Below are 55,810 nucleotides of genomic sequence, written 5' to 3' on the forward strand. Positions count from 1 at the left end.
TAGTCGGCCTGCAGCTTCTTGCGGGTGTCGTTGGTGTCGGCACCGACCAGGCTGAAGAACACGGTGGTCGCGCGGTCGAGGATGTCACCGCTCTTTTCCAGGGCGATGATGGTGTTGTCGAAGGTCGGCTTGGCCTTGTTGTTGGCGATGGCCTCCACTTCCTTCAGCTGCTGCGCCATGCCGGCGTCGAAGGCCGGGGCGAAGTCGCTGTCCTTGATCTTGTCGAACTGCGGGAAGTGCAGCGGCAGCGGGCTTTCGGCGAAGAACGGATTGGCCTGCTGGGCGGTGCTGCTGGCGGCCGGGGTGGCGGCGCCGGCCGAGAAGGCGGGCAGGGCAAGGCCGAGGGACATGGCCACGGCAAGGGCAAGGCGGGTGGTCAAGGCAGGAACTCCGGTAAGGCAAACAAGGGCCCGAGGGTAACCCGGCCGGCGGCGCCCGCACTTGTGTCAAAAGGCATGTTGCCGCGGCCGGGCGCGGGTACCATGCATTCACCGCCCACGGTTCACCGCCATGACGACTGCCTACGATTTCAGCTTCCGCGACCTCGACGGCCAGCCACAGGCCCTCGCCGGGTACCGGGGTCACCCGCTGTTGCTGGTCAATGTCGCCAGCCGCTGTGGCTTCACCCCGCAGTACACCGGGCTGGAACAGCTGTGGCAGGAGTATCGCGAGCGTGGCCTGGTGGTGATCGGCTTCCCATGCAACCAGTTCGGCGCGCAGGAGCCGGGGGACGCCGCGCAGATCCGCCAGTTCTGTTCGCTGGATTATCCGGTCAGCTTCCCGCTTTCGGAGAAGATCGAGGTCAACGGCGAGGGGGCTGATCCGTTGTGGGCATGGCTGTCACGCGAGAAGCGCGGCCTGCTGGGTAGCGCCCGCATCAAGTGGAATTTCAGCAAGTTCCTGGTCGATCGCCAAGGGCGGGTGGCTGCGCGCTTTGCGCCAACCACCAGGCCGGAACAGCTGCGCAGCGCGATCGAAGCGCTGCTGTGAAGGGGGTAGTGCCGGCCGCTGGCCGGCAATCCCGGAGCGCACGGAGAGCCGGCCGGCGGCCGGCTGCCGTTGCAGATCATTTCTCGACGAACGCGCGCTCGAACACGTAGTGACCCGGCTGGCCGATGCGCGGCGAGACCTGGAAGCCGCGGGCATCGAGCACGCTGCGCAGATCAGCCAGCATCTGCGGGCTGCCGCAGATCATCGCGCGGTCGTTTTCCGGGCTCAGCTCCGGCAGGCCGAGGGTGCGCTGCATCTGGCCGCTTTCCATCAGCTGGGTCAGGCGGCCCTGGTTGGCGAACGGCTCGCGGGTGACGGCCGGGTAGTACAGCAGCTTGTCGCCGATCATCTCGCCCAGGAACTCGTGCTCACGCAGTTCCTTCTCGAAGTAATCGCGGTAGGCCAGATCCTTCTCGTAGCGCACGCCGTGGCAGAGGATCACCTTCTCGAAGCGCTCGTAGGTCTCCGGGTCCTTGATGACCGACAGCCACGGCGCCATGCCGGTGCCCGTGCCCAGCAGGTACAGGTTCCTGCCCGGGTGCAGGTCGCTGATCAGCAGGGTGCCGGTGGGCTTCTTGCCGACCAGCACCTTGTCGCCCGGCTTGATGTGCTGCAGGCGCGAGGTCAGCGGGCCGTCCTGCACCTTGATGCTGAAGAACTCCAGGTGCTCTTCCCAGTTGGCGCTGGCGATGGAATAGGCGCGCAGCAGCGGCCGTGCCTCGGTTTCCAGGCCGATCATCACGAACTGGCCGTTCTCGAAGCGGAAGCCGCTGTCGCGGGTAGTGGTGAAACTGAAGTAGGCATCGGTCCAGTGACGGACCTCAAGCACCGTTTCGGCGCCGAAAGCGGAGGACATGGGCGTATCTATCGAAAGTCGTCGGGGTTGATTCTATCTCAAATGAGATGGGTTCTCATTGGGCGGAACGAGAGGCGTTCTCAGCGGTAACCCGCCGCCTGCAGCTCGAACAGCTCGGCGTACCGTCCTCCCTGGGCCATCAGCTGCGCATGGGTGCCGCTGGCCTCGATGCGGCCATCGGCCAGCACCAGGATGCGATCGGCCATGCGTACCGAAGAGAAACGGTGGGAAATCAGCACTGCCGTACGATTATCCGCCAGCTCCCTGAACCGCTGGAACACTTCGAACTCACTGCGCGCGTCCAGCGCTGCCGTTGGCTCATCCAGGATCATCACCTGCGCATTGCGCATCCACGCGCGGGCAATGGCGATCTTCTGCCACTGGCCACCGGACAGGTCCACGCCCTGCTTGAAGCGGCGCCCGATCAGCTGGTCGTAGCCGCCGGGCAGGTCGTCGATCACTTCCTCGGCCATGCCTCGTCGCGCGGCATCGGCGATTCTTGCCTGGTCGTCCATCGCCTCGACCTGGCCGACGCCGATGTTCTCGCCGGCGCTGAGGTTGTAGCGCACGAAGTCCTGGAAGATCACCCCGAGGTTGGCGCGCAGGTCGTCCAGGTCGTAGTCGCGCAGGTCGCGGCCGTCGAGCAGGATGCGGCCTTCGTCCGGCTCGTACAGCCGTGCCAGCAGTTTCACCAGCGTGGTCTTGCCCGCGCCGTTCTCGCCGACCAGGGCCAGCACTTCGCCGGCCTGCAGCTGGAAATCGAGGTGGCGCACCGCCCACTGTTCGGCATCGGGATAGCGGAAGCCGACGTTCTCGAACACGAAGCCCTGGCGGATCGGCTGCGGCACGCGTATGGCGCCTTCACGCGAGTGGATTTCCGGCTCGATCTGGAAGAACGAGAACAGGTCGTCCAGGTACAGCGCCTGGCTGGCCACCTGCGAGAAGCCGATCAGCAGGCCTTCCAGCAGCTGGCGCAGGCGCAGGAAGCTGCCGGCAAGGAAGGTCAGGTCGCCGATCGAAAAGTCGCCGCGCACCGTGCGCCAGGCAATGTAGGCGTAGGCGGTGTAATACCCCAGCGTGCCCAGCGCAGCCAGCAGCGTGCCCCAGAACGCGCGGCGCCGGGCCAGTGCACGGTTGGCCTGGAACAGCGCCACCGACAGCCGCCGGTAGCGTTCCACCAGGAAGCGGTGCAGGTTGTAGATCTTCACTTCCTTGGCCGTTTCCACGCTGGCACCGAGCTGGCGCAGGTAGTCGAGCTGGCGGCGCTCGGGCGTCCACTGGAAGTTGAGGCTGTAACCGGCCGCATTGAAGTGCGATTCACCGATGAAGGCCGGCACCAGTGCCAGCACCAGCAGCAGGATCAGCCACGGTGCGTAGACCAGCAGGCCAACGGCGAGGCTGGCCACGGTGATCGCGTCCTGGACCTGGCCGAACAGCTGGCTCATCAGGTTCATCCGGCCCATGGTCTGGCGCCGCGCACGGTCCAGCTTGTCCTGCAGGTCCGGGTCCTCGAAGTCCTCCAGATCCAGCGTCGCCGCGTGTTCCATCAGCCGGATGCTGGTGACGTTGGCGAACAGCTCGGAGAGCAGGGCATCGGCGTAGCTGACCAGCCGGCCGAGCAGGTCCGAGGCGATGGCCAGGCCGAATTCCAGCGCCAGCAGGCCCAGCAGCGGATTCAGCACGCCGCTGGACAGCGCTTCGCCCAGCGGCGGGAAGCCCGCGTCGTGCTGGCTCAGGTGCAGGGCGCTGTCGATGATCAGCTTGCCGACGTACAGCATCGCCACCGGCAGCAGCGCGCGGATCAGGCGCAGCCCGAGGCTGGCCAGGGTGAGCGCGGGACTGGTCTTCCAGACCATGCGCAGGAACGGCGGCAGGTTGCGCATCGCCCTGAAGCGCTGGCGCAGGCTGGGTTTCTTCGCGGCGGCAGCGCCAGCGGTGGGGGTAGCAGGCATGCGCGTATTGTGCGCGCCTGATACGTGCAGAGGGGGTCAGTGCAGGCGTGTGGCCGACACCGGGGTCAGATCCCTTTGCGCGGCAAAGGGCTCTGACCCCAGCGACCCACAGCGGGTCAGGGCCCTTCGCGAAGCGAAGGGATCCGACTCTCCCGCATCCACGCATGGCGTGGATCTACCGTGTCGACCAAGGTCGACACCTACCAGCAGCACCGATGAACTGTCGAAGGCGGGGTGGGTCAGGCCGGCAGCGGCGGCAGCAACCCCGCACCGAGGCGGTTCCAGGCATTGATCACCGCGATGCCCATGCTCAGGTCACTGATGCCCTTCTCATCGAAGTGCGGCGCCAATGCATCGAACGCCGCCTGCGACGGCGCGCCGTCGGTCAGCCGGGTCAGTGCCTCGGCCCAGCCCAGCGCCGCGCGCTCGCGTTCGTCGAAGAAGCGGCTCTCGTGCCATGCCGGCAGTGTGTCCAGCTTGCGCGGCTCGATGCCGCCCTTGCGCAGCGCCGTGCCGTGCATGTCCATGCAGTAGCCGCAGCCGTTGAGCTGCGACACGCGCAGGAACACCAGTTCCATCAGGGTCGGATCGATCGAGCTGTCATGCACCGCCTGGCTGGTGGCCAGCAGGCCCTTGAAGGCCTCGGCGGCCAGGCGGGTGTAGGGGACGCGGGGAGAAGTGTGATTGGACATCGGGGGCTCCACGGCGGCCACGATGGCCGCCTTTCACTACCAGGACGCCGCAGCGTCGCCGCGCGTGACAACCTTCGGCAACTTTTCCGGATTCAACACGCTGTACACGTTGGCGATGCGGCCATCGACCACCTCGATGGTGGTGACCGAGTGCAAGCGATCACCCACAAAGCGCAGGATCGCCGGCTCGCCGTTGACGTAGCCCAACTGCGCCGGATGCACCGCGCCGCGGCGGGCAATGGCCCAGAACAGGCGACCGATGCGCTCGGCGCCCAGCAGCGGGCGCACCGCTGCGGTGACCACGCCGCCGCCGTCGGACACCAGCAACGCGTTGGTGTGCAGCAGGGCCTGGATCGCCTCGCTGTCGCCGCGCTGCGAGGCATCCATGAAGCGCGCCAGCAGCTGCCGGTGCTGGCTGGCATCGGCGTTGAAGCGCGGCCGTCCGGCCTGCAGGCGCTGCCGGGCACGGTGCACCAGCTGCCGGCAGTTGGCCTCGCTGTGGCCGATCAGCTCGGCGATCTCGCGGTAGTCGTGGTCGAAGGCCTCCTTCAGCAGGAAAGCGGCGCGTTCCTCGGGGCCGAGCTGTTCAAGCAGGGTCAGGAAGGCGACCGAAACGTCGTCGGCCAGGGCATGCAGCTGGGCCGGGCCGGGCGCCGGGTCGGGCTCCAGGGTGACCGCCAGCGGCTCGGCCAGCCATGGGCCGACGTAGTGCACGCGCTCGCGCTTGGCCGCGCGCAGCCGGTCCAGGCCGAGCCGGGTGGTGGTGGTGACCAGCCAGGCTTCGGGGTCGCGGATGGCCGCCGGGTCGGCGCCGGACCAGCGCAGCCAGGCATCCTGGACCACGTCTTCGGCGTCGGCGCGGCTGCCAAGCAGGCGGTAGGCCAGGGCCATCAGGCGCGGGCGGTGGGTCTGGAAAGCGTTTTCGGCGTTCATGTGGGCAAGGACGCCGCAGTGGCGCGTGGCGTGACAGAGCGTCGGGGGAATCTTGCCGGCCAGCGGCCGGCACTACCACCCCGGGGCCGGGGGAGGGGGTAAAATGGGCGGATTACCCCCGCCAGCCTCGAGCAAGCGAGCAAGACGTGACATCGATCAAGCAGGAAGACCTCATCCAGTCCATCGCCGACGCGCTGCAGTACATCTCGTACTACCACCCGGTCGACTACATCAAGAACCTCGCCGCCGCTTACGAGCGCGAGGAGTCGCCGGCCGCGAAGGAAGCGATGGCCCAGATCCTGATCAATTCGCGGATGTGCGCCGAAGGCCACCGTCCGATCTGCCAGGACACCGGCATCGTCACCGTGTTCCTGGAAATCGGCATGGACGTGCGCTGGGACGACGCCACCATGGGCGTGGAAGACATGGCCAATGAAGGCGTGCGCCGTGCCTACATGCACCCGGACAACAAGCTGCGCGCTTCGGTGCTGGCTGATCCGGCCGGCAAGCGCATCAACACCAAGGACAACACCCCGGGCGTGGTCAACGTCAAGGTGGTGCCGGGCAACAAGGTCGACGTGATCGTCGCCGCCAAGGGCGGTGGTTCGGAAGCGAAGACCAAGTTCGCCATGCTCAACCCGTCCGACTCGATCGTCGACTGGGTGCTGAAGACCGTGCCGACCATGGGCGCCGGCTGGTGCCCGCCGGGCATGCTCGGCATCGGCATCGGTGGCACCGCCGAGAAGGCGATGCTGCTGGCCAAGGAAGCGCTGATGGAGCCGATCGACATCACCGAGCTGCAGGCCCGTGGTGCGTCCAACCGCATCGAAGAGCTGCGCCTGGAGCTGTACGAGAAGGTCAACGCGCTGGGCATCGGTGCGCAGGGCCTGGGTGGCCTGACCACCGTGCTCGACATCAAGATCAACGACTACCCGACCCACGCGGCCAACCTGCCGGTGGCGATGATCCCGAACTGCGCGGCCACCCGCCATGCGCACTTCACCCTCGATGGCAGCGGCCCGGTGATGCTGGACCCGCCGTCGCTGGAAGACTGGCCGAAGCTGACCTACGACGCGTCCAAGGGCACCCGCGTGGACCTGGACACGATCACGCCGGAAGACGTGGCCAGCTGGAAGCCGGGCCAGACCCTGCTGCTCAACGGCAAGTTGCTGACCGGCCGCGATGCCGCGCACAAGCGCATGGTCGACATGCTCAACAAGGGCGAGCAACTGCCGGTCGATCTGAAGGGCCGCTTCATCTACTACGTCGGCCCGGTCGATCCGGTGCGCGACGAAGTGGTGGGCCCGGCCGGCCCGACCACCGCCACCCGCATGGACAAGTTCACCGAGCAGGTGCTGGCACAGACCGGCCTGCTGGGCATGGTCGGCAAGGCCGAGCGCGGCCCGGCCGCGATCGAGGCGATCAAGAAGCACAAGTCGGCCTACCTGATGGCCGTCGGTGGCTCGGCCTACCTGGTGTCCAAGGCGATCAAGGCCGCCAAGGTGGTTGGTTTCGCTGACCTGGGCATGGAGGCGATCTACGAGTTCACCGTGCAGGACATGCCGGTGACCGTGGCAGTCGACTCCACCGGTGAATCGGTGCACAAGACCGGCCCGCGCGAATGGCAGGCCCGCATCGGCAAGATTCCGGTGGTGGTGGAGTAACTCCCCGCACGCTTCGGTCCAGACAACGGCGCCCGTGTGGCGCCGTTGTTGTATCCGGGGGGGGGGATTAACGCGCCTGTAGCCCTTGCTCTGCTACGGTCGGCACACCCTCGCACAGGACGTGTCCATGGCCCTGCATCGATTCATCGTGGTAGGCATGCTGCTGGCGCTGGCCGGCTGCAACACCCCAGCGTCGTACGAAGGCGCGGATTTCCCTGCATCGGCGCAGTGCCGCGTGCAGTGCCAGGCCGGCTATCGCAGCTGCATGGCGCAGAATGACTCTCTCGGCAGCCGCCAGAGCAATTGCGAGCAGCGGATGGTGCCGGCGCCGGACAAGCGCTGCAAGGACGTGGACAACCCGGACCTGCGCCATGCCTGCGAACTGAAGACGCATGACTGTACGATGCGCGCGCCGATGATGTCCTGTGGCGAACGCCGGGATTCCTGCATGAGCAGCTGCGGCTGAGCAACGATCGTGCGCGCGGGCGCATAATCGGCTGATCCACCTGTACAGGATCTTCTGCATGAGCACCACGCTGTATGGTTCGACCAGTACCGCCGCGCTGGTGGTGCACTGGCTGCTGATCGAGCTGGGCATCGAGCATGAACTGGTGCTGCTGGATTTCGACGCGCGCGAGCACAAGTCGGCGCAGTACCTGGCGCTGAATCCGGCCGGTGTGGTGCCGACACTGCTGATCGATGGCCTGGTACTGACCGAAGCGGCGGCCATTGCGTTGTACCTGGCTGATCGCCATCCGGACGCCAACCTGCTGCCCGCGCTGGGCACGCCGCAGCGCGCCGATGCCTACCGCTGGATGTTCTGGTGTGCCAATACGCTGCAGCCGGCCTATCGAGCCTGGTTCTATCCACACGAAATGGCGGGCGAGGCGAATATCGAGGCCAGCCGCGGGATGGCACGGCAGCGCCTGGAAGCGGCCTGGCAGCATGTGGCCGCGCACCTGCATGCACATGGCCCCTACCTGCTGGGTGCCACGCCCTGCGTGGTCGACTACATGCTGGTGATGCTGATGCGCTGGTCGCGCAACATGCCCAGGCCCACCGACACCTGGCCGGTGCTGAAGGCGCACGCCACGTTGATGAAGGCGCGCCCGGCGTTCGCCGAGGTGTACCGCCGCGAAGGCATCACCGACTGGCTGTAAGCCAGCCGGGGAGGAGGGCGTCCGGGTAGAAGAGGGCGCTGGGGTAGAGTCGACTGTCAGTCGACTATCGCACGCAGTGCGGGCTTTTCCGCGGATGCATATGAAGGGTGAGGAGGGAGTCGACTAACAGTCGACTCTACCAACAGTCGACTCTACCAACACGCTCCGCTACGCGGCGGCGGTGCGGGTTACAGGATCTCCAGCACTGTTTCCGGTGGACGGCACAGGCGTGTGCCCTTGTCCGTGCGCACCACGGGGCGGTTGATCAGTCGCGGGTGTTCGGCCATCGCGGCCAGCAGCGTGGCCTCGTCCGCACCTTCCAGGCCCAGTTCGGCGAACTGCGCTTCCTTGCTGCGCACCAGATCACGTGCGCTCAATCCTGATTCGGCCAGCACCTGGCGCAGTGTAGCCACATCGGGTGGATTGCCGAGATACTCGATCACCGCTGGATCAAAGCCGGCATCACGTATCAGCTTCAATGCGCCGCGCGAGTTGCTGCAGGCCGGGTTGTGCCAGATCGTCACGGGCATCAGAACCACTCCAGCAGCGACACGCCCACGCCCACGTAGGTGGCCTTGTGGTTGTAGTCGATCAGGCTTTCGCCGTAACCGTCGAACACCTGCACATGCCCGCGCAGCAGATTGCTGATCGGGAAGCCGTAATCCAGCTGCAGGGCACCGTGCGAGCGGCTGCCGGTGCGCAGCGAATGGCGCGCCATCAGCGAGACTTCGTGGCCGTTGCGGTTCCAGGTCAGGGTCGCATCACCGCGGCCCATGTAATCCTCGATGTCCGGATTGTTGTCGTCGCTGCGGGTCTCGGGAATGCGGTACCAGGGGCGCAGCACCAGCGCCCAGTTCTCGCGGTCAAGGCCGATGTTGAGCATCACCCGGTTCCAGCTGCGCGAAAGCGGGTCGGCGCGGCCGTTGGATTGGTGGTTCAGCGCGATGCCGGTCATGCGCCCGCGCCAGCCACCGATCGAGTAGCCGTTGCGGAACACCATCATCACTTCCGGCTCGTAATTGGTTTCGCGGAACGGGCGTGAATCCTCGCCGTTGTAGGCCTGCCAGCGCGAGCTCTGGGTGTAGCCGGCCCAGATGTCGCCGTTGTCGCCGAACAGGTTCTCGGCGATCTTGGTCTTGAAACTGATCTGGAACTTCAGCTCGGCGCTGTCCAGCACCTGCGGCGTGGTGACTGTGTTGGCCGGGTTCGGCGAATGCGGCGTGGTGTTGCGATCGCTGGTCCAGAACGCCGGCAGCAGGTACACCGGCTTGTAGGCGCGCAGCTGGAACGGGCCCAGCTTGGAGTCCTCGGCCAGTTCCCAGCGGCTGTCCAGCAACGAACCGCGGCCAGCATTGGCCAGTGCGCTGTCAGGGGCTGCTGGACGGAACAGATCGCTGACCCGCTCGCGCAGCTTCTCTTCGCCCTGGCTCACGCGTGCAGTCTGGCGTTCTTCGCGACGGGCCTGCGCGGCCGCCTCGGCCGCAGCGTCGGCCTCGGCAGTGGCCTGCGGGGTACGGCCGAACTGGCGGTCATAACAGGCCAGGCGGGCAGCATCGGTGGTAATCGCCGCGCACGCGGCCGGCGAGGCTTCGGCGCTGGGCGCGAACTCCTGCGCGGCCAGCGGCGCACTGGCCAGGGCCAGCGCCAGCGGCGCGAGACGGGGAAGCAGCGGAGACAGGGTCATTGCAGCAGGCCCTTAGGTGAATACGGGAATCGCACAGTGTGGCGGCTGCACCGGTTCACGGCCAGCCCCCACGGTTTATGCACGGGCACCGCGTGCGCGCGGCGTGAAGGCAGTGCGGGTTACAGGAACCAGGCGAAGGCGAACAGGCCGAGCATCGCGATCACCACGGCCAGTTTCAGCGCCAGGCCGAGCAGGATACCGAGCCAGGTGGCCAGGCCTACCTTGGTCGAGCGCCCCAGTTCGCGGGTGTGCCAGTACTCGCCGGCCAGGGCGCCGATCAGGGGGCCTGCAAAGAGGCCGATCGGCATGAAGAACAGGCCGACGATGCTGCCGACGAACGTACCCCACAGTGCCTTGCGGCTGGCACCGACCCGCTGCGCACCCACCACCGTGGCCAGCACGTCCACCAGCAGCGAGAGGACGGTCAGTACGCCCAGCGCGACCAGGGTCGGCCAGCCGACGTGGGTGAAGCCGTCCGCCCAGGCCGCCAGCAGCAGTCCGATGAACACCAGCGGGATGCCGGGCAGGGCCGGCAGGATGATTCCGGCGATGCCGACAAGGACAAAAATGACCGCTAGCAGATATAAGATGAATGAGAGTCCCATGCTGTCCCGTATGGTCGCCGTTTTGGGGTTGACAGTGAAAGATTTTGCCAGTTGCTTTTTCGTTTTGGGCGGGTTAAGTTGCAGTCGCTGAGCTTGGCAAGGTCACCGTGGATCGTGGCCTGATGAAGCAAGATCTTCCCGATCCGCTGCATCGATGCACCTCGCTTCCCCCTTGCTTGTCAGCCGCCCACCAGGCGTTTCCAACAACAAGAGAGAGTCACCAGGGAGTTAGTGAGATGTCTGATCGCGAGACCGGTACCGTCAAGTGGTTCAACGATGCAAAGGGCTTCGGCTTCATCAGCCGTGAAAACGGCGAAGACGTGTTCGTGCACTTCCGTGCCATCCAGACCCAGGGCTTCAAGAGCCTGAAGGAAGGCCAGAAGGTCACCTTCACCGTCGTGCAGGGCCAGAAGGGCCTGCAGGCCGACGCCGTGCAGCCGACCTGATCGCGCTGCAAGCCGTCACATGAAAAAGGCCCGCGCAAGCGGGCCTTTTTCTTTGCCGCCGGCCCGGCGCAGGTCAGCGCAGGATGACCTTGCCGTTGACCACGCGCACGTAGGTGTTTTCGCGGATGCCGCCGAGGTCGCGCTGGTTGACCACGATGGTGCGGCCATCGTCCATGCGTACGCTGATGTCGTAGGTATCACTGGTCACGTTCTTCTGGATCTGGTTGCCGGCCAGCGCGCCACCGACCGCGCCTGCGGCCGCAGCGATGTTCTTGTTGCCACGGCTGCCACCGGTGTGATCGGAGATCTCATGGCCGGCCACGGCACCGACGATGCCGCCGAGGATGGCGCCGGTCGCGCTGGGCGCGGTGCGGCCCGACGGCACGGTGTTGATGCGGGTGACGATGCCACAGTCAGCGCAACGGCCCTGGTTGTAACCGCCGTTGTTGCCGTAGCCACCATTGTTGTAGCCGTTGTTGTAACCACCGCCACCGTAGCCGGGCGAGGTGGCACAGCCAGCCAGGGCGAGGGTAGCGATGGCGCTGGCGGCAATGAGCTGGATCTTCATGGAGCGTCTCCTGGCCGTGAAGGCGGGTGTTGGGTGGTACTGCGTCATGCAGCAGGGTGGACGAATCCTCTCCTTTCGAACGTGAACAAGGTGCCAACCAGGCGTGCCTTGCCCGGCTACAGGATGAATGCGCGTCAGCGGAAGTCCTGGTGGCAGGCGCGGCAGTCGGCCTGCACGGTTTCCACGACCTTGGCCAGGGCGGTGCAGTCACTGGGCGGAGCCGCCAATGCGGCGTTGAGGTTGCCGCGCAGCTGGCTGGCGTGCTGCTGGAACCGGCCGTTGTCCTTCAGCCCGGGAAAGGCCAGGTCGAGGTCGTTGGACAGAAGGCGCAGGGCCTGCAGCCGCGGCACGCTGTCGGCCAGGCTGCAGCGGTTCTGCTGCTGGGCCTGCTGCAGCAGCTGCGCTTGCCGCTGCATCACCTGCATCAGGCTGTCCGGGAACGGGTCGCGGCGGGCCTGCAGGGCGCGGCCGACCATGACCGTGGCGACCAGGCCGATCAGCAGGCCCAGGCACAGCACGAACAGGTACCGCTGGGCAGTGGACGGGCGGCGGGGCGGGCTGGCGTTCATGGCGGGCTCTCCTGGCGTGCAACGTTGGGTTCGATGCCGGCGCGCTGTAGGCGCTGGCGCCTGCACGTTAAAATAGCCGCATGAACGAACAGGTCAAACAACGCTTCGCCGGCATCGAACGGCTGTATGGCGTAGGTGCGCTCGAGCGCCTGCAGGGCAGCCGCGTGGCGGTGGTGGGCATGGGCGGGGTCGGCTCGTGGGTGGTGGAAGCGCTGGCGCGTTCGGCGGTCGGCCACCTGACCCTGATCGACGCCGATGACATCTGCGTGTCCAACACCAACCGGCAGCTGCCGGCGATGGAAGGCAACTACGGCCGCAACAAGGCCGAGGCGATGGGCGAGCGCTGCCGTGCGATCAACCCTGACATCGAGGTGGATGCCGTGCAGGCATTCCTGACCGTGTCGAACATGGCCGAGTTGCTGGACCGTGGCTTCGACTTGGTGATCGATGCCTGCGACAGCTTCCGGGTGAAGGTCGAGACGATCGCCTGGTGCCGTCGCCGCAAGCTGCCGCTGCTGACCGTGGGGGCTGCCGGTGGTCGCACCGATCCGACCCTGGTGCGCATCCGCGATGTCTCGCGCACCGAGCATGACGCCATGCTGGCGCTGATCCGCAAGAAGCTGCGCAGCGAGTTCAATTTCCCGAAGAATGCCAAGCGCTATTTTGGCGTACCGGCGGTGTACTCGCTGGAAAACGTGAAGTATCCGCAGGCCGATGGCAGCGTCTGCGGCATCCGCCCGAACCTCGGTGCGGATGCTGCATTGAAACTGGACTGTGGCGCAGGCCTCGGTGCGGCAACCCACATCACCGGTGCCTTCGCCTTTGCGGCGGTCGGCAAGGCGCTTGAAATGCTGCTGGAGCCGAAGAAGGTGAAGGCCGAAGTGGTCGAGTCCAGCGAGGTGTGATGGATCGTGCCGGCCAGCGGCCGGCACCTGCCCGTTACATTGCCGGCAGCGCGAACAGGCGCCGCGCATTCTCCGTCGTGGCCTGGGCCACCGCGTCCAGCTCCATCCCGCGCAGTGCGGCCACGTGGCGGGCGATGACTGCCAGTCGCGCTGGTTCGTTGCGCTGGCCGCGGATGCCGGCGTCAGGCTGGTCGGGCGCGTCGGTCTCCAGCAGCAGCTGTTCCAGCGGCATCCCGCGCACCAGGCGCTGCAGCCGTTGCGCGCGATCGTAGGTCAGCGGACCACCGAGACCGAGCAGGAAGCCTTGCCGATGTAGTTGCGCGGCCTGTTCCGGGCTGCCGGAAAAGCTGTGCACCACGCCGCGCAGGCCGCCGACGCGACGGATCGCGGCAATGACCGCATCCACCGCGCGTCGCGCATGCACGATCACCGGCAGCTCGAACTCGCGGGCCAGTTGCAGCTGGCCGATGAAGTACGCCTGTTGCGCCTCTGCATCCAGTCCCTCGACGAAGAAGTCCAGCCCGCATTCGCCGATCGCGCACGGGCGTTCGCGAACGATCCATTCGCGCAGCAGCGGCAGATGGTCGGGCCGGTGCTCGGCCAGGAACATCGGATGCAGGCCGTAGGCCGGGTACAGCCCCGGTGCCTGCCGGCAGACCTCGCGCAGCTTCGGCCAACTGGCGGCCGTGACGGCCGGTACCACCTGCTCGCGCACGCCCGCGGCGCCCGCGCGCTCGATCACCGCCGTGCGGTCAGCATCGAATTCACTGGCATCCAGATGGCAGTGGCTGTCGACCAGCGGAATCAACGCTGTTCCAGCGGCGGCGGGGCCGGGACTGTATTGCGGCTCTTCCAGTTGGCCAGCAGCAGGGTGCCGAAGCCCAGTACCAGCTCGTCGACGAACGGAATCGGGTCGGGAATGAACAGGGTCAGCACGAACAGGCCGGCGGTCAGCTTGAACAGGGTGGGGTAGCGCAGCCGGCGGGCCCATTGCAGTACCGGCAGCAGCATCGGGTTGGCCATGGCGTGGATCCTCGTGGGGAATATGCAAACGCTACCACGGGCCCAGCATTTCCCGATGCTGAATGGGTTACAGGAATGAGCAGGAAATGTGGAGATTCCGTTCAGGCAGTGCATGCTGCAATCTGGGCCGAGAACGTTGCGGATGGTCCGCAAGGAGCAGGTCATGAAAAGCACAACTACAACTGTCCTGGTCGCAGCGGGCGCGCTGCTGGTCGGTGGCATCGCCACCGCCGCCTTCATGAAGAGTGGCGACAAGTCGCCTGATTCCATCAGCGCCGGAACCCCCAACGGTGAATCGCGGCTGGTTGACGGCAATGCCGTTGACGATGGCGCGCGTGGTGACAAGCTCGACCCGTCTGCACCGCGCGGGCTGGAATACGCCGACGTGCTGAAGGTCGACCCGATCACCGAGAAGCAGAAGGCCTACGCCACCGTGATCGGCACCGATCCCGTGCGCGAGACCTCCACCACCCAGACCCCGCACGAGGTCTGCCAGGACGTGACCGTGCAGGAGCGCCTGCCGGAGCGTGACGGCAACGTCGGCGGCACCGTGGTCGGCGCGGTGGTCGGCGGCCTGCTCGGCAACCAGGTCGGCGGTGGCAACGGCAAGAAGGCCGCGACCGCAGCCGGTGCCGTGGCCGGTGGCTTCATCGGCAACCAGATCGACAAGCGCCATGTGGGTGGCCGCGTGGTCAACCGCACCGAGCGCCAGTGCCACACCGAGACCGCCACCTCCGAGTCGAGCCGTGTTACCGGCTACAACGTGACCTACCGCAACGAGGACGGCACCACCGGCACCATGCGCATGGCCAGCAAGCCGGGCAACCGCATCGCCATGGGCACCAATGACGTGGTGAAGGGCTACAACGTGACCTACCGCTACGACGGCGCCGAGAAGACCGTGCGCATGGACAACAAGCCGGCCAGCGATCGCCTGCCGGTGGTCGATGGCCAGCTGGTCACGCAGACCGCTGCTGCCGGCGCCACTGCGGCCACGCGCCAGTAATCCAGAATACGTGCTGTACCCGACGGGCCGGCGCATGCCGGCCCGTTTCGTTGTGAGCGCGGGCATTCATCCGTGTGGAGGCGGAATCCACCATCATGGTGGCCCCTTCGACATGGAGTCGGCATGAGCATCTTCGACCTGCGCCTGGAAACCGAGCGCCTGATCCTGCGTCCGCTGCTGCGCGAGGACTACGAACCCTATCTGGCGTTCTGCGCCGACGAGGAAACGATGCGCACCCTCGGTGGCGTGCAGCCGCCTTCGGTAGCCTGGCGCGGCTTCTGCAGCCTGGCTGGCGCCTGGCAGCTGTTCGGCTTTTCGATGTTCAGCGTGATCGAAAAATCCAGCGGGGACTGGATCGGGCGGATGGGCCCCTGGCAACCGCAGGACTGGCCGGGTACCGAGGTCGGCTGGGGCATCCGCCGCGCCAGCTGGGGCCGGGGCTATGCGCCGGAAGCGGCCGTCGCGGCGATCGACTGGGCCTTCGACACGCTGGGTTGGCACGAGGTGATCCATACCATCGCCGAGAACAACGACAACTCGCGGGCGGTCGCGCGCAAGCTGGGCAGCACGTTGCTGCGGATGGGCGAACTGCCGCCGCCGCACAACGACAAACCGATGCAGATCTGGGGCCAGTCGCGCGAACAGTGGCGGCAGCGTGCACGCTGAATGTGGCCCGGTAGTGCCGGCCGCTGGCCGGCAACCTCGTTGCAGCAGGATTCGTGCGATTGCCGGCCAGCGGCCGGCACTACCGGGGTGCCATGCTGCATCCGCGCTTGGCATTCCCTGGCGCACTTGCCAGACTGCACGCAGCCGGCCGCCGGCCGGATCCGATGGAGCAGGCAATGGTGGAAGAGCGCGTCCCGCTGACGGTGCATGGCATGTCGGTCTCGGGCAATTGCCACAAGGTCCGGCTGCTGCTTGAGCAGCTCGGCAGCCGTTACCGCTGGGTGGAAGTGGACAGTGCCCATGGCCAGACCCACACGCCCGAATTCCTGGCGCTCAACCCGAATGCCAAGGTGCCGCTGATCGTCCGCGACGACGGCCGCGTGCTGACCGAGTCCAACGCGATCCTGTTCTGGCTGGCCGAAGGCACGCCCTACCTGCCCAGCGATGGATGGGAGCGTGCGCAGGCGTTGAGCTGGATGTTCTTCGAGCAGTACACGCACGAGCCGTGCGTGGCGGTAGCGCGCTTCATCCGGGGCTGGACGGCGCCCGACTCGCCACGCCGTGCCGAACTGCCACGCCTGCACGAGCGTGCCGCCACCGCGTTGGCGGTGATGGAGCAGCACCTGCGCGAAGCGCAGTGGTTCACCGGCAGCGGATACGGCATTGCCGATATCGCCCTGTTTGCCTACACCGATGTGGCGGGCGAGGGCGGCATCAGCCTGGAGCCGTTCCCGGAAGTTCGCGCCTGGCTGCAGCGCGTGCGTGCGCAGCCGCGCTTCCTGCCGATGCCGGCGGTGACCGCCGAGGTGCGCTCGCGTTTCGAGGCGGCCTGATGCCCACAGGGTAGCGCCCGGTATTGCCGGGCGGAATGCAACAACGACACGGAGGGTGTTCGATGTTCGCTGTGGTTCCGGATCCGATTCCCGCGCGCATGCGGGGGCTCAACCGCGCCGAGGTGTGCGACGTCAATTTCCTTGAGGCGGTGCGCGGGTGGCGCGGAACGCCGCGCCCGCGACCCGCGGCAGATGCTCCGATCCTGCCGGGCAGTACGCTCACCGCTGCCGCCTTCGATGAACTGTTCGACTCGCAGCTGGCCAGTCGCCAGCTGGACCTGATGGCGCGCGTGCTGCGCGTGCAGAACAAGGTCTTCTACACCATCGGTTCGTCCGGCCATGAAGGCAACGCGCTGCTGGCGCGGGCCTGCCGGCACACCGATCCTGCCTTCCTGCACTATCGTTCCGGCGCCTTCATGGCCGAGCGTTCGCGGCAGGTGCCGGGCATCGACCCGCTGCGCGATGCGGCACTGTCCTTCGCCGCCAGCGCGGATGATCCGGCCAGCGGTGGCCGCCACAAGGTGTGGGGCAGCAAGCCATTGTGGGTGCTGCCGCAGACCTCGACGATTGCGTCGCACCTGCCCAAGGCGCTGGGTACCGCGCTGGCCATCGAGAGTGGCAAGCGGCTGGGGCAGGCGCTGCCCATTCCCACCGACAGCATCGTGCTGTGCTCGTTCGGCGATGCGTCGGCCAACCACGCCACCGCGCAGACCGCCTTCAATACCGCGATGTGGTCGGCCTACCAGAAACTACCGGCGCCGATCCTGTTCGTCTGCGAGGACAACGGCCTGGGCATCTCGGTGAAGACCCCCGATGGCTGGATCGCCGAGCGCTTCAGCCACCAGCCGGGGCTGGATTATTTCTTTGCCGATGGCCTCGACCTGGCCACCGGGCACGCCCAGGTGCAGGCGGCGGTGGAACACTGCCGGCGCACGCGGCGGCCGACCTTCCTGCATCTGCGCACCACGCGCCTGATGGGCCATGCCGGCACCGACTTTGAAGTGGAATGGCGCGCGCTGCCGGAACTGTGCGCGGCCGAGGCGCAGGATCCGCTGCTGCGCTCGGCGCAGATCGCGCTGGAATCAGGCTGGATGGATGCGGCCGCCATCGAAGTGGCCTACGAAACGATGCGCGCGCGTTGCATGGCCGCTGCCGCCGATGCCGAAGGCAGTGCGAAGCTGCAGTCGCTGCGGGAGGTGATGGCGCCGCTGGCACCGTACACCCCTGCAGCGGTGCAGGCCGAAGCGCAGCGCGAGGTCGCTGCCGAAGCACGCGAGGCACTCTATGGCGGTGCCGAGGCATTGCCGGAACGACAGGCGCCGCGGCATCTCGCAATCCAGATCAATCATGGTCTGCAGGAGCTGCTGGCCAAGTATCCGCAGAGCCTGCTGTTCGGCGAGGACGTGGCGCAGAAGGGCGGTGTCTACACCGTCACCAAGGATCTGCTGCGCCGCTTCGGGCCGCGCCGGGTCTTCAACACCCTGCTGGACGAGACCATGATCCTGGGCATGGCGCAGGGCCTGGCCAACATGGGCATGCTGCCGATCCCGGAGATCCAGTACCTGGCCTATCTGCACAACGCCATCGACCAGCTGCGTGGCGAAGCCTGTTCGCTGCAGTTCTTCTCCAACGACCAGTACCGCAACCCGATGCTGGTGCGGGTGGCCGGGCTGGGCTACCAGAAGGGTTTCGGCGGCCATTTCCACAACGACAACTCGGTCACCGCCCTGCGCGACATCCCCGGGCTGGTGGTCGGCTGCCCATCGCGCGGCGACGACGCGGTGATGATGCTGCGCACGCTGGCGGCGCTGGCCCGGGTGGATGGGCGCGTGGCGGTGTTCCTGGAGCCGATCGCGCTGTACATGAGCAAGGACCTGCATGAGCCGGGCGATGGCCAGTGGCTGTTCGACTACCCGGCCCAGGGCCGGGCACTGGTGCCGGGCGAAGGCCGTGTTTACGGGCCGGAGGCTGGCGACCTGGTGGTCTACACCTACGGCAATGGCGTGCCGATGGCGCTGCGCGCAGCGCGGGCCATCGAACAGCAACTGGGCTGGCAGGTACGGGTGGTCGACCTGCGCTGGCTGGTGCCGCTGGATGCCGGCTTCATCGCCAGCCAGGCCGCCAGCGCACGGCGCGTGCTGGTGCTGGACGAGGGCCGCCACAGTGGAGGGGTGGGCGAGGGTGTGGTCACCGCACTGGTCGAGGCCGGTTTCGGCCACCTGCCGCTGCGCCGGGTCTGCGGCGCCGATACCTATACCCCGCTGGCAGGGGCAGCAATGTTCGGGCTTCCAAGCGACAATGCGGTGATTGGCGCCGCCCTTGAACTGGCGCAGGAACCTTGATGCATGTGTGGATTGGCGGGAATGTTGTTGCCGGCGCCGGTGGCGTCGGCCGAGGTGCTGCAGGCGCAGGTCCTGGCCATGGGCGAGGCGCTGCACCACCGCGGGCCGGATGATGGCGGAAGCTGGGTCGATGCCGGGGCAGGCATCGCGCTGGCGCACCGTCGGCTGAGCATTCTCGATCTGTCGCCGCTGGGCCACCAGCCGATGGCCTCGTCCGATGGTCGCTACGTGATGGCCTACAACGGCGAGGTCTACAACTTCGCCGCCCTGCGTGCAGAACTGGAGCCGCTGGGGCATGCCTTCCGTGGCCATTCCGACACCGAAGTGCTGCTCGCGGCGATCCTGCAGTGGGGCATGGAAGAAACCCTGCAGCGTTGCAACGGCATGTTCGCCATCGCGCTGTGGGACCGCCAGGCGCAGTGCCTGTGGCTGGCACGCGACCGCGTTGGCAAGAAGCCGCTGTACTACGGCTGGGCCGGTGACACCCTGGTGTTCGGTTCCGAACTGAAAGCGCTGTGGCAGCACCCGGCGTTCGACAACGACATCGACCGCGACGCGCTGACTCTGTTGCTGCGGTTGGATTACATTCCGGCCCCGCACAGCATCCACCAGCGCTGCTACAAGCTGATGCCCGGCCGCGTGCTGCGCCTGGACGCCGAAGCCGTAGCGGCGGGTGCATCGGCGCATCGCCCGGAGCAGGCGCAGCGCCCGTACTGGGATGCGCGTGCACGCATGCAGGCCGCACTGGCTGCGCCGTTCCAGGGCCGCATCGAGGAAGCAGAGGAGCAGCTGGACGGGCTGCTGCGCGACGCGGTGGCGCTGCGCATGGTGGCCGACGTGCCGGTGGGCGTGTTCCTGTCCGGCGGTACCGATTCGTCGCTGGTGGCGGCGCTGATGCAGGCGCAAAGCGGGCAGCCGGTGCACAGCTTCAGCATCGGCTTCACCGATTCGGGCCACGACGAGGCACCGCTGGCCAGGGAACTGGCCACGCATCTGGGCTGCGACCACACCGAGCTCTACGTCAGCGGCGCGGATGCACTGGCAGTCGTGCCGCAGCTGCCGGCAATGTTCGACGAACCCTTTGCCGATGCCTCGCAGGTGCCGACCGCGCTGGTCGCCCGGCTGGCGCGGCAGGGCGTGACCGTGGCGTTGTCTGGCGACGGCGGTGATGAGCTGTTCTTCGGCTATACCCGCTACGTGCGCGCGCTGCGCAACTGGCAGATGCTGGGCCGCGTGCCGGGCCCGCTGCGACGCTGGATGGGCGCGCGCGCGCAGCACCAGGGCGAGGCCTCGCGGACCGGCGGACTGGCCGCGCTGTTGGCCGAGTCCGGCGCGCGAGGCATTGGCGACGTGTACCGCAACCGCATCTCGCGCTGGCGCGACCCCGCCGCGGCAGTGCCCGGCGCACAGGCCGCCGGCAGCTTCTACGACCTGGCCGATCCGCTGCACGGTGCCGGCACGCCGGCCGACGCGATGATGCTGGCCGATTACGTGACCTACCTGCCGGATGACCTGCTCTGCAAGGTCGACCGCACCTCGATGGCGGTCAGCCTGGAGGCACGCGCGCCGCTGCTGGACTGGCGCGTGGCCGAGTTCGCCTGGTCGCTGCCGCTGGGCTTCAAGCGCAGCGAAACCACCAGCAAGGTGCTGCTCAAGCGCGTGCTTGGCCGCTACGTGCCGCAGTCGATGGTGCACCGGCCCAAGCGCGGGTTCGGCGCGCCGGTCAGCGACTGGCTGAAGGGCGACCTGCGGCCGTGGGCCGAGGATCTGTTGCAGCCGGCGCGCCTGGAGCGCGAAGGCGTGCTGTCGGCGGCGGCGGTGCAGCCGCTGTGGCAGCAGTTCCTGGGCGGCCAGCGCAAGTGGCATACCCACCTGTGGAACGTGCTGATGTTCCAGGCCTGGCAGGCGCATTGGCGGCAGGTGCGGGCCCGCGTGACCGGGGGCTGATCTTCACCGGACGGCACGGGCCCGGCGTCTAGGCTGGGCCTCCCGCACCGTGAGGAGTATGTCCCTATGTCCGTCCCCACCATCGCTGTGTTCGTCGGCAGCCTGCGCAAGGATTCCTGCAACCGCAAGCTGGCCCATGCGCTGGAGAAGATCGCTGGCGACCGCGCGCGCTTCCAGTACGTGCAGATTGGTGATCTACCGCTGTACGACCAGGATTTCGATGGCCAGTACCCGCCTCAGGGCACCCGGCTGAAGGATCAGGTGCGCGCCGCCGACGCGGTGCTGTTCGTGACCCCCGAATACAACCGGTCGGTGCCGGGCGTGCTGAAGAACGCCATCGACGTCGGCTCGCGCCCCTACGGTGACAGTGCGTTTGCCGGCAAGCCGGCGGCGGTGATCGGCGCCTCCATCGGCCAGATCGGCACCGCCGTGGCCCAGCAGCACCTGCGCAACAGCCTGGCCTTCCTGGACATGCACGTGCTCGGCCAGCCCGAGGCGTTCATCCATTTCAAGGACGGCCTGATCGACGCCGACGGCACGATCCACAACGAGGGCACGCAGAAATTCCTGCAGGGGTACGTGGACCGGTTCCTGGCACTGATCGCGGTGCACGTGAAGGGCGACTGAGACCGATGGGGTAGCAGCAGCCAGGCCGCGGGTCGGATCCCGGCGCGCAGCGGCGGGCCCTGGCCCTACGTTCCGCTGAGCACCGGAGTCCGTGCGCTGCACGGAATCCGACCCTGGCCGCCTGATCTGCGATAATGACCCACCCGGGCGCCGCAACGGCGCCCGTCGCAGGCACTGCGACGCCCCCGCGCCAGAGTGGCCAGGCACTGGCGGATATCCCCCGTTTCTCCACGGCTTATCCACAGGCTTGTCCATGGCTGCCGGGGTCGGCGCATGCCTACACTCGTCCGGCCCACTTTTGCAGGAAACACCGCAGCATGTCCGCTCGTTCCGGCTTCCGTTCCAACCGCAGAGAGCGCGGTGATGGCTTTGATCGTGATCGCGATGAATCGCGTATCGACCAGTTGCGCGTTCCGCCGCATTCGGTGGAAGCCGAGCAGGCGGTGCTGGGTGGCCTGATGCTGGCGCCGGAGGCCTACGACCGGGTCAACGACCAGCTGACCGAGGGCGATTTCTACCGCCGCGATCACCAGATGATCTACCGCGCGATCCGTGAGCTGTCCGAGCGCGAGCGGCCGTTCGACGCGGTGACCCTGGGCGAGTGGTTCGAATCACAGGGCAAGCTGGAACTGGTGGGCGATGGTGCCTACCTGATCGAGCTGGCGAGCACCACGCCGTCGGCGGCCAACATCGTGGCCTATGCCGAGATCGTGCGTGACAAGGCCGTGCTGCGGCAGCTGATCCAGGTCGGCACCGACATCGTCAACGATGGCTTCCAGCCTGAGGGCCGTGACAGCAGTGAGCTGCTGGCCTCTGCGGAGAAGAGCGTGTTCGCCATCGCTGAACAGGGTGCACGCGGCCGTACCGACTTCGTGGCGATGCCTGGCGCGCTGAAGGATGCCTTCGAGGAACTGCGCAACCGCTTCGAGAACGGCGGCAACATCACCGGCCTGCCGACCGGCTACAACGACTTCGATGCGATGACCGCCGGCCTGCAGCCGACCGACCTGATCATCCTCGCCGCGCGCCCGGCCATGGGCAAGACGACTTTTGCACTGAACATCGCCGAGTACGCGGCGATCAAGTCGAAGAAGGGCGTGGCGGTGTTCTCGATGGAAATGTCGGCCTCGCAGCTGGCGATGCGCCTGATCTCCTCCAACGGCCGCATCAACGCGCAGCGCCTGCGTACCGGCCAGCTGGAAGATGAAGACTGGAGCCGCGTCACCAGCGCAATCAAGATGCTGAAGGAAACCAAGATCTTCATCGACGATACGCCGGGCGTGTCGCCGGAAGTGCTGCGTTCCAAGTGCCGCCGCCTCAAGCGCGAGCACGACCTGGGCCTGGTGGTGATCGACTACCTGCAGCTGATGAGCGTGCCGGGCAACAGCGAAAACCGCGCCACCGAAATCTCGGAGATCTCGCGTTCGCTGAAGGGCCTGGCCAAGGAACTGCACGTGCCGGTGATCGCGCTGTCGCAGCTCAACCGCTCGCTGGAAACACGTACCGACAAGCGCCCGGTGATGGCCGACCTTCGCGAATCGGGCGCAATCGAGCAGGACGCGGACATGATCGTGTTCATCTACCGCGACGATTACTACAACAAGGAAAATTCGCCGGACAAGGGCCTGGCCGAGATCATCATCGGCAAGCACCGTGGTGGCCCGACCGGATCGTGCAAGCTGAAGTTCTTCGGTGAGTACACCCGCTTCGACAACCTGGCCCACGACTCGGTCGGCTCATTCGAATAACCGTAGTGCCGGCCGCTGGCCGGCAACCACCCCACGGCTTGCAAACCATTCAGAACGCCAATCTTCCGTACGTGGCGTGTAAATGACATGTAACGCGAGGCTTCTACGATTCCGCCGCTGCTGCTCTTCGACGCCGCCCTTCGGCGTCCAGCGTGCCCAAGGAATCCGCCTCCATGCCGTCCCACGCTCCGCTTCGCCGCAATCTGCTGGCCCTGCTGGTCTGTGCTTCGCTGCCGTCGCTGGCTGTCGCTGAAACCGCCCCGGCGACCGACGCGCAGTCGGCCACGACTCTCGATTCGATCTCGGTGATCGGCCGCGGCGAAGCCCGCCAGGTGCAGCGCGTGACCGCCGAGGACATGAAGGTCCTGCCGCCCGGTGCCAACCCGCTGAAGCTGCTGGCGGCCAAGCCGGGCGTGCATTTCGAATCGGCCGATGCCACCGGCGCCTACGAATGGTCCACCAGCATCAGCCTGCGTGGCTTCAACCAGAATCGCCTGGGCTACACCCTCGATGGCATCCCGCTGGGCAACATGGCCTACGGCAACAGCAACGGCCTGCACATCAGCCGCGCGGTGATCAGCGAGAACCTGGGCGGTGCGGAGGTCTCCACCGGCATTGGTGCGCTGGGTACGCCGTCCACCAGCAACCTCGGCGGCGTGTTCCAGTTCTACTCGATCGATCCGTCCACCGAATATGGGGTCGTGCTGGCACAGAGCTTCGGCAGCGACAATGCGCGCCGCAGCTATGCGCGCCTCGATACCGGCGACCACCAGGGCTTTGCCGCTTACCTGTCCGGCGTGTATTCCGAAGGCGACAAGTGGAAGGGCAAGGGCTCGCAGGAACTGAAGCAGTTCAACGGCAAGGCCACCTACAACTTCGGCACGGACAGCAGGATCACCGCGCTGTTCAACGCTTCGCGCCGTGTCGAGGCCGACTACCAGGACCTGTCGCTGGAGATGATCGATCGCCTCGGCTGGGACTGGGACAACTACGCGCCGGACTGGGATCGCGCGGTGGCTGCTGCACGCGGAAAGTACAGTGGTGGCGTCAACAGCCCGTGGGACGCCTATTACTCCGGCCACGGCCTGCGCAATGACGATGTGTCCAGCATTGCCGGTGATTTCGGCCTGAACGAGTCGATGCGCCTGAAGGTCAACGTCTACAACCACAGCAACCGTGGCCAGGGCCACTGGTTCAGCCCGTCCAATCCGTCCAACCCGGGCACCAGCCGCGAGATCCCGATCTCGATCCGCACCACCGAGTATGCGATCGACCGCACCGGCGTAACCTCGGCGTTCACCTGGAACGTGGCGGGCCACGAACTGGAGGCGGGCCTGTGGTACGAAGACAACGGCCACAGCGTGCAGCGCAACTTCTACTACATCGACGGCCCGATCACTGACGACTTCTTCCTGCGCAATCCGGACCAGCGCGTGTGGCACCAGCGCTACACCACCATCACCCGCCAGTTCTACGTGCAGGACCGCTTCCGCCTGTTCGATGACCGCCTGACCATCGACATCGGCGCGAAGTCGCCGCACACCCGCACCCGCGTGCGCACGCCGCTGGGCAGCTATGCCAACAACAGCAGCCTGACCTCGAAGAAGGGCCTGCTCCCGCAGGCGGGCTTCAACTTCAAGCTCAACGAGGGCAACGAGATCTTCGGCTCGTTCGCCAAGAACGTGGCCGCCTACGCGCTGGGCGTGGGCAGCCCGTTCAACGTGCCGCAGGCCGCCTTCGATGCCAGCGCGAAGAACCTGAAACCGGAACAGTCGCGCACCATCGAGCTGGGCTGGCGCGGCTACGGCCAGGGCTATGAAGCCTCGGTAGCGGTGTACGACGTCAAGTTCGACAACCGTCTGCTGGCCATCGCGCAGTGCGTGGGCATCCTCGGTTGCCCGGCGCTGTTCTCCAACGTCGGTTCGGTAACCAGCCGCGGCGCCGAGGCGACCCTGCAGCTGAAGCCGATGCAGGACCTGACCTGGTCCAACGCGCTGTCGTGGAATGACAGCACCTACGACAACGACTACGTCAACAACGGCGTGGTGCCCACCCGCGGCAAGAAGACCGTCGACACCCCGGAATGGATGTTCGCCAGCACCCTGGCTTGGACCCCGGGCCCGTGGGACCTGCGCCTGGCCGCCAACCATGTCGGCAAGCGTTACGTGACCTATACCAACGACGTGTCGGTGCCCAGCTACTGGCTGGTCAACGCTTCGGTGGCCTATGACTTCGGCAAGCTCGGCCCGGCGCAGAACCTGACCGTGGCGCTGAACCTGACCAACCTGACCGACAAGCGCTACCTGTCCTCGATCAACACCAACGGCACCTACGCCGCCGACCCGACCCGCAGCCTGGCGACCATGCAGGTTGGCGCGCCGCGGCAGGTGATGGCCACCGCCACCGTGCACTTCTGATGCGCGGCCCCGTCGATCCGGAAAGCCGTCGTCGCCTGTTGCGCATGGCGTGGCAGGGCACGGGGGCGGCGATCGCACTGGCGGCGATGCCGGGGCTGGCCACGGCCGGCCCACGCCCGCGGTTGGGGCGTGATCCGTTCACCCTGGGCGTCGCCGCCGGCGATCCGGATCCGCAGGGAGCCGTACTGTGGACGCGTCTGGCGCCGGACCCGCTCAACGGCGGCGGCATGCCATCGCGGGCGGTGCCGGTGCGCTGGTTCGTGGCCGAAGACCCGGGCATGCGCCGGCTGGTGCAGCGTGGCGTCGCCGCGGCAGTGCCCGAGCTGGCCCATTCGGTGCACGTGGAGGTCAATGGCCTGCGCCCAGGCCGCGACTACTACTACCGTTTTGCCTGCGACGGTGACGAGGAAAGCGCGGTCGGCCACTTCCGCACCGCGCCGCTGCCCGACACGCAGCTGCAGCAGCTGCGGCTGGCCCTGTGCACCTGCCAGGCCTGGAACAGTGGCTACTACCCGGTGCTGCGCGATATCGCGAAGAATGATGTCGACCTGGTGCTGCATGCCGGTGACTACCTGTACGAGTACAGCCCACTGCAGAACGCGCGTGGTCTCACGCTGGATGCGGAACGCTTCAGTGGCGAGACCGTCGGCCTGGAGCGCTACCGCGACCAGTACGCGCTGTACAAGCTCGATCCCGATCTGCAGGCCGCGCACGCCGCCCACGCGTTCGCGGTGATCTGGGACGACCACGAAGTGCAGAACGATTACTCCGGCATCCATCCGGAGAAGCCCGGCGTCTCGACGGAGGACTTCATCGTTCGCCGCGCGGCGGCCTACCGCGCGTTCTACGAACACCTGCCGATGCGTAGTACGCCTGCGGGCAACGGTGGCCTGCGCGTGCATCGGCGCCTGCGTTACGGCGATCTGGCACAGCTTGCGCTGCTCGACTGCCGCCAGTTCCGTCCGGCCAATCCCTGCGGGGTGGGCGAGTCGCCGCGCTGCGACGCTGCGCTGGATCCACGCATTAGCATGCTGGGCGTGGGCCAGGAAGCCTGGTTCGCGCAGTCGATGGCGGCCGCACGGGGCACGCGCTGGAACGTGGTGGTGCAGCAGCTGCTGATGGCGTAGCTGCGGCTGGACGGCGGCACGGCGCGAGAGCGCTTCTGGAACGATGCCTGGGACGGCTATCCCGCCGCACGCAAGCGGTTGCTGCAGGCGATGCAGGCAGGCGGGCAGGGCAATGCCATCGTGCTCGGTGGTGACTGGCATTCCACCTTCGTCAACGACCTGAAGCTGGATTTCGACGCGGCCAGCGCGCCGGTCGTCGCCACCGAATTCATCGCTCCGGCGATCAGCAGCGGCGGCGACGATACGCCTTATGGCCCGTACTACGGTTCGTCGATTCCGCAGAACCCGCATATCCGCTATTTCGACGGTGACCGCCGTGGTTGGTGGAAGCTGCAGCTGAACCGGCAGACCGTGGATGCGGAGCTGCGCTTCGCCGACAGCGTGCTGCACGCGGATGCGCCGGTGCGCACTGCGGCGCGCTTCCAGGTCACCCACGGCCGCCCGGGCGCAGTGCCGGTGTGAATCCGTTCGGTCGTGCCGGCCGCTGGCCGGCAACCTGATCAATCTTCGGTTTCCCCACCACCGGATTCATCGCCCCGAGCCGGGTTTCGTCGCAAACCGTTTGCGGGCGGCCAGAGCGGGGCGCCAAGGTGTCCGCAGGCGGCAAGGTGCCGCCACAAGGAGACCGTGATGAAGACCCTGTTCGCGCTCGGTGTGTGGTGCCTGCTGTTCGTGCTGTGCTGGCCGCTGGCGATCCTCGCCCTGATCGCCTGGCCGTTCGTGTGGCTGCTGAGCCTGCCGTTCCGCATGGTCGGCATCACCTTCTCGGCGCTGTTTGCGTTCCTGCGCGCGCTGTTCATGCTGCCCGCGCGCCTGCTCGGCGGCGGCCCGGTGGCGGCATGAGGGCTGTGTTGCTGGTCGCGCTGGCATTGCTCGCGGGGCCGGCACTGGCCACACCGGTCCCGCCGTCCGCATGGCTGGAACGCCAGCAGGCCGCCGCTGCCGATGAGGCGGATGCGGCAGCGGCCAAGGCGGTCAAACCCAAGGAGCGCTGCCGGGTGGTGAAGGAGTGGAAGGCCGGTGAAACCGTGGCCCAGCACCGCATCTGTGACGATCCGCCGAAGAAGCCGGCTGGAAAGGTGTAGAACCGAGCCCACGCTCGGCTTCACCCTCCGCGGCTGCCGACCGGAGAGCCGAGCATGGGCTTGGCTCTGCAGGAAAACGGGCAACAAAAAACCCCGCCAAGGCGGGGTTTTTCGTCTGCAGGTGAGTGCCGACCAACGGTCGGCACCGACCATGATCCCGATCAGTTCGCCTTGTGGATGGCGCGCTTGCTGACCGCCATCGCCGCGTCGTGGATCACTTCCGACAGCGACGGGTGGGCGTGGCAGATGCGGGCCAGGTCATCGGCCGAGCCACTGAACTCCATGGTCAGCACGCCTTCGTGCACCAGCTCGGAGACGTTGGCGCCGACCAGGTGCATGCCGAGGATGCGATCGGTTTCGGCATGGGCCAGGATCTTCACGAAGCCCGCCGGCTCGATCATCGCCACGGCACGGCCGTTGGCGGCGAACGGGAAGCTGCCGGCCTTGTAAGGGATGCCTTCGGCCTTCAGCTGGGCTTCGGTCTTGCCGACCCACGCCAGTTCCGGCTCGGTGTAGATGACCCACGGGATGGTGTCGAAGTTGACGTGGCCCGGCAGGCCGGCGATCAGCTCAGCCACCGCGATGCCTTCCTCGAAGCCCTTGTGCGCCAGCATCGGGCCGCGCACGCAGTCGCCGACCGCCCACACGCCGTTGACGCCGGTGTGGCAGTGCGCGTCGACTTCGATCTGGCCGCGCTCGTTGATCTTGACGCCGGTGCCTTCGGCCAGCAGGCCCTTGGTGGCGGCGCGACGGCCAACGGCCACCAGCAGCTTGTCCACGGTCAGGGTCTTTTCGCCTTCAGCGTCGGTGTAGGTGACGATGACTTCCTTCTTCTTGCCCTTGCCGGTGATCTCGGTCTTGGAAACCTTGGCATTGAGCTTGATGTCCAGGCCCTGCTTCTTGAATTCCTTGGCAGCGGTCTTGGCCACTTCGGCGTCGGCAGCCGCCAGGAACTCCGGCATGGCTTCGAGGATGGTGACTTCCGCGCCCAGGCGCTTCCACACGCTGCCCAGTTCCAGGCCGATGACGCCGGCGCCGATCACCGCCAGGCGGTTCGGCACTTCGGTGAAGTCCAGGCCGCCGACGTTGTCGACGATGGTCTCGCCGTCGAACTTGGCGAACGGCAGTTCGATCGAATCCGAACCGGCCGCGATGATGACGTTGGTGCCCTTCAGCTCGACGATGGAACCGTCATGCTGGGTGACCTTGACCACGTTGCCCGGCTGCAGTTCGCCAAAACCATAATAGGCAGCGACCTTGTTGGCCTTGAACAGCATGCCGATGCCGCCGGTGAACTGCTTGACGATCTTGTCCTTGCGGCCAACCATCGCCTCGACGTCGATCTTGGCATCCTTGAAGCTGATGCCGTGGTCGCCAAAGATGTGGCCCATGTTCCAGAACTGGCGCGAGGAATCCAGCAGCGCCTTGGACGGGATGCAGCCCACGCGCAGGCAGGTGCCGCCGAGGGCCGGCTTGCCGTCCTTGCCCAGCGCCGCGTCGATGCAGGCGGTCTTCAGGCCCAGCTGGGCCGCGCGGATGGCAGCGTGGTAACCGGCCGGGCCGGCACCGATGACGACGACGTCGAATTGTTCAGCCATTGAATTATTCCTTGATGCATTACCAGAACCCCTCCGCGCAGGCGCGGAGGGGCGGGAGGTGTCTTACAGGCCGAACAGCATGCGGCCCGGGTTTTCCAGCTGGTTCTTGATGTCCACCAGGAACTGCACCGAATCCTTGCCGTCGATGATGCGGTGGTCGTACGACAGCGCCAGGTACATCATCGGCGCGATCACGACCTGGCCGTTCTGGGCGATCGGACGCTCCTTGATGGCGTGCATGCCCAGGATGGCGCTCTGCGGCGGGTTGATGATCGGGGTCGACAGCAGCGAACCGAAGGTGCCGCCGTTGGTCACGGTGAAGGTGCCGCCCTGCAGTTCATCCAGGCCCAGCTTGCCGTCACGCGCCTTCTTGGCGTAGTCGGCGATGGTCTTCTCGATGTCGGCGAACGACATGCGCTCGACATTGCGCAGGACCGGGGTGACCAGGCCCTTTTCGGTCGAGACGGCGATCGAGATGTCCGAGTAGCCGTGGTAGATGATGTCGTCGCCGTCGATCGAGGCGTTGACCAGCGGGAAGCGCTGCAGCGCGTTGGCGGCGGCCTTCACGAAGAAGCTCATGAAGCCCAGCTTGATGCCGTGGGCCTTGACGAACTCGTCCTGCAGTTCCTTGCGCGCCGCCGACACCTTGGACAGGTCGACTTCGTTGAAGGTGGTCAGCATCGCGGTGGAGTTCTTCGACTCCATCAGGCGCTCGGCAATGCGCTTGCGGATGCGGGTCATCGGCACGCGCTCTTCCGGACGTGCACCACCGGCCTTGCCGGCGCCGCCGTTGCGGGCGAAGTTGACGATGTCTTCCTTGGTCACCGCGCCGCGACGGCCGGTGCCGTCGACGTCGGCCGGGTTCACGCCTTCGGTGATGGCGGTGAAGCGGGCGCCCGGCGGCAGCGCATCGGCGGCCGACTTGGCGGCCGGGGCCGGGGCGGCGGCCGGAGCAGCAGCGGCCGGGGCAGCGGCTGCAGCCGGAGCGGCTTCGGCAGCCGGAGCCGGGGCAGCAGCCACGGCGCCTTCCTCGATGATCGCCACGACCTGGCTGGAGGTCACGGTCGAGCCTTCGGCGAACTTGATTTCCTTCAGCACGCCGTCGACCGGCGACGGCACTTCCAGGACGACCTTGTCGGTTTCCAGGTCAAGCAGGTTTTCGTCGCGCTTGACGGCGTCGCCCACCTTCTTGTGCCAGGTGGCGATGGTGCCGTCGGCGACGGATTCGGGCAGTACCGGGGCTTTGACTTCGGTGGCCATTGCGGGAGCTTCCTGGTTTGTCTTCTAAATAGGGGGAGGATTATTCAGCGAACGTGTCGTTGAACGGGTTGACCAGCGCGTCGGCGATCAGCTGCTGCTGTTCGCGGACGTGGTCAGCCATGTGACCGGCAGCCGGCGACGCCGAACGTGCGCGACCGGCGTAGTGCAGGTTCTGGCCGTCGGCCAGGCAGAACTGCAGGTGGTGGCGGATCTGGTACCACGCACCCTGGTTCTGCGGTTCTTCCTGCGTCCACACCACGTCGGTGGCCTTGCCGTACTTCTTCAGCTCGGCAGCCAGCAGCGCACGCGGGAACGGATACAGCTGCTCCACGCGGATGATCGCCACGTCGTCCTGGCCACGCTTGGTCTGGTCTTCCAGCAGGTCGTAGTAGACCTTGCCCGAGCACAGCACCACGCGCTTGACCTTCTTGGCGTCCGCACTGGCGTCGCCGATCAGGTGCTGGAACTCGCCGTTGGCCAGTTCGTCCAGGGTCGACACGGCCAGCTTGTGGCGCAGCAGCGACTTCGGCGACATCACCACCAGCGGCTTGCGGGTGGTCAGGTGCAGCTGGCGGCGCAGCATGTGGAAGGCCTGTGCCGGGGTGGACGGAACCACCACCAGCATGTTCTCCAGTGCACACAGCTGCAGGAAGCGCTCCAGGCGCGCCGAGCTGTGCTCCGGGCCTTGCCCTTCATAGCCATGCGGCAGCAGCAGGGTCAGGCCGGAAATGCGGCCCCACTTGGCTTCACCGGCGGCGATGAACTGGTCGATCACCACCTGGGCGCCGTTGGCGAAGTCGCCGAACTGGCCCTCCCAGATGCACAGCGTGTTCGGATCGGTGGTGGAGAAGCCGTACTCGTAGGCCATCACCGCTTCTTCGCTCAGCAGCGAATCGATGACGGTGGCCTTCTCCGGCGAATCCACCAGCTGCCGCAGCGGCATGTAGTAGTTGTCGGTCTTCTGGTCGTGCAGGATCGCGTGGCGGTGGGTGAACGTACCGCGACCGACGTCCTGGCCGACCAGGCGCAGTGCGTGGCCTTCGTCGAGCAGGGTGGCGTAGGCCAGGTTCTCGGCAAAGCCCCAGTCGCCCGGGATCTCGCCGGCGGCCATCTTGCGGCGGTCGTCATAGACCTTGGCCACGCGCGAGTGCAGCTGCACGTCTTCGGGAATGGTGTTGATCAGCTTGGCCAGTTCGACCAGCTTGTTCTTCTCGACCTTGGTCGAGACCGGGTCGGACAGCTTGCCTTCCAGCAGCTTCGGCCAATCGACGAACAGCGGGCTGGTCGGCGGGGTCTTCTCGACCTTGGCCAGCTCGGTGGTCACTTCACCGGCATCGAGCTTCTCGCGGTAGGCATCGACCATCGCCTTGCCGGCACCGGCAGCGATCACGCCTGACTTTTCCAGCTGCTCGGCGTACATCTCGCGGGTGGTCGGGTGCTTGCGGATCACCTGGTACATCAGCGGCTGGGTGATCGCCGGCTCGTCGGCCTCGTTGTGGCCCCAACGGCGGTAGCACATCAGGTCGATGACCACGTCCTTGGCGAACTTCTGGCGGAACTCGAAGGCCAGCTGCGCGGCGAACACCACCGCTTCCGGATCATCGCCGTTCACGTGCAGCACCGGGGCGGCGATCATCTTCGCCACGTCGGTGGCGTAGCGCGTGGAGCGCGTGTCCAGCGGGTTGGAGGTGGTGAAGCCGACCTGGTTGTTGACCACGATGTGCACGGTGCCGCCGACGGCGAAGCCGCGGGCCTGCGACATCTGGAACAGCTCCATGACCACGCCCTGGCCCGAGAAGGCCGCATCGCCGTGGATCAGGATCGGCATGACCTGCTTGCGTGCGGTGTCCTTGCGGCGCTCCTGGCGCGAACGCACGGAACCGGCCACGACCGGGTCGGCGATTTCCAGGTGCGACGGGTTGAACGCCAGCGCCAGGTGCACCGGGCCGCCGTCGGTAGCCACGTCGGCCGAGAAGCCCATGTGGTACTTCACGTCGCCGGCAGAAGCGTGCTCGTCGTGCTCGAACTTGCCTTCGAACTCGTCGAACAGCTTGCGCGGGTTCTTGCCGAGGGTGTTGACCAGCACGTTCAGGCGGCCGCGGTGGGCCATGCCGATCACCACGTCCTTGACGCCATCCTTGCCGGCGCTGCGGATGATGGTGTCCATCATCGGGATCAGCGAGTCGCCGCCTTCCAGCGAGAAGCGCTTCTGGCCGACGTACTTGGTGTGCAGGTAGCGCTCCAGGCCTTCGGCCGCGGTCAGGCGCTCCAGGGTGCGGCGCTGGGTGTCAGCGTCCAGCTGGTAGTTGCCACCGGCTGCTTCCAGCTTCTTGTAGATCCACTGGCGCTGCTCGACCTCGGAGATGTGCATGAACTCCGCACCGATCGAGCCGGTGTAGGTCGCCTTCAGGCGTGCCAGCAGGTCGCGCAGCTTCATGCGCGGCTGGCCACCGACGCCGCCGGTGCTGAACTCGCTGTTGAGGTCGGCATCGGACAGGCTGTGGAACGGCAGGCCCAGGTCCGGGGTGTTGACCGGCGCGGCCAGGCCCAGCGGATCGAGGCGGGCGTCCAGGTGGCCGCGCGAGCGGTAGGCGGTGATCAGACGACCGACATTGCGTTCACGCTCGTCGCCCGCACCGTTGCCGGTGCCGGCCTTCAGCGCTTCCTTGGCCGCGTCCGCAATGTGGGAGATGACGGCCGAGTGCGGAATGTCGCCTGCTTCGCGGCCCTTGAAGCCGTCGAAGTAGGTCTTCCATTTGGGATCGACACTGTCCGGGGAGACCAGGTACTGCTCGTACAGGTCCTCGACATAGGAGGCGTTGCCGCCGGCGAGCTGCGAAGATTGCGCAAACTGCTTCAGTTGATTGTCCACGATGGAGGGTGTTGATTCGCTTTGTGGGGTATGGCTTCAGAAGGACCCGGCAGGAAGATGAATAGCCCTGCGCGGGCGCGTTCAAACAGCCAAATTGTACCCCCATCCGGACAGGAAGGGGCACCAGAACGGGCATCCCGGGTCCCCCGGTGCCGCTTCCAGACAGGTTGAGTGGGCGGTACCCACTCAGATGCCGAGCGCACGCAGTTCGCTGCAATCGCGCGAACGGTCCCAGACCCGCTGCAATTGCTGCTCGAACGGCTGCGAACGTGCAGGCAGCGCGACGCCTGCCTCGCCGTCGAGGCGATGACCGATCAGACGAAAGTAGAAGTCGCCGGCGTCGTTGAGCAGGCAGGCCGAAGCCAACGCACGGTCGATCGGGTCGGTGACCTCGCGGAACTGGATCACGCTGGGCAGGCGCTGGGCCAAGGCCAGCAGCGGTGCCCCGGCAGACGCGATGGCGGCGGCGTCGTGCACGATCACCCGCAGCTGCTTGTCGTGGCGGGCGGTGACGAAGCGGCGCAGGGCGGCCTGTACCGGCGGCGCGTCGAGCAGTCCCGGGTCCAGCTGACGGCTGTGCAGCCACACTTGGCGGCGGGCGCGGTGGACGATGGCCGTGGTGATGGCCACCGCCTGCTCGCGGCTGTCGATGGCACTGGCCGCGCCCAACCGGCGTCGCATCTGCTGGTGGCCGATGCCGGCCTCCTCGAATACCTCGCCTTCCGGCAGGAAGCCCTGGCGGGCATAGAAATCGCGGGCGGGCAGCTGGGCGTGCAGGTGCAGCTCGGCCAGGCCGAGCCTGCGCCCGGCCTCGACCAGTGCCTCCAGCAGGGCCTCACCGACCCCGTGGCTGCGATGGCTGGCCAGCACCGCCATGCGGCCGATGCGGCCGTCCGGGGCCAGCCGACCGGTGCCGACCGGCTGGTTGTCACTGTCCAGCGCCAGCACATGGGCGCTGAGCGGGTCCAGCGCATCGCGTTCCAGCTCGGCGGCGATGCCCTGTTCCTGCACGAACACGCGTTGGCGCACGTCGTGGATGGCGACGTGGGCGTCGGCGTGGCTGACCTGCTGGACCCGGACCATGGCAGGGCTCAGGCGCGACCGTCGTCGCTGTCGTCTTCGTCGTGATCCTCGAAGTTGACGATGACCTCGATGCCGTCGTCGTGCACGGTCACGGTGTGGACGTCGTCGGACACCGCGTCGGCGTCGATCGCGTCGACACGGTCACGGCCTTCGACCACTTCGCCGAGCACCACGGCGTCTTCGCCGTCATCCTCATCTTCAGCGTCATACACCTCGTTCGGATCGATCAGCTGGAACACGCCACCGACCAACAGCTGCTGGACCACCGCGCGGCCCTTGTCGGACAGGCCGCGATAGGCGGCGGCATCGAGCTGCTCGGCGCCGGCCAGGCGCTGCGCGTCCTTCACCGGCAGCGCGAAGTCCTGGCCGCTGACGTACAGGCTGGCGCCGCGCTTGGCCCGGCGCCAGGCCAGGCGTGCCCACGGATGACGCTGCAGCAGCAGGCCCGAGGCCAGGGCCTGGACCACTTCCTCCGGTGCCGGTGCGGCCTGGTGAGCCATCACTTCGCCAGCGGCGCGGTAGGTGGTGATGAAACGGCCGAACCAGTCACCCAGCTTGTCTGGATCGTTCATGCGGATGGCATTGAGCGCGGTGATCACCCGCGCCATCGCCACCGTGTCGATCTCGTTCGGGTCGGCCGGCACCTTCAGGTCGGCATCCTGGTAGCGGATGTTCTCGTCGGCATCGGCGATCAGGGTGTCCAGGTAGTCGCTGATCAGTTCGGCCGACGATGGCGCGCGCATGCCGAAGGAGAAGGTCAGGCAGGGGTCTTCGGCGACGCCGTGGTGCGGCACGTTCGGCGGCAGGTAGAGCATGTCGCCCGGCGCCAGCACCCAGTCGTGGGTGGGCTTGAACACCTTCAGCAGCTTCAGCTCCACGTCGGGGCGGAAGCCCAGCGGCGGCTGCCTGCCCTTGATCGATTCGCTGGCATCGATCTGCCAGCGGCGGTGGCCGTGGGCCTGCAGCAGGAATACGTCGTACTGGTCGACGTGGGCGCCGACCGAGCCGCCGGTGGCGGCGAAGCTGATCATCACGTCATCCATGCGCCAGCGCGGCAGGAAGCTGAAGTGCTCGATCAGGGCGCGCACGTCCGGGTCCCACTTGTCCACGTCCTGTACCAGCAGGGTCCAGTCATGGTCGGGCAGGGCGGGGAACACGTCTTCCTGGAACGGGCCGGTACGCACGCGCCAGCCGTCCTGGGTCTTGTCGTGCTCGATCAGGCGCGCCAGCACGCCTTCTTCGCAGGCCAGCCCGGCCAGGTCTTCCGGCTGCACCGGGGTCTGGAAGTCGGGGAAGGCGTTGCGGATCAGCAGCGGGCGCTTCTGCCAGAAGTCGCGCAGGAAGGTGGCCGGCGCCATGCCCAGCGGTTGGCCGGGGCGGGCGGTGACTTCGATGAGGGGGGCGGAGGACTTGCGGGCGGCCATGGGGGAATCCTTGCAGCGGAAAGCGGGAGGGGCGGCGCAGCGGGCCGCCAAGGGTTCCATTGTCCGCCGTTCGTGGGGATTGCGCACGTGCGCGGGTTTGTCGCGGGGTGTCCGGCCAACGGCGGAGCCCCTCGTGGCGGGGTGGTTGGTCGCGCAAAGCGCTGGCTTCATGGGCTGGGCCGGGCGGGGTGGGTTCGCGGGACACGCCGTGAACCCGTCCCTGGGGGCTCGATGGCGCCATCCATGGCGCCAACGGTCCCGCGAACCCACCCCGCCCGGCCCCTGACAGTTTCCTGCGCGGCCCGCCACGGAATGGAAGAAGAAAATCAAAGGCAACAGCGGGTCGCACGCTGCGCTTGCTCATCCCAAAACAAAAGAGGGACGCGGCGAAGCCGCGTCCCTCTTTCAAATTCCGTTTCGACAACCTCCACGCTCTTCGATCCGTCACCGGAAATCTGTCAGAGGTGGGGCGGGAGGGGCCAGCGGGACCGTTGGCGCCATGGATGGCGCCATCGAGCCCCCATGGATGGGTTCACGGCGTGTCCCGCTGGCCCCTCCCGCCCCGCCCAGCCCGCAGCAACCCAGAGCCTGGATCGCTGTTGCTGTTGCCGTTGCTGTTGCAGTTGCCTGCCGCAGGCAGCGCTCGCGGCCGCCGCCGCAAAGGAACCCCTTAGATCTTCTTCGCCAGGGCCTCGGCCAGACCCGTGTAGCTGCCCGGGGTCATCTCCAGCAGGCGCTGCTTCGCATCCGCCGGCAGCTCCAGCCCCTGCACGAACGCACGCATCGACTCGGCGGTGATGCCCTGGCCACGGGTCAGCGCCTTCAGCTGCTCGTACGGGTTCGGCAGGCCATGGCGACGCATCACCGTCTGCACGGCCTCGGCCAGCACTTCCCAGGCCGCGTCCAGATCGGCGTCCAGGCGCTGTGGGTTCACCTCCAGCTTGCCCAGGCCCTTGGCCAGCGAATCCAGCGCCACCTGGCTGTGGCCGAACGCGGTGCCCAGTGCGCGCAGCACGGTGGAATCGGTCAGGTCACGCTGCCAGCGGCTGATCGGCAGCTTCGCGCTGAAGTGCTCGAACAGCGCGTTGGCGATACCGAAGTTGCCTTCCGCATTCTCGAAATCGATCGGATTGACCTTGTGCGGCATCGTCGACGAGCCGACTTCGCCTTCCTTCAGCCGCTGCTTGAAGTAGCCCAGCGAGATGTAGCCCCAGATGTCGCGGGCCAGGTCGATCAGGATGATGTTGGCGCGGCGCGCGGCATCGCCGATCTCGGCAACATTGTCGTGCGGCTCGATCTGCGTGGTGTACGGGTTGAACACCAGGCCCAGGCCGGTCACGAAGCGCTCGGCGAAGGCCGGCCAGTCCACGTCCGGGTAGCTGGCCACGTGGGCGTTGTAGTTGCCGACCGCGCCGTTGATCTTGCCGGTCAGCTCGACCGCGGCGATCTGCCTGCGCTGGCGCTCCAGGCGCGCGACCACGTTGGCCAGCTCCTTGCCCAGCGTGGTCGGCGAGGCAGTCTGGCCATGGGTGCGCGACAGCATCGGCTGGCCGGCCTGGGCGTGGGCGAGGTTGCGCAGCGTGGTGGCGATGCCGTCCAGGGTCGGCAGCAGCACCTCGCGGCGGGCCTGTTCCAGCATCAGGCCGTAGCTGAGGTTGTTGATGTCTTCGCTGGTGCAGGCGAAATGCACGAATTCCAGCGCCGGAGCCAGCTCGGCGTCGTCCTTCAGCTGTTCCTTGATGAAGTACTCCACCGCCTTGACGTCATGGTTGGTGGTGCGCTCGATCTCCTTCACGCGCGCGGCCTGGGCCGGGCTGAAGCGGGCCGCCAGCTCGCGCAGGCGGGCGACGGCGGCGTCGGAGAACGGCGCCAGTTCGACGATGCCCGGTTCGGCGGCCAGCGCCAGCAGCCATTCCACCTCGACCACGATGCGGGCCTTGATCAGGCCGTATTCGGAGAAGATCGGGCGCAGGGCGTCGACCTTGCCGGCGTAGCGGCCATCGAGCGGGGACAGGGCGAGCAGGGCGGAATCGGACATGTCGGCAGGGCTGGGACGAGCGGCGGGGGCCATATTCTACGACGTGCCGGTCAGCTAGTGCCGGCCGCTGGCCGGCAAGCCATGGCGGCGTAGGCCGGGCGTGGTTGCCGGCCAGCGGCCGGCACTACCCTTGCGCGCGCAGAACGGCCGTGCAGGTGGAACGATCTGGCCCGCCCTCGTCATCCCATGCTGCGGGCAAGGGAGTATTGTGGCCGCAGCCGCCAGCCCGGGAAGCGACACCCTGCCAGCCGCCGCTTCCCTTTCCCCAACTGAAGTAGTGCGGAGTTGATGCAATGAGCAAAGCTGCAAGCAAGGGTTTCAGAATCGAACACGACAGCATGGGCGAGCTGCAGGTGCCTGCGGATGCCCTGTGGGGCGCGCAGACCCAGCGCGCCGTGCAGAATTTCCCGGTGTCGGGCCAGCGCATGCCGCGCGGTTTCATCCGCGCCCTGGGCCTGGTCAAGGGCGCAGCCGCCGGCGTCAACGCCGAGCTGGGCCACCTGCCGAAGAATGTGGCCAAGGCCATCCAGACCGCTGCTGCCGAAGTGGCCGCCGGCAACTGGGACGCGCAGTTCCCGATCGACGTCTACCAGACGGGTTCGGGCACGTCGTCGAACATGAATGCCAATGAGGTCATCGCCACCCTGGCCAACCGTGCCGGCAAGGCGGGCAAGACCACCGTGCATCCCAATGACCACGTCAACCAGGGGCAGAGCTCCAATGACGTGATTCCGACTGCGCTGCGGGTGTCGGCGGTGCTGGCGACGCACGAGCAGCTGCTGCCGGCGCTGGTGCACCTGCGCAAGACCCTGGACAAGAAGGGCCGCAGCCTGCGCAAGGTGGTCAAGACCGGCCGTACCCACCTGATGGACGCGATGCCGCTCACCTTCGAGCAGGAATTCGGTGCGTGGTCGGCGCAGCTGGCCTCGGCGCAGGAGCGCATCGAAGACAGCCTCAAGCGCGTGCGCCGGTTGCCGCTGGGCGGCACCGCCATCGGTACCGGCATCAACGCCGACCCGCGCTTCGGCGCGCAGGTGGCCAAGGCGCTGAAGCAGCAGACCGGCTTCAAGTTCGACAGCGCCGAGAACAAGTTCGAAGGCCTGGCCGCGCAGGACGATGCGGTGGAACTGTCGGGCCAGCTCAATGCGCTGGCCGTGGCACTGATCAAGATCGCCAATGACCTGCGCTGGATGAACGCCGGTCCGCTGGCCGGGCTGGGCGAGATCGAACTGCCGGCACTGCAGCCGGGCAGCTCGATCATGCCGGGCAAGGTCAACCCGGTCATTCCGGAAGCCACGGTGATGGCCTGCGCGCAGGTGATCGGCCACCACACCGCGATCACCGTGGCCGGGCAGACCGGCAACTTCCAGCTCAACGTCACCCTGCCGTTGATCGCGGTGAACCTGCTCGATGGCATCGGCCTGCTGGCCAATGTGTCCAGGCTGCTGGCCGACAGCGCGATCGCAGGGCTGAAGGTGCGCGAGGACCGCGTGGCCGAGGCGCTGGCGCGCAACCCGATCCTGGTCACCGCGCTGAACCCGATCATCGGCTACGAGAAGGCAGCGGCGATTGCCAAGCGTGCCTACAAGGAACAGCGCCCGGTGCTGGACGTGGCGCTGGAAGACAGCGGGCTTGACGAGGCCGAGCTGCGTCGCCTGCTGGACCCGACTGCGCTGACTGCTGGTGGCATCCAGGCTGGCGGTGGTGGCGCCGGGGGGTGATCTGCCGGTTGCAGAGTCGAGCCACGCTCGACGGTTGTTCCGGAGTCGGGCATGGCTCGACTCTACGGAAACGAAGAACGCCGCCCTCGGGCGGCGTTTTTCTTCAGCGACGGTCGGCGACGATGTTGCCGAAGGTGTCGGTGTAATCCTTGAACTCGGGGATGCGCTGGATCAGGTCGGCCGGGATCACCTCCATGCCCTCCGGCGGCTGGATCTTCACCGGCTGCATGTTCGGATCGGCCGGTGCGGCCACCAGCGTGTTCTGGCGCAGCACCTGCAGCTTGCCGAACATCGTCTGCAGCATCTGCTTCTGCCCGTCGTCCAGCGGAATCTGGATCTCGTCCACCTTCATCGTGCCGTCGCCGAGGATGATGATGTTCGGTGCCGGCGGGCGGCGCACGGTCACCATGCCTTCGCTGACGGAAATCTTGGGCTTGCCGCGCTCGGCGCGGTGATTGCGGTAATCCTTGTCGCAGCCGACCAGACCCAGGCAGAGCAGGGTGGCCAGCAGCAGGAACAACTTCTTCATGGCGTTCGGTTCGGGGGCATCCGGGGCCCCCATTGTAAGCCCGCCGACAGTGCCCGACCGGCAACGGAAGGCCGCAGCCGGTCGGGTGCGTCGATTTGTCTCAGTTGGAGAACGTGACCGAGTTGTCCTTGCCGCAGTCGTCCACGTCGCTCTGGTCCATCGTCGCGTAGGGCTTGAACGCCGGCAGCTCGCGCGCCAGTGCCTGCTGGCTGGCCAGCATCGCCGGCAGGCGATCGCAGATGCGCTTGGCCTGGGCCTCGATCTTGGCGGCTTCGGCGTTGATGCGCTTCTCCACCCCTTCGCTGTCGCCGCTGAAGATGCCCTTCAGCGCTTCACCGGCGGCGTTGGCGCCGAGCTTGGCGCCGGCCAGCCCGACATCCATGCCCGCCATCGCAACGGCGACCACGTGACCGCGGTACTCCTGCAGGTGGCGGCGCTGGACGTCGTTGGCGGCGACCTCCTTGCCGGCGATCAGCAGGCGGCCATCCGGCGTGATCTCCGCACGCGGCTGCTTGTCGGCCGAGATCTTGATGTTGCCCTGGGCGATGTCCTTGCGGGCATCGTCCATGGCTTCCTTGACGGTCTGGCCGACGCCGCTGGTGGCTTCGGCGACGCTCTTGCCGACGCTCTTGTCGGGGGCGGAGGACGTGCCACCACAGGCGATCAGCGGCAGGCACAGCAGGGTGGCGGGCAGCAGGCGCAACAGGTTCATGATGTTCCCCTGGACGTGTGTGGAAGAGGATTACTTGCTGCGCGGCAGGGTGACCCGGCCGCTGACGTTGCGGTGTTCGATATCGCCGCTGCCGCTGTGATCGATGGTCAGGCTGCCGCGTACGCCGTCCACCTGGATGTCGCCCGAGCCGTGGCTGCGCACATGCACGTTGCCGCCGATATCGGCCAGATCGATGCCACCGGAGCCGACCACGCCGACTTCGACGCTGCCCTGCACGCGCTTGAACTCGATGTCGCCGGAGCCGACCGTATCCAGGCGTGTGTTGCCACGCACATCGGTGATCTTCAGGTCACCCGAACCGACAGTGCCGGTGATGGCATCGCCGCCGATGTTGCGGGCATTGACGTCGCCCGAACCCAGCGACAGCAGATTCAGCGAACTGCCGCCATCGATGTTGAGGTCGCCGGAACCCACTGCAGCGTGGATGCTGCCACGGGTACCGCGGGCCACCGCGTCACCGGAGCCGACGTCCACGCTGAGCGACTGTGCGTTTTCCACGCTGGCGTCACCCGAGCCGACCTTGAACTGCAGCGGCAGGTTGTCCGGCACGCTGCCACGGATATCCAGCCAGGCGTAGCTGTTGCCCAGGCTGATGCCGCTTTGGCGGCCTTCGCGGCGCAGGCTCACCACCAGCTTGTCGCCCACCTTGCGCTGGTCCAGTACCAGTTGGTCCAGCCATTCCTGGCTGGACGCGCAGGCGCGGCCGTCCAGCTGGCCGCCGCCAGCGCTGGCGACCACCTTCAGGTCATGCTGGTTGACCTCGAACACCACCGTCTTGGCACCGGCCACGTCCAGCTTCAGCGCGCGGGCGGCAGTGAACTTGCAGTTCGGAGCATCGGCGGCCAGCGCCGACAACGGCAACAGCAACAACGCAGAACAGGCGAGCAAAGAACGCATGGGTGGTGCCTCCGGGTGGATGGAATCAGATCTCGCCGGCGCGCTTGCGCAGGCGGATGGCGAGGAAGATGAACAGTGCCCCGACGGCCGCACCGATCCACAGCTCCGGCATCGCCAGCGACTTCAGCTGAGAGGCGGGGGACATCAGGCTGACCACCGAATCCAGGTCGCGGCGCGAACCTTCACCTGCGCCGAGGCGGTACAGCAGGTCCATGCCGGGCACGCCGCCCAGCAGCAGGCGGCCGACGATGTTCTGCCAGAACCAGCCGGTGGTCAGGCCGAACAGCGGCATGATCTTGGTGGTGCTGACGATGACGCCGGCAAACAGTGGCAGCATCACCGCCCACAGGAACGGCTTGCTCTTGGCCCAGGCCGAGCACAGCAGCAGCCACCCTGCAGTGGGCAGGGCCCAAAGCGCGTAGACCGGAATCCAGCTCAGGTGGCCAGCGGCCAGGGTCAACGGGCTGGCGGGCCCCCAGATCAGCGCCATCGGGCTGCCACCGTGCATCAGCGCGACGATGCTGATGATCAGCATGAAGCCGAACATGGTGATGATGCCGGCAATCACCGCGATCAGCGGTGCCACGATCAGTGCGCTGATGACCTTGGACAGCACGGTCTGGGTATCGGACAGCGGCAACGACTTCCAGAACAGGATGCTGCGGTCGCGGCGGTCGTCGTACAGGGCGCCGAGGCAATAGAAGAACACCACGAAGGCCAGCACCAGGAACGGCCATGCCGAGCTGAGCACCAGAGTCAGGTCAAGGCCGTTACCGAGGTCGGCAAGGTCCTTGCCGTCGATGTTGCGGGTGAGCAGCGCCAGGTCCAGGCCATTGACGTTCACGCTCTCGCCATCGACATGCAGCGCACCGTTGCGCGCCGCGCGGTTCAGCGCGAACAGGCCGAAGGCGATGCCGACGGTGCTCATCACCAGCGAGATCAGGCCGGCGATCAGCGGGGCATACAGGAAACCGCCGCGGTTTTCCCAGTACTCGCGCTTGAGCAGCCAGCGCAGCGTGCCGAGGGGGCTGACGGGATGGTTGACGGCATTCATGCGTAGGTCCCCTTCATGACGGCGACGAACAGGTCGGCCAGGCCCGGGCTGCGGGTCTCGCCAAGGGTGGAAAGCTGGGCGCGCGGTACGCCGTCGAACAGCATCACGGTCTTGCCGAACGCCAGGCTGCGTTCGTCGATCGGCTTCAGGGCGCGCGCGGTCTCCAGCTGGTCGGCGTTGACCAGCAGTTCGGTGTAACGCTGGCCGACCTCGTCCATTTCCGCATCGAGCACGATGCGGCCATCACGGATGAACATGACGTCGCTGAGGATGTGCTCGATCTCTTCCACCTGGTGGGTGGTGACGATGATGGTCTTCTGCTCGTCGAAATAGTCTTCCAGCAGGCGCTGGTAGAACTCCTTGCGGTACAGGATGTCCAGGCCCAGGGTGGGCTCGTCCAGTACCAGGATGCGGGCATCGATGGCCATCACCAGTGCCAGGTGCAGCTGCACGATCATGCCCTTGGACAGCTCGCGCACGCGCTGCTTCGGCTGCAGCTTGGTGTTGGCCAGGAAGCGCTCGCAGCGGGCGCGGTCGAAGCGCGGATGCACGCCGGCGACGAAATCGATGGCTTCGCGCACCTTCAGCCAGCGCGGCAGCACGGCGACGTCGGCGATGAAGCAGATGTCGTTCATCAGTTCGTCGCGGTGCAGCCGCGGGTCGCGCCCGAGCACGCTCAACTCACCTTCCACCGAGGTGAGGCCAAGAATGGCCTTCAGCGCGGTGGTCTTGCCGGCGCCATTGGGACCGATCAGGCCGACGATGCGCCCGCTCGGAATGCTGAAGCTGGCACTGTCGAGGGCAACGGTGGACTTGTAGGCCTTGCGCAGGCCGCGGGCGGTGATGACCGGTTCGCTTGCGGTGCTATTCATCAGACTTTCCCCTGGGGCAGCAATTCGTCGAGGCTCAGGCCCAGGCGCTGGATGCGCTCCAGCACGGCCGGCCATTCTTCATTGAGGAAGCGCTCGCGCTCGCTGCTGCGCAGCTGCGTGGCGGCCTGCTCGGTCATGAACATGCCCAGCCCGCGGCGCTTTTCGACCAGACCTTCGTCGGCCAGTTCCTGGTAAGCGCGCGAAACGGTGATGGGGTTCAGTTGGTAATCGGCGGCCACCTGGCGCACCGAAGGCAGGGCATCGCCCGGCTTGAGGATTCCGTCGAGCATCATGGCGATCACGCGCTCCTTCAACTGACGGTAGATGGGAGCGCCGTCGCTCCACTGGATGTCGCTCATATTCAGCTCCGTGGGGTCAGCGGCTGGGCGAACGAGAAATACGGCATGGACAGGGAGCTGTGCAGCCGACGCGGGGGAGGGGGGGAGGAATCGGCGTTCCCGGCCGGTGTAGCGATTGCATCCTGCGCACTGTCGGACGAGGCGGGGGCGGTGGGCGTGGCCAGCCAGGCCAGCACGATCAGGGTCGAAACAGCAGCGGCCGCGGGTGCGGTGAGGTTGCGACGGATCCGGGCGTTCATGGCTTCCCCCTGTCTCAGGTGACTGGTGTTGTATGCAACTATAACACCGGCACGCCTACGTGCAACCCCTTGCCGTCCCCAACTGATGGCAGGGGTGGTCAAATCGCTGAAATATCCGTTTATCCGATTGATTCGGAAGGGAAATCCGGTTCTGGCGCGGGCCGACCCAGGCCCGCCTTCCATTCAGCGTTGTCCATGCTATGTCATTACTGCGCCGTTGCTGGCGGGTCGTGCAGGAAAGCGCCACGCCGCGCAAAGCCACAGGCGCCCCTTGCAGCAAGGGGGAAGGGGGCCCGGTGCTATAGTTCGGCCGACTCCGGCCGCTACCGGCCGGCCCTGTGAATGGCCACCGCGGACTGCTCTCGATGCCTTTGCCGACCGTTATGCCGCGCCGCCTGCGCGGCCTGTCCCTGCTGACCCTGCTGGTAGCCGGCCTGGCCGGTTCCACCCACGTGCTGGCGGCCGATCTTCTCGACCTCGACTACCGCCCGCTGGCCAGCAAGCAGCAGGTCAACCTGCAGCAGCGCTACCACGGACAGGTGCTGCTGGTGGTCAATACCGCAAGCAAGTGCGGCTATACCCCTCAGTACGAAGGCCTGGAGGCGCTGCAGAAGCGCTATGCCGGCCGAGGTTTTGCCGTGCTCGGCTTCCCGTCCAACGATTTCAAGGGCCAGGAGCCCGGTGACGAGAAGCAGATCCAGGATTTCTGCACGCTCACCTACGGGGTCAAGTTCCCGATGTTCGAGAAGGTGCACGTGGTCGGTGCGGAGGCGACGCCGCTCTATCAACGGTTGACCGCGGCCACCGGCGTGGCCCCGGGCTGGAATTTCCACAAGTACCTGGTCGGCCGCGATGGCAAGGTCATCGCCCAGTTCGCCAGCAAGGTGACGCCGGATGATCCGCAGCTGACTGCGGCCATCGACAAGGCGCTGGCCACAGCGGCCGCACATTGATATCCGGCACGGATGCCTCGACATCGACGGCATGCGTGCGACAATGCTTCTTTTCGCGCCGACGTCGGCGCCCAGACACTTCCAGGAATGCAGCGAATGAAGATGGGAATGCGCGGCGCCGCGGCGTCGGTTCTGATTCTGGCGATGGGCACTTCAGGTGTCGCTCTGTCGCAACAATCGGCTGCCCCCGCAGCCGCCAAGGAGACCGCAACCTTGAATTCCCCCAAGCAGAAGCTCGGCTACGCCATCGGCCTGGACGTGGCCAAGTCGTTCACCCCGATCGCCGATGAGATCGACGTGGCCGCGCTGCGCACCGCCGTGGAGCGTTCGTTCGAAGGCCTGCAGCCGCAGATCACCCAGGAACAGGCCAAGGCCACCGACGCGGCCCTGCGCCAGGTCGTGATGGCCCGCAGCGGCCAGCAGGTGCCGGGCATGGCGCCGGGTTCGCAGCCGCCGAAGGTCGACCGCGTCAAGGTGTCGCAGATGATCGGTTCCTACTCTGTGGGCCCGTCGCTGGCGCAGCTGAAGGACGACATCGATGTTGCCTCGCTGTTTGACGCGATCAGCACCGGCCTGACCAAGGGCCAGCCGAAGATGACGGAAGCTGACGCGACCGCCACCATCCAGGCCTTCATGGGCAGCAAGCAGGCTGAAATGCAGGCCAAGGCTGCCGCTGCTGCGCAGACCAACCGCGAAGAAGGCAATGCCTTCCTGGCCAGGAACAAGACCCAGCCGGGTGTCGTGACGACGGCCTCGGGCCTGCAGTACCAGGTCATCCGCCCGGGTAGCGGCGAGCGCCCGCTGCCGAGCAGCAAGGTGCGCGTGAACTATGAAGGCAAGCTGCTCAACGGCACCGTGTTCGACAGCTCCTATGGTCGTCAGCCGGCCGAGTTCGGCCTGGACCAGGTGATCAAGGGCTGGACCGAGGGCGTTGCGCTGATGCCGGTCGGTTCGAAGTACCGCTTCTGGATCCCGGGCAATCTGGCTTATGGCGAGAACGGTACGCCGGGTGGCCCGATCGGCCCGAACGCGACTCTGACGTTCGACGTCGAGCTGCTGGGCGTCCTGCCGTAAGCCACCACGGAGCCTGCACGGACATGCGCGTTGCGATTTTCGGTACCGGTTATGTAGGTCTGGTGACCGGTACCTGCCTGGCCGATGTCGGTCATCAGGTGGTCTGCGTCGATATCGACCAGGCCAAGGTGGATGGCCTCAACCAGGGCATCATCCCGATCTATGAGCCCGGCCTGGAGCCGATGGTGAAGGCCAACCACGCCGCGTCGCGGCTGGCATTCACCACCGATGCCGCGTCCGCGATCGCGCATGGCCAGGTGGTGTTCATCGCCGTCGGTACCCCGCCGGACGAGGACGGCAGCGCTGACCTGCAGTACGTACTGGCCGTGGCCCGTACCATTGGCCGGCACATGAGCGTGCCGACCGTGGTGGTCAACAAGTCGACGGTGCCGGTGGGCACCGCTGACAAGGTGCGTGCGGCCATTGCTGAAGAACTTGCCGCGCGTGGCGCGGACATCACCTTTGACGTGGTGTCCAACCCGGAATTCCTGAAGGAAGGCGACGCGGTCGCCGACTGCATGCGCCCGGACCGCATCATCATTGGTGCGACCAGCGAGGAATCTGTCGCGGTGATGCGTCGTCTGTATGCGCCGTTCAACCGCAACCACGACCGCGTGGTGGAAATGGACGTGCGCTCGGCCGAGCTGACCAAGTACGCGGCGAACGCGATGCTGGCGACCAAGATTTCGTTCATGAACGAAATCGCAAACATCGCCGAGCGCGTCGGTGCCGACGTCGAGCAGGTCCGCCAGGGTATCGGCTCGGACCCGCGCATCGGCTGGCACTTCATCTACCCGGGCGCCGGCTACGGTGGCTCCTGCTTCCCCAAGGACGTGCAGGCGCTGGCCCGCACCGCCCAGCAACATGGTCTTGAGCCGAAGCTGCTGAACGCGGTGGAAGCGGTCAACGATGCGCAGAAGGGCCACCTGTTCGCCCTCATCCAGCGTCATTACGACAAGGGCGAGGACGAAGGCGTGCGCGGCAGGACCTTTGCCGTGTGGGGCCTGGCCTTCAAGCCGAACACCGACGACATGCGTGAAGCCTCCAGCCGTCGCCTGCTGGCGCAGCTGTGGGAGGGCGGTGCCACGGTGCGTGCCTACGACCCGGAAGCGATGCATGAATCGCAGCGCATCTTCGGCGAGCGCGATGACCTGGTGTTCTGCAGCAGTGCTGATGAGGCCCTCGAAGGGGCCGACGCGCTGGTGGTGGTCACCGAGTGGAAGCAGTTCCGTAGCCCCGACTTCCAGAAGCTGCGCGAGCAGCTGAAGGACGCGGCGGTGTTCGATGGACGCAATCTGTACGATCCTGCCGAAGTGGAAGCTGCCGGCCTGGCGTACTACGGCATTGGCCGGGGGCGTTCGCTGCATGTCTGACCTGCTGCCGACCGAACGCGAGCAGGCGCTGGAAGCGCGCCTGGTCGAACTGGAAATGCGCGTGTCCTTCCAGGAACAGGCGCTTGCCGAATTGAGCGATGCGCTGGCCGATGCCCGCATGCAGGGCATGCGCAACGCCGACGTGCTGCGTGTGCTGCTGGAGGACCTGGGCAAGGTCCGCAACGCACTGAATTCTTCCGATCCGGCGAGCGAACCACCGCCGCCGCACTACTGATCCGAATCCTATGAGCGATACCCTCCGCGACCAGCTGATGGGCCTGGGCTTCAAGCCCGCGCCCAAGCCCGAGCGCAAGAATGATGGCCCCCGCCGTGATGGCCGCCCGCAGGGCAAGGGTGGCAACGGCAATGGAAAGCCGCAGGGCGCTGGCAAGGGCGAGCACAAGCCCGGTGAGCGTCGCGGGCATGGCCACGGTGGCCCGGGCAGGCCCGGCCAGTCGCGTGGCCCGGGCCAGCAGGGCCCGCGCAAGCCGCGCAGCGCCGAAGAGATGGATCTGGCCAAGGCCTATGCCATCCGTGCGCAGCGTGAGAAGGAGGAGCGCATCGAGACCGAGCGCCTGAAGCAGGAAGAAGCACGCGTGCGCCGCGAGGCGAAGGCCAAGCTGGAAGAACTGCTGAAGGACAAGGGCCTGAACTCCGAGGCGGCTGATATCGCTCGCCACTTCCCGTATGGCGGCAAGATCAAGCGCATCTACGTGACCGCCGAACAGCTGACCGCGCTCAATGCCGGTGAGCTGGGCGTGGTCCAGCTCAATGGCCGTTACCTGCTGGTGACCGCCGAAGTGCTGGCACAGTCCGAAGCGGTGTTTGCCGCATCGGTGGCACTGAAGGTCGATCCGAACGCGCCGGCCGAGGAAGATCCCTACGCGGACCCGCAGTACCAGGTACCGGACGACCTGGTCTGGTAACTGCACCTGCTGCACGATGAGAACGCCGGGCATTGCCCGGCGTTTTCGTTACCGGACGCGCGCAGTGCTGTGGCGTGCACGGATCAACGGCAGGCTCAGCGCGAAGAAGCACAGCAGTGCGCCGACCAGAGCGAATCCGCTACCTGCGAGGAAGGCCGTGCGTCCCTCGTCGATCTTCCACAGTTGGCCGGCGATGAGCGCGCCCAGCACGCCGCCGACACCGGACGAGAAACCGTACAGCAGGCCCTGGCCATGGCCATTGAGGCGTCCGGGGAAGTAGATCGCCAGCATCTGCATCGCCGCGGCGAAGAACGCGGCAAAGCCCAGCGCGTGCGCGGTCTGCGCCAGCAGCATCACCGGCAGGTTTTCCGGGAACAGTGCGGTCACGGCCCAGCGCAGGCAGGAACTGACCAGCGCGATCAGCAGCATCCAGCTGGCGTCATAGCGGCGGAAGAAGCGGCCGATGGTGAAGAACACGCCCACTTCGAACACCACGCCGATGGTCCAGAGCAGGCCGAGCGTGGATGTGCGATAGCCGTGGTGGTCCATGTAGACCGAGAAGAAGGTGTAGTACGGGCCGAACGAGAGCTGCTCCATGAAAGCGGCCAGGAAGAACGCCAGCACCGGCGGGCGGCGCACGATCTGCCAGAAGCCGCTGGCATCGCCGCCGGTCCTGCCGATGTCGCGTGCGTAGTGGTTGCTGAAGGCCGAGGCGACCAGCAGGACGAACAGCGGCAGCATCATCCAGGGCAGCAGCCCGGCGCGGCCGGCGGTGCCGTCACCTTCGATCAGCCAGCCGAACAGGGTGACGATGGCGATGAACCCAAGCGAACCCCAGACCCGGATCAGGCCGTAGCGATGGCTGTCGCTGCCGAGATGGGTGAGGGTGATCGACTCGAACTGCGGCATCACCGCGTTGTAGAAGAAGCAGAACACGATCATCGCCGGATACATCCATGGCTGCGGCAGAGGCAGCAGGAATGCGGCGAAGCTGATCAGGGTCAGCACGCAGCCGATGCGCAACAGTCGGATCGGCCGCGGTGAGGTGGCTGCCAGCGAGGTCCAGGCACTGGGTGCAACCACGCGTGTGGCATACCACAGCCCCATCATCACGCTGATGGCGGTCACGCTCATCCCGCGTGCAGTGAGGAACAGGCTCCAGTACGGAGTGAACGCGCCGAGTGCCGCGTAGTAGAACAGATAGAAGCTGGAGAGGCGGGCAGCAGGAACATTCATCGCGGCATGATGAAGCAAAAAGGGGGCGGAGGGGATCAAGTCATTTGTGCCACAAGCGACTTGATCCCCTCCGTCCCCATTCTGTGTCATTCGGGATCGTAGTCGAGGTTGGAGGCCAGCCAGCGCTCGGCCTGGGCGCGCTCCACGCCCTTGCGCCGGGCGTAGTCGGTGACCTGCTCGCGGCTGAGGCGCCCGACCACGAAGTACTGGCTTTGCGGATGACTGAAGTAGTAGCCCGATACCGCGGCGGTCGGAAGCATCGCAAAGCTCTCGGTCAGTTCCATGCCGGCGTTGGCCTCGGCCCGCAGCAGATCGAACAGGCGCCGCTTCTCGCTGTGCTCGGGGCACGCCGGATAGCCGGGAGCGGGGCGGATGCCACGGTACTGCTCATCGATCAGGGCGTCGTTGTCCAGCGTCTCGGCCTGGTCATAACCCCAGAATTCCGTGCGTACACGCTGATGCAGGCGCTCGGCCAGGGCTTCGGCGAAGCGATCGGCCAGGGCCTTCAGTAGGATCGCGTTGTAGTCGTCATGCTCGGCTTCGAAGCGCGCCACGTGGGCATCGATGCCGATGCCGGCAGTGACCGCGAACGCGCCGATCCAGTCCTGCCTGCCGCTGTCGGTCGGCGCGATGAAATCGGCCAGGCAGAAATCCGGACGCTCGGCCGGCTTGTCCACCTGCTGGCGCAGGAAGTGCAGGGTGGTCTCGCCCTGTGGGTGCTGCACGCGCACGTCGTCGCCGACGCTGTTGGCCGGCCACAGGCCGAACACGGCCTTGGCGGTCAGCCACTTCTCGCCGACGATGCGGTCGAGCATCGCGCGGGCATCGCGGTACAGCTCGCTGGCCTGGCTGCCGACGATCTCGTCGGTGAGGATCGCCGGGAACTTGCCGGCAAGCTCCCAGGCCTGGAAGAACGGCGTCCAGTCGATGTACTCGACCAGCTCGGCCAGCGGATAGTCATCGAAGACGTGCAGGCCTGGCTGCTTCGGTGCGGGCGGCGTGTAGTTCCCCCAGTCGCCCTGGAACTTCTGCCCGCGTGCATGTTCCAGCGACACCAGGCGCTTGGCATCGCCACGATTGCGGTGCCGTGCCCGGATCTCGGCATAGTCGGCCTCGTTGGCGGCAACGAAGGCTTCGCGCAGGTCGCGCGAGATCAGCGACTGGGCCACGCCGACCGCGCGCGAGGCGTCCTTCACCCACACCGTAGGCGCTTTGTAGTGCGGGTCGATCTTCAACGCGGTGTGCGCGCGCGAGGTGGTGGCGCCGCCGATCAGCAGCGGCAGATTGAAACCCTGGCGCTCCATCTCGCGGGCGACGTGGCTCATCTCCTCCAGCGAGGGAGTGATCAGACCGGACAGGCCGATCAGGTCGGCATTGTGCTCGCGCGCGGCATCGAGGATCTTCTGCGCCGGCACCATCACGCCAAGGTCGACCACCTCGAAGTTGTTGCAGGCCAGGACCACGCCGACGATGTTCTTGCCGATGTCATGCACATCGCCCTTCACCGTGGCCATGATGATCTTGCCGTTGCTCTTGGCAGTGTCGCCGCTGCGCGCCTTCTCCGCCTCGATGTACGGCAGCAGGTAGGCCACGGCCTTCTTCATCACACGCGCGGATTTCACCACCTGCGGCAGGAACATCTTGCCGGCGCCGAACAGGTCACCGACGATGTTCATGCCGTCCATCAGCGGGCCTTCGATCACGTCCAGCGGGCGGCTGGAGGCCTGCCGGGCCAGCTCGGTGTCTTCCTCGACAAAGGCATCCAAGCCGTGCACCAGTGCATGCGCCAGGCGCTGCGCCACCGGCTTGTCGCGCCAGGCCAGGTCTTCGGTCTTCGCCGCACCCTTCCTGCCCTTGTAGCGCTCGGCGATCTCCAGCAGGCGTTCGGTGGCATCGCTGCGGCGGTTGAGGATCACATCCTCCACGCGCTCACGCAGCTCCGGCTCCAGCTCATCGTAGATCGGCATGGCACCGGCATTGACGATGCCCATGTCCATGCCGGCGGCGATGGCGTGGTACAGGAACACCGAATGGATGGCCTGGCGCACCGTTTCGTTGCCGCGGAACGAGAACGAGACGTTGGAGACACCACCGGAGACGTGGCAGTGCGGCAGCGTCTGCTTGATGATGCGGGTGGCTTCGATGAAGTCCACCGCATAGTTGTCATGTTCTTCGATGCCAGTGGCGACGGCGAAGATGTTCGGGTCGAAGATGATGTCCTGCGGCGGGAAGCCGATCTCGTCGACCAGGATGCGGTAGGCGCGGGTACAGATCTCGACCTTGCGCGCACACGTATCGGCCTGCCCGCTTTCATCGAAGGCCATGACCACCGCGGCGGCGCCATAGCGCAGGACCTTGCGCGCGTGTTCGCGGAAAAGCGCCTCGCCTTCCTTCAGCGAGATCGAGTTGACCACGCTCTTGCCCTGCAGGCACTTCAGGCCGGCCTCGATCACGCTCCACTTGGAGGAGTCGACCATCACCGGGATGCGGGCGATGTCCGGCTCGGACATGATCAGGTTGAGGTAGCGGGTCATCGCCGCTTCCGAATCGATCAGGCCCTCGTCCATGTTGACGTCGAGGATCTGCGCGCCGCTTGCCACCTGCTGGCGGGCCACGTCCACCGCTTCTTCGTAGCGGCCTTCCTTGATCAGCTTGCGGAACTGCGCGCTGCCGGTCACGTTGGTGCGTTCGCCGACGTTGATGAACAGCAGGTCCGGGGTGATGACCAGGGGTTCCAGGCCGGACAGGCGGGTAGGGCGGACAGGCGTCATGGCAGGCGTCGGCTCAGCAGCAATAGGGCGGGAAGTGCGGAACGGTGGCGGCGACATTCATGCGGCCTGCTCCCGGGTGCCGGGCAGTGCGCGCGGCGGCAGCCCGGCCACAGCCGCGGCAATGGCGCGGATATGGTCGGGCGTGGAGCCGCAGCAGCCGCCGACCAGGTTCAGCAGGCCATCTTCGGCGAAGCCTCGCAGGGTGCTGGCCATGTCCTCCGGCGTCTCGTCATACTCGCCGAAGGCATTGGGCAGGCCGGCATTGGGGTGTGCGCTGACGTAGCAGTCGGCGACCTGCGCAAGGGTTTCCACGTGCGGTCGCATCGCATCGGCGCCCAGCGCGCAGTTCAGCCCGATCGACAGCGGCCGAGCATGCGCCAGCGAGGCATGGAAGGCTTCCGCAGTCTGCCCGGACAGGGTGCGACCGGAAGCGTCGGTGATGGTGCCGGAGATCATCACCGGCAACCGCGCGCCGCGCGCATCGAACGCTTCCTCCAGCGCATACAGCGCGGCCTTGGCGTTGAGCGTGTCGAAGATGGTCTCGACCATGATGGTGTCGGCGCCGCCGTCGATCAGGCCCTCGATGGCTTCGCGGTAGGTGTCGCGCAGTTCGTCGAAGCTGGTGTTGCGGAAGCCCGGATCGTTCACGTCCGGGCTGATCGAGGCGGTGCGGCTGGTCGGGCCGACCACCCCGATCACGAAGCGCGGCTTCCCCGGGGTGGTTGCGGCCACGGCGTCACAACAGGCGCGCGCGACCGCAGCGCCGGCCTTGTTCAACTCGTACACCAGGTGTTCGAGGTGGTAGTCGGCCTGGCTGACCGAAGTGGCGTTGAAGGTGTTGGTCTCGACCAGGTCCGCGCCCGCTTCCAGGTAGGCGGTGTGGATGTCTGCGACGATCTGCGGCCGGGTCAGCAGCAGCAGATCATTGTTGCCCTTCAGGTCATGGCCCTCCGGTGCCGCGTGGTCGCAGCCCGGGCCATGTGCATGGTCGTAACCGCCGGCGAAGCGTTCGCCACGGTAATCGTCTTCCTGCAGGCCGTGGCGCTGGATCATCGTGCCCATCGCACCGTCGATGATCAGGATCCGCTCGCGCAGGGCGTCGAGCAGGGCGTTGGCACGCTCAGGATGCAACCAGGGCAGGGCAGGCATGGCGTTCTCGGGCTCAGGGTTTGTGGGCGATCAGCGAAATCACTTCGAAGTGCGGCGGACGCTTCTCGCGGGTGACCGTCTCCAGGCTGGATACCTGCAGGCCGGCCTTGTCGACGAACCTGCGCAGCTCCTTGTCGCTGAAGCCGAGGTTGACGTGGCCGTAGGCCTCCACCGCGGCCTTGTGTTCATGGCGGGCCAGGCTGCACAGCAGCAGGCGCCCGCCCGGGCGCAGCACGCGCGCGCCTTCGGTCACCGCCTGCGCCGGCTTGCTGGCGTAGGTCAGCGCGTGCATCAGCACTACCAGATCGAAACTGTTGTCCTTGAAGGGCAGCGCATGCATGTCGCCCTCGCGCACTTCCACGTTGGGCAGACGGCGCAGGCGCTCGCTGGCGGCGGCGACCACGCGCGCGCTGGTGTCGATGCAGATGTAGCGCTTGGCATGCGGGGCCACCAGTTCGGCCAGCACGCCGTCACCAGAGGCGATGTCCAGCACGTCGCCGGTCTCCAGCAGCGGCAGCGCGGTGCGGGCGAGGGCTTCCCAGGTGCGCCCCGGGGAGTAGTGGCGTTCCATGTCGCCGGCCACGCTGTCGGCCCAGTTCTGGTCGGAGGCGCGGTGGGCCAGCACGGCAGCGACGCGTTCAGCGTCCTGGCGCAGCAGCGGGTCATCGCTTCCGTTGCTCAAGGCATGCCACAATGCACGCTGCGCCGGGTCCAGCTGGGCCTCGTCGAAGCGGTAATAGGCCGATACGCCCGCACGGCGGTCGCGGACCAGGCCGGCTTCCTTCAGGCGCGCCAGGTGGGTGGACACGCGTGGCTGTGCCAGCCGGGTGATCGCCGACAGTTCGGCCACGGTCAGTTCCTCCTGCTCCAGCAGCGCCAGCAGGCGCACGCGGGTCGCATCGGCGAACACCTTCAGGCGGGTCGACCAGTCTTCAAGATCCATAAATATCTACCTATCGCGATATAGAGATATATTCGCTGAAAGGGCCCGTCGCGGTCAAGTCGCCAGCGTACGGAAACAGCCGGGCCCCGGTACAATCGGGGCACCTGGGCGCGCCGTATGTAGCCCATAACTTCATGTACCCGGGAGGGTGTTGTGGATTTCAGCTTTACCGAAGAGCAGTTGATGCTGCAGGACGTTGCGCGGCGCATCGCGCAGGAGAAGATCGCCCCTAGCGCGGAGCACCATGACCGTACCGGCGAGTTCCCGCTCGACAACATCCGCCTGCTGGGCGAGAACGGCCTGATGGGCATCGAAGTGCCGACCGAATACGGTGGCGCGGGCATGGACCCGGTTGCGTACGTGCTGGCGATGGTGGAGGTCGCCGCCGCCGACGCAGCCCATTCGACCATCATGTCGGTCAACAACTCGCTGTTCTGCAACGGCATCCTCACCCACGGTACCGAGCAGCAGAAGCAGACCTACGTGCGTGCCATCGCCGAGGGCGAGGCCATCGGCGCGTTCGCGCTGACCGAGCCGCAGTCCGGCTCCGATGCCACCGCCATGCGCTGCCGCGCGGTGAAGCGGGCCGACGGCACCTTCGTCATCAACGGCAAGAAGAGCTGGATCACCTCCGGCCCGGTGGCCAGGTACATCGTGCTGTTCGCGATGAGCGAGCCGGACAAGGGCGCGCGCGGCATCACCGCCTTCCTCATCGATACCGACAAGGCGGGCTTCGGTCGCGGCAAGACCGAGCCGAAGCTGGGCATCCGCGCTTCGGCCACCTGCGAGATCGAGTTCAACGATTACGTGGCGAAGGCCGAAGACGTGCTGGGCCAGGAAGGCGAGGGCTTCAAGATCGCC

General features: G+C 66.6%; 52 protein-coding genes and 1 pseudogene (2 of these 53 only partly in view). 24 read left to right on the plus strand and 29 right to left on the minus strand.

Features of this window, described 5'->3' with window-relative positions; all coding sequences use genetic code 11:
- Nucleotides 1-380, minus strand: the start of a protein-coding gene (locus AC5P78_RS02055) for a M3 family metallopeptidase (protein ID WP_005413963.1). Its footprint begins 1,789 nt before the window's first position; only the first 380 of its 2,169 coding nucleotides appear in the window; the start codon lies at nt 378-380; its stop codon lies off the left edge, out of view.
- 130 nt (nt 381-510) lie between these two features.
- Here AC5P78_RS02055 and AC5P78_RS02060 point away from each other — a divergent pair, with 130 nt between their 5' ends.
- Nucleotides 511-990, plus strand: a complete 480-nt coding sequence (locus AC5P78_RS02060; RefSeq protein ID WP_005413962.1) for a glutathione peroxidase — start codon at nt 511-513, stop codon at nt 988-990.
- Between the two features lie 76 nt (nt 991-1,066).
- Here AC5P78_RS02060 and AC5P78_RS02065 read toward each other — a convergent pair whose 3' ends face one another.
- The 4 genes from AC5P78_RS02065 to AC5P78_RS02080 all read right to left on the minus strand — a co-directional run bounded on the left by AC5P78_RS02065 (nt 1,067) and on the right by AC5P78_RS02080 (nt 5,423).
- Entirely contained in the window at nt 1,067-1,846 is a 780-nt protein-coding gene (locus AC5P78_RS02065) for a ferredoxin--NADP reductase (RefSeq protein WP_005410300.1), read from the minus strand.
- Between the two features lie 80 nt (nt 1,847-1,926).
- Nucleotides 1,927-3,798: an ABC transporter ATP-binding protein gene (locus AC5P78_RS02070; protein WP_024956642.1), complete on the minus strand. Its 1,872-nt coding sequence runs from the start codon at nt 3,796-3,798 to the stop codon at nt 1,927-1,929.
- A 239-nt stretch (nt 3,799-4,037) separates the two neighbouring features.
- Nucleotides 4,038-4,490, minus strand: coding sequence for a carboxymuconolactone decarboxylase family protein (locus AC5P78_RS02075; RefSeq protein ID WP_005413960.1), 453 nt, complete (start codon nt 4,488-4,490; stop codon nt 4,038-4,040).
- Between the two features lie 36 nt (nt 4,491-4,526).
- Nucleotides 4,527-5,423 (minus strand): RNA polymerase sigma-70 factor, encoded by an 897-nt coding sequence (locus tag AC5P78_RS02080; RefSeq protein ID WP_012480795.1) that lies wholly within the window; start codon nt 5,421-5,423, stop codon nt 4,527-4,529.
- A 146-nt stretch (nt 5,424-5,569) separates the two neighbouring features.
- Between AC5P78_RS02080 and AC5P78_RS02085 the strand changes: the two genes are divergently transcribed.
- From AC5P78_RS02085 to AC5P78_RS02095, 3 genes are all read left to right on the plus strand, one after another.
- Nucleotides 5,570-7,087 carry a fumarate hydratase gene (locus tag AC5P78_RS02085; RefSeq protein ID WP_005410296.1) on the plus strand — a complete coding sequence of 506 codons (1,518 nt, stop codon included), beginning with the start codon at nt 5,570-5,572 and terminating at the stop codon, nt 7,085-7,087.
- A 127-nt stretch (nt 7,088-7,214) separates the two neighbouring features.
- Nucleotides 7,215-7,553, plus strand: coding sequence for a hypothetical protein (locus AC5P78_RS02090; protein ID WP_005410295.1), 339 nt, complete (start codon nt 7,215-7,217; stop codon nt 7,551-7,553).
- Nucleotides 7,554-7,611: 58 nt separating this feature from the next.
- Complete coding sequence (locus AC5P78_RS02095) at nt 7,612-8,247, plus strand: glutathione S-transferase family protein (protein ID WP_049451482.1); 636 nt, start codon at nt 7,612-7,614, stop codon at nt 8,245-8,247.
- Between the two features lie 188 nt (nt 8,248-8,435).
- On the opposite strand, the gene arsC is transcribed toward AC5P78_RS02095, so the two are convergent.
- From arsC to AC5P78_RS02110, 3 genes are all read right to left on the minus strand, one after another.
- On the minus strand, nt 8,436-8,777 hold the full coding sequence (gene arsC, locus AC5P78_RS02100; RefSeq protein ID WP_062607409.1) for an arsenate reductase (glutaredoxin): 342 nt from the start codon (nt 8,775-8,777) through the stop codon (nt 8,436-8,438).
- Nucleotides 8,777-9,931, minus strand: coding sequence for a phospholipase A (locus AC5P78_RS02105; protein WP_005413953.1), 1,155 nt, complete (start codon nt 9,929-9,931; stop codon nt 8,777-8,779). The genes arsC and AC5P78_RS02105 overlap by 1 nt, the downstream gene beginning before the upstream one ends.
- A gap of 119 nt (nt 9,932-10,050) precedes the next feature.
- The gene (locus AC5P78_RS02110) at nt 10,051-10,536 is read right to left on the minus strand and encodes a DUF456 domain-containing protein (protein ID WP_033835435.1); all 486 of its coding nucleotides are present in this window, start codon (nt 10,534-10,536) and stop codon (nt 10,051-10,053) included.
- Nucleotides 10,537-10,772: 236 nt separating this feature from the next.
- Between AC5P78_RS02110 and AC5P78_RS02115 the strand changes: the two genes are divergently transcribed.
- Complete coding sequence (locus tag AC5P78_RS02115; protein WP_005410290.1) at nt 10,773-10,982, plus strand: cold-shock protein; 210 nt, start codon at nt 10,773-10,775, stop codon at nt 10,980-10,982.
- A 73-nt stretch (nt 10,983-11,055) separates the two neighbouring features.
- Here AC5P78_RS02115 and AC5P78_RS02120 read toward each other — a convergent pair whose 3' ends face one another.
- Both AC5P78_RS02120 and AC5P78_RS02125 read right to left on the minus strand, forming a co-directional pair.
- Entirely contained in the window at nt 11,056-11,550 is a 495-nt protein-coding gene (locus AC5P78_RS02120) for a glycine zipper 2TM domain-containing protein (protein WP_005410289.1), read from the minus strand.
- Between the two features lie 134 nt (nt 11,551-11,684).
- Nucleotides 11,685-12,119, minus strand: coding sequence for a hypothetical protein (locus AC5P78_RS02125; RefSeq protein ID WP_012480790.1), 435 nt, complete (start codon nt 12,117-12,119; stop codon nt 11,685-11,687).
- An 80-nt stretch (nt 12,120-12,199) separates the two neighbouring features.
- Here AC5P78_RS02125 and AC5P78_RS02130 point away from each other — a divergent pair, with 80 nt between their 5' ends.
- Complete coding sequence (locus AC5P78_RS02130; RefSeq protein WP_062607407.1) at nt 12,200-13,024, plus strand: tRNA threonylcarbamoyladenosine dehydratase; 825 nt, start codon at nt 12,200-12,202, stop codon at nt 13,022-13,024.
- A 34-nt stretch (nt 13,025-13,058) separates the two neighbouring features.
- Here the strand turns inward: AC5P78_RS02130 and AC5P78_RS02135 are convergent, their stop codons facing one another.
- Both AC5P78_RS02135 and AC5P78_RS02140 read right to left on the minus strand, forming a co-directional pair.
- Nucleotides 13,059-13,832: a TatD family hydrolase gene (locus AC5P78_RS02135; RefSeq protein WP_080353398.1), complete on the minus strand. Its 774-nt coding sequence runs from the start codon at nt 13,830-13,832 to the stop codon at nt 13,059-13,061.
- Nucleotides 13,829-14,047: a DUF6116 family protein gene (locus tag AC5P78_RS02140; protein ID WP_005410285.1), complete on the minus strand. Its 219-nt coding sequence runs from the start codon at nt 14,045-14,047 to the stop codon at nt 13,829-13,831. The genes AC5P78_RS02135 and AC5P78_RS02140 overlap by 4 nt, the downstream gene beginning before the upstream one ends.
- A gap of 163 nt (nt 14,048-14,210) precedes the next feature.
- Between AC5P78_RS02140 and AC5P78_RS02145 the strand changes: the two genes are divergently transcribed.
- From AC5P78_RS02145 to AC5P78_RS02195, 11 genes and pseudogenes are all read left to right on the plus strand, one after another.
- On the plus strand, nt 14,211-15,053 hold the full coding sequence (locus AC5P78_RS02145; protein ID WP_005410284.1) for a glycine zipper 2TM domain-containing protein: 843 nt from the start codon (nt 14,211-14,213) through the stop codon (nt 15,051-15,053).
- A gap of 123 nt (nt 15,054-15,176) precedes the next feature.
- On the plus strand, nt 15,177-15,719 hold the full coding sequence (locus AC5P78_RS02150) for a GNAT family N-acetyltransferase (RefSeq protein WP_060380636.1): 543 nt from the start codon (nt 15,177-15,179) through the stop codon (nt 15,717-15,719).
- A 176-nt stretch (nt 15,720-15,895) separates the two neighbouring features.
- Nucleotides 15,896-16,552, plus strand: a complete 657-nt coding sequence (locus tag AC5P78_RS02155; RefSeq protein ID WP_005410282.1) for a glutathione S-transferase family protein — start codon at nt 15,896-15,898, stop codon at nt 16,550-16,552.
- A 62-nt stretch (nt 16,553-16,614) separates the two neighbouring features.
- Nucleotides 16,615-18,894, plus strand: a complete 2,280-nt coding sequence (locus tag AC5P78_RS02160) for a transketolase C-terminal domain-containing protein (protein ID WP_012480788.1) — start codon at nt 16,615-16,617, stop codon at nt 18,892-18,894.
- Between the two features lie 3 nt (nt 18,895-18,897).
- Complete coding sequence (asnB, locus tag AC5P78_RS02165; protein ID WP_100438743.1) at nt 18,898-20,841, plus strand: asparagine synthase (glutamine-hydrolyzing); 1,944 nt, start codon at nt 18,898-18,900, stop codon at nt 20,839-20,841.
- A gap of 66 nt (nt 20,842-20,907) precedes the next feature.
- Nucleotides 20,908-21,468 carry an NADPH-dependent FMN reductase gene (locus tag AC5P78_RS02170; protein WP_024956652.1) on the plus strand — a complete coding sequence of 187 codons (561 nt, stop codon included), beginning with the start codon at nt 20,908-20,910 and terminating at the stop codon, nt 21,466-21,468.
- A gap of 317 nt (nt 21,469-21,785) precedes the next feature.
- Complete coding sequence (locus tag AC5P78_RS02175; protein ID WP_005410278.1) at nt 21,786-23,216, plus strand: replicative DNA helicase; 1,431 nt, start codon at nt 21,786-21,788, stop codon at nt 23,214-23,216.
- 173 nt (nt 23,217-23,389) lie between these two features.
- Entirely contained in the window at nt 23,390-25,633 is a 2,244-nt protein-coding gene (locus AC5P78_RS02180; protein WP_033835432.1) for a TonB-dependent receptor family protein, read from the plus strand.
- Nucleotides 25,633-27,222, plus strand: a pseudogene (locus AC5P78_RS02185) (alkaline phosphatase D family protein). Before AC5P78_RS02180 ends, AC5P78_RS02185 begins: the two are co-directional and overlap by 1 nt.
- Before the next feature lie 168 nt (nt 27,223-27,390).
- On the plus strand, nt 27,391-27,603 hold the full coding sequence (locus AC5P78_RS02190) for a hypothetical protein (RefSeq protein ID WP_049397919.1): 213 nt from the start codon (nt 27,391-27,393) through the stop codon (nt 27,601-27,603).
- On the plus strand, nt 27,600-27,845 hold the full coding sequence (locus AC5P78_RS02195) for a hypothetical protein (protein WP_005410274.1): 246 nt from the start codon (nt 27,600-27,602) through the stop codon (nt 27,843-27,845). Before AC5P78_RS02190 ends, AC5P78_RS02195 begins: the two co-directional genes overlap by 4 nt.
- Nucleotides 27,846-28,006: 161 nt before the next feature.
- On the opposite strand, the gene lpdA is transcribed toward AC5P78_RS02195, so the two are convergent.
- The 6 genes from lpdA to purB all read right to left on the minus strand — a co-directional run bounded on the left by lpdA (nt 28,007) and on the right by purB (nt 38,120).
- Nucleotides 28,007-29,443, minus strand: coding sequence for a dihydrolipoyl dehydrogenase (gene lpdA / locus AC5P78_RS02200; protein WP_005410273.1), 1,437 nt, complete (start codon nt 29,441-29,443; stop codon nt 28,007-28,009).
- A gap of 63 nt (nt 29,444-29,506) precedes the next feature.
- On the minus strand, nt 29,507-30,703 hold the full coding sequence (sucB, locus tag AC5P78_RS02205) for a dihydrolipoyllysine-residue succinyltransferase (RefSeq protein ID WP_049472821.1): 1,197 nt from the start codon (nt 30,701-30,703) through the stop codon (nt 29,507-29,509).
- A gap of 40 nt (nt 30,704-30,743) precedes the next feature.
- Nucleotides 30,744-33,575 (minus strand): 2-oxoglutarate dehydrogenase E1 component, encoded by a 2,832-nt coding sequence (locus AC5P78_RS02210; RefSeq protein ID WP_076739332.1) that lies wholly within the window; start codon nt 33,573-33,575, stop codon nt 30,744-30,746.
- A gap of 186 nt (nt 33,576-33,761) precedes the next feature.
- Complete coding sequence (locus AC5P78_RS02215) at nt 33,762-34,658, minus strand: GNAT family N-acetyltransferase (protein ID WP_024956655.1); 897 nt, start codon at nt 34,656-34,658, stop codon at nt 33,762-33,764.
- Nucleotides 34,659-34,666: 8 nt separating this feature from the next.
- Nucleotides 34,667-36,082, minus strand: coding sequence for a ribosomal protein uL16 3-hydroxylase (locus AC5P78_RS02220; protein WP_038645462.1), 1,416 nt, complete (start codon nt 36,080-36,082; stop codon nt 34,667-34,669).
- A gap of 670 nt (nt 36,083-36,752) precedes the next feature.
- Nucleotides 36,753-38,120: an adenylosuccinate lyase gene (purB, locus tag AC5P78_RS02225; protein ID WP_012480782.1), complete on the minus strand. Its 1,368-nt coding sequence runs from the start codon at nt 38,118-38,120 to the stop codon at nt 36,753-36,755.
- A 293-nt stretch (nt 38,121-38,413) separates the two neighbouring features.
- Between purB and AC5P78_RS02230 the strand changes: the two genes are divergently transcribed.
- A complete protein-coding gene (locus AC5P78_RS02230) occupies nt 38,414-39,841 on the plus strand; it encodes a class II fumarate hydratase (protein WP_012480781.1) in 1,428 nt (475 codons plus the stop codon).
- A 103-nt stretch (nt 39,842-39,944) separates the two neighbouring features.
- Here AC5P78_RS02230 and AC5P78_RS02235 read toward each other — a convergent pair whose 3' ends face one another.
- From AC5P78_RS02235 to AC5P78_RS02265, 7 genes are all read right to left on the minus strand, one after another.
- Entirely contained in the window at nt 39,945-40,370 is a 426-nt protein-coding gene (locus AC5P78_RS02235; RefSeq protein WP_005413932.1) for a hypothetical protein, read from the minus strand.
- A 100-nt stretch (nt 40,371-40,470) separates the two neighbouring features.
- Nucleotides 40,471-41,082 carry a YggN family protein gene (locus AC5P78_RS02240; RefSeq protein WP_005413931.1) on the minus strand — a complete coding sequence of 204 codons (612 nt, stop codon included), beginning with the start codon at nt 41,080-41,082 and terminating at the stop codon, nt 40,471-40,473.
- Nucleotides 41,083-41,112: 30 nt separating this feature from the next.
- Nucleotides 41,113-42,000 (minus strand): GIN domain-containing protein, encoded by an 888-nt coding sequence (locus AC5P78_RS02245; RefSeq protein ID WP_062607396.1) that lies wholly within the window; start codon nt 41,998-42,000, stop codon nt 41,113-41,115.
- Nucleotides 42,001-42,025: 25 nt separating this feature from the next.
- Nucleotides 42,026-43,054, minus strand: a complete 1,029-nt coding sequence (locus tag AC5P78_RS02250; protein WP_049459368.1) for an ABC-2 transporter permease — start codon at nt 43,052-43,054, stop codon at nt 42,026-42,028.
- Entirely contained in the window at nt 43,051-43,926 is an 876-nt protein-coding gene (locus AC5P78_RS02255; protein WP_005410262.1) for an ABC transporter ATP-binding protein, read from the minus strand. Before AC5P78_RS02255 ends, AC5P78_RS02250 begins: the two co-directional genes overlap by 4 nt.
- Nucleotides 43,926-44,285: a GntR family transcriptional regulator gene (locus AC5P78_RS02260; protein ID WP_005410261.1), complete on the minus strand. Its 360-nt coding sequence runs from the start codon at nt 44,283-44,285 to the stop codon at nt 43,926-43,928. The genes AC5P78_RS02255 and AC5P78_RS02260 overlap by 1 nt, the downstream gene beginning before the upstream one ends.
- A 2-nt stretch (nt 44,286-44,287) precedes the next feature.
- The gene (locus AC5P78_RS02265) at nt 44,288-44,524 is read right to left on the minus strand and encodes a hypothetical protein (RefSeq protein ID WP_062607391.1); all 237 of its coding nucleotides are present in this window, start codon (nt 44,522-44,524) and stop codon (nt 44,288-44,290) included.
- 365 nt (nt 44,525-44,889) lie between these two features.
- On the opposite strand from AC5P78_RS02265, the gene AC5P78_RS02270 reads away from it, so the two are divergent.
- From AC5P78_RS02270 to AC5P78_RS02290, 5 genes are all read left to right on the plus strand, one after another.
- Nucleotides 44,890-45,477: a glutathione peroxidase gene (locus tag AC5P78_RS02270; protein ID WP_062607389.1), complete on the plus strand. Its 588-nt coding sequence runs from the start codon at nt 44,890-44,892 to the stop codon at nt 45,475-45,477.
- 96 nt (nt 45,478-45,573) lie between these two features.
- A complete protein-coding gene (locus AC5P78_RS02275; protein ID WP_005410258.1) occupies nt 45,574-46,551 on the plus strand; it encodes an FKBP-type peptidyl-prolyl cis-trans isomerase in 978 nt (325 codons plus the stop codon).
- A gap of 23 nt (nt 46,552-46,574) precedes the next feature.
- Nucleotides 46,575-47,924: a UDP-glucose dehydrogenase family protein gene (locus AC5P78_RS02280; protein ID WP_005410257.1), complete on the plus strand. Its 1,350-nt coding sequence runs from the start codon at nt 46,575-46,577 to the stop codon at nt 47,922-47,924.
- Entirely contained in the window at nt 47,917-48,159 is a 243-nt protein-coding gene (locus AC5P78_RS02285) for a SlyX family protein (protein ID WP_005410256.1), read from the plus strand. The genes AC5P78_RS02280 and AC5P78_RS02285 overlap by 8 nt, the downstream gene beginning before the upstream one ends.
- 10 nt (nt 48,160-48,169) lie before the next feature.
- Nucleotides 48,170-48,850, plus strand: coding sequence for a DUF2058 domain-containing protein (locus tag AC5P78_RS02290; RefSeq protein ID WP_005410255.1), 681 nt, complete (start codon nt 48,170-48,172; stop codon nt 48,848-48,850).
- Nucleotides 48,851-48,898: 48 nt separating this feature from the next.
- Here AC5P78_RS02290 and AC5P78_RS02295 read toward each other — a convergent pair whose 3' ends face one another.
- The 4 genes from AC5P78_RS02295 to AC5P78_RS02310 all read right to left on the minus strand — a co-directional run bounded on the left by AC5P78_RS02295 (nt 48,899) and on the right by AC5P78_RS02310 (nt 54,949).
- Nucleotides 48,899-50,086: an MFS transporter gene (locus tag AC5P78_RS02295; protein WP_111117868.1), complete on the minus strand. Its 1,188-nt coding sequence runs from the start codon at nt 50,084-50,086 to the stop codon at nt 48,899-48,901.
- 86 nt (nt 50,087-50,172) lie between these two features.
- Nucleotides 50,173-52,857: a methionine synthase gene (gene metH / locus AC5P78_RS02300; protein WP_049448980.1), complete on the minus strand. Its 2,685-nt coding sequence runs from the start codon at nt 52,855-52,857 to the stop codon at nt 50,173-50,175.
- 57 nt (nt 52,858-52,914) lie between these two features.
- The gene (locus AC5P78_RS02305) at nt 52,915-54,006 is read right to left on the minus strand and encodes a homocysteine S-methyltransferase family protein (RefSeq protein ID WP_024957244.1); all 1,092 of its coding nucleotides are present in this window, start codon (nt 54,004-54,006) and stop codon (nt 52,915-52,917) included.
- 13 nt (nt 54,007-54,019) lie between these two features.
- Complete coding sequence (locus tag AC5P78_RS02310; RefSeq protein WP_005410251.1) at nt 54,020-54,949, minus strand: ArsR/SmtB family transcription factor; 930 nt, start codon at nt 54,947-54,949, stop codon at nt 54,020-54,022.
- Between the two features lie 153 nt (nt 54,950-55,102).
- Between AC5P78_RS02310 and AC5P78_RS02315 the strand changes: the two genes are divergently transcribed.
- A protein-coding gene (locus tag AC5P78_RS02315) for an acyl-CoA dehydrogenase family protein (RefSeq protein ID WP_109337278.1) crosses the window boundary here: on the plus strand, nt 55,103-55,810 show its 5' portion. Its footprint extends 441 nt past the window's final position; only the first 708 of its 1,149 coding nucleotides appear in the window; the start codon lies at nt 55,103-55,105; the stop codon falls past the right edge of the window.

It is taken from the genome of Stenotrophomonas sp. YJH_SMC_133 (assembly GCF_059370655.1).

Bases quoted from the DNA above. Each gene is read 5' to 3' on its own strand.
- AC5P78_RS02060 (WP_005413962.1), top strand. From the start codon at position 511: ATGACGACTGCCTACGATTTCAGCTTCCGCGACCTCGACGGCCAGCCA.
- AC5P78_RS02065 (WP_005410300.1), bottom strand. From the start codon at position 1,846: ATGTCCTCCGCTTTCGGCGCCGAAACGGTGCTTGAGGTCCGTCACTGG.
- AC5P78_RS02070 (WP_024956642.1), bottom strand. From the start codon at position 3,798: ATGCCTGCTACCCCCACCGCTGGCGCTGCCGCCGCGAAGAAACCCAGC.
- AC5P78_RS02075 (WP_005413960.1), bottom strand. From the start codon at position 4,490: ATGTCCAATCACACTTCTCCCCGCGTCCCCTACACCCGCCTGGCCGCC.
- AC5P78_RS02080 (WP_012480795.1), bottom strand. From the start codon at position 5,423: ATGAACGCCGAAAACGCTTTCCAGACCCACCGCCCGCGCCTGATGGCC.
- AC5P78_RS02090 (WP_005410295.1), top strand. From the start codon at position 7,215: ATGGCCCTGCATCGATTCATCGTGGTAGGCATGCTGCTGGCGCTGGCC.
- AC5P78_RS02095 (WP_049451482.1), top strand. From the start codon at position 7,612: ATGAGCACCACGCTGTATGGTTCGACCAGTACCGCCGCGCTGGTGGTG.
- arsC (WP_062607409.1), bottom strand. From the start codon at position 8,777: ATGCCCGTGACGATCTGGCACAACCCGGCCTGCAGCAACTCGCGCGGC.
- AC5P78_RS02105 (WP_005413953.1), bottom strand. From the start codon at position 9,931: ATGACCCTGTCTCCGCTGCTTCCCCGTCTCGCGCCGCTGGCGCTGGCC.
- AC5P78_RS02110 (WP_033835435.1), bottom strand. From the start codon at position 10,536: ATGGGACTCTCATTCATCTTATATCTGCTAGCGGTCATTTTTGTCCTT.
- AC5P78_RS02115 (WP_005410290.1), top strand. From the start codon at position 10,773: ATGTCTGATCGCGAGACCGGTACCGTCAAGTGGTTCAACGATGCAAAG.
- AC5P78_RS02120 (WP_005410289.1), bottom strand. From the start codon at position 11,550: ATGAAGATCCAGCTCATTGCCGCCAGCGCCATCGCTACCCTCGCCCTG.
- AC5P78_RS02125 (WP_012480790.1), bottom strand. From the start codon at position 12,119: ATGAACGCCAGCCCGCCCCGCCGCCCGTCCACTGCCCAGCGGTACCTG.
- AC5P78_RS02130 (WP_062607407.1), top strand. From the start codon at position 12,200: ATGAACGAACAGGTCAAACAACGCTTCGCCGGCATCGAACGGCTGTAT.
- AC5P78_RS02140 (WP_005410285.1), bottom strand. From the start codon at position 14,047: ATGGCCAACCCGATGCTGCTGCCGGTACTGCAATGGGCCCGCCGGCTG.
- AC5P78_RS02145 (WP_005410284.1), top strand. From the start codon at position 14,211: ATGAAAAGCACAACTACAACTGTCCTGGTCGCAGCGGGCGCGCTGCTG.
- AC5P78_RS02150 (WP_060380636.1), top strand. From the start codon at position 15,177: ATGAGCATCTTCGACCTGCGCCTGGAAACCGAGCGCCTGATCCTGCGT.
- AC5P78_RS02155 (WP_005410282.1), top strand. From the start codon at position 15,896: ATGGTGGAAGAGCGCGTCCCGCTGACGGTGCATGGCATGTCGGTCTCG.
- AC5P78_RS02160 (WP_012480788.1), top strand. From the start codon at position 16,615: ATGTTCGCTGTGGTTCCGGATCCGATTCCCGCGCGCATGCGGGGGCTC.
- asnB (WP_100438743.1), top strand. From the start codon at position 18,898: ATGTGTGGATTGGCGGGAATGTTGTTGCCGGCGCCGGTGGCGTCGGCC.
- AC5P78_RS02170 (WP_024956652.1), top strand. From the start codon at position 20,908: ATGTCCGTCCCCACCATCGCTGTGTTCGTCGGCAGCCTGCGCAAGGAT.
- AC5P78_RS02175 (WP_005410278.1), top strand. From the start codon at position 21,786: ATGTCCGCTCGTTCCGGCTTCCGTTCCAACCGCAGAGAGCGCGGTGAT.
- AC5P78_RS02180 (WP_033835432.1), top strand. From the start codon at position 23,390: ATGCCGTCCCACGCTCCGCTTCGCCGCAATCTGCTGGCCCTGCTGGTC.
- AC5P78_RS02190 (WP_049397919.1), top strand. From the start codon at position 27,391: ATGAAGACCCTGTTCGCGCTCGGTGTGTGGTGCCTGCTGTTCGTGCTG.
- AC5P78_RS02195 (WP_005410274.1), top strand. From the start codon at position 27,600: ATGAGGGCTGTGTTGCTGGTCGCGCTGGCATTGCTCGCGGGGCCGGCA.
- lpdA (WP_005410273.1), bottom strand. From the start codon at position 29,443: ATGGCTGAACAATTCGACGTCGTCGTCATCGGTGCCGGCCCGGCCGGT.
- sucB (WP_049472821.1), bottom strand. From the start codon at position 30,703: ATGGCCACCGAAGTCAAAGCCCCGGTACTGCCCGAATCCGTCGCCGAC.
- AC5P78_RS02215 (WP_024956655.1), bottom strand. From the start codon at position 34,658: ATGGTCCGGGTCCAGCAGGTCAGCCACGCCGACGCCCACGTCGCCATC.
- AC5P78_RS02220 (WP_038645462.1), bottom strand. From the start codon at position 36,082: ATGGCCGCCCGCAAGTCCTCCGCCCCCCTCATCGAAGTCACCGCCCGC.
- purB (WP_012480782.1), bottom strand. From the start codon at position 38,120: ATGTCCGATTCCGCCCTGCTCGCCCTGTCCCCGCTCGATGGCCGCTAC.
- AC5P78_RS02230 (WP_012480781.1), top strand. From the start codon at position 38,414: ATGAGCAAAGCTGCAAGCAAGGGTTTCAGAATCGAACACGACAGCATG.
- AC5P78_RS02235 (WP_005413932.1), bottom strand. From the start codon at position 40,370: ATGAAGAAGTTGTTCCTGCTGCTGGCCACCCTGCTCTGCCTGGGTCTG.
- AC5P78_RS02240 (WP_005413931.1), bottom strand. From the start codon at position 41,082: ATGAACCTGTTGCGCCTGCTGCCCGCCACCCTGCTGTGCCTGCCGCTG.
- AC5P78_RS02245 (WP_062607396.1), bottom strand. From the start codon at position 42,000: ATGCGTTCTTTGCTCGCCTGTTCTGCGTTGTTGCTGTTGCCGTTGTCG.
- AC5P78_RS02250 (WP_049459368.1), bottom strand. From the start codon at position 43,054: ATGAATGCCGTCAACCATCCCGTCAGCCCCCTCGGCACGCTGCGCTGG.
- AC5P78_RS02255 (WP_005410262.1), bottom strand. From the start codon at position 43,926: ATGAATAGCACCGCAAGCGAACCGGTCATCACCGCCCGCGGCCTGCGC.
- AC5P78_RS02260 (WP_005410261.1), bottom strand. From the start codon at position 44,285: ATGAGCGACATCCAGTGGAGCGACGGCGCTCCCATCTACCGTCAGTTG.
- AC5P78_RS02265 (WP_062607391.1), bottom strand. From the start codon at position 44,524: ATGAACGCCCGGATCCGTCGCAACCTCACCGCACCCGCGGCCGCTGCT.
- AC5P78_RS02270 (WP_062607389.1), top strand. From the start codon at position 44,890: ATGCCTTTGCCGACCGTTATGCCGCGCCGCCTGCGCGGCCTGTCCCTG.
- AC5P78_RS02275 (WP_005410258.1), top strand. From the start codon at position 45,574: ATGAAGATGGGAATGCGCGGCGCCGCGGCGTCGGTTCTGATTCTGGCG.
- AC5P78_RS02280 (WP_005410257.1), top strand. From the start codon at position 46,575: ATGCGCGTTGCGATTTTCGGTACCGGTTATGTAGGTCTGGTGACCGGT.
- AC5P78_RS02285 (WP_005410256.1), top strand. From the start codon at position 47,917: ATGTCTGACCTGCTGCCGACCGAACGCGAGCAGGCGCTGGAAGCGCGC.
- AC5P78_RS02290 (WP_005410255.1), top strand. From the start codon at position 48,170: ATGAGCGATACCCTCCGCGACCAGCTGATGGGCCTGGGCTTCAAGCCC.
- AC5P78_RS02295 (WP_111117868.1), bottom strand. From the start codon at position 50,086: ATGAATGTTCCTGCTGCCCGCCTCTCCAGCTTCTATCTGTTCTACTAC.
- metH (WP_049448980.1), bottom strand. From the start codon at position 52,857: ATGACGCCTGTCCGCCCTACCCGCCTGTCCGGCCTGGAACCCCTGGTC.
- AC5P78_RS02305 (WP_024957244.1), bottom strand. From the start codon at position 54,006: ATGCCTGCCCTGCCCTGGTTGCATCCTGAGCGTGCCAACGCCCTGCTC.
- AC5P78_RS02310 (WP_005410251.1), bottom strand. From the start codon at position 54,949: ATGGATCTTGAAGACTGGTCGACCCGCCTGAAGGTGTTCGCCGATGCG.